Source organism: Pseudomonas fontis (assembly GCF_028656955.1).
Classification (GTDB): domain Bacteria; phylum Pseudomonadota; class Gammaproteobacteria; order Pseudomonadales; family Pseudomonadaceae; genus Aquipseudomonas; species Aquipseudomonas fontis.
Genome location: NZ_JAMDGY010000026.1, coordinates 55556 through 111993 on the forward strand (window position 1 = coordinate 55556; position 56438 = coordinate 111993).

Below are 56438 nucleotides of genomic sequence, written 5' to 3' on the forward strand. Positions count from 1 at the left end.
GCTTCGGATTGGGGAAGAACTGCACGGTCTGCACACTCGGCTTGGCCACTTTCGGCTGCTCGTGATTGACCCGCGTCCCCAGCTCCTTGGGCACCGACAGGCCCTGTTCATTCAGGGTGTCGGAAAAGCCGCAGGCAACACACTCACGGTGTGGCACGCTGTCTTCGCTCCACATCATCAGTTTGTCCGGCTCGCTGCACGCCGGGCACACCGCCCCGGCGATAAAGCGCTTCTTGGTCTTGCTCATGCCGCTGCTTCCTCGCTCAAGCCACAATGGCGCAAGAGTGCATCGATCGATGGCTCACGGCCACGGAAGTCGACGAACAGCACCATCGGCTCCTGCGAACCGCCGCGGGCAAGGATCGCCTCGCGGAAGGCCCGGCCGGTCTCGGCGTTGAGCACGCCTTCTTCCTCGAACTTGGAGAACGCATCGGCCGACAGCACTTCAGCCCACTTGTAGCTGTAGTAGCCCGCCGCATAACCGCCGGCAAAAATGTGCGCAAAGCTGTTCGGGAAGCGGTTGTACGCCGGTGGGCGCATGACCGAAACCTCGTCACGCACGCCTTCAAGCACTTGCAGCACGCTGCGGCTGTCGCCATGGGTGGCGTGCAGTTCGAAGTCGAACAGCGAGAACTCCAGCTGGCGCACCATCATCAGCCCGGACTGGAAGTTCTTCGCCGCCAGCATCTTCTCCAGCAGGTCCTGTGGCAGGGCCTGGCCCGTCTCGTAATGGCCGGAAATCAGCGCCAGGCCTTCCGGCTCCCAGCACCAGTTTTCCATGAATTGGCTCGGCAGCTCGACCGCGTCCCAGGCCACGCCGTTGATGCCGGACACGCCGGCATGCTCGATCCGGGTCAGCAAGTGATGCAGGCCATGGCCGAACTCGTGGAACAGGGTGGTGACTTCGTCGTGGGTCAGCAGTGCCGGCTTGCCCAGCGACGCCGGGGTGAAGTTGCACACCAGGTTCGCCACCGGGCTTTGCAGGATGCCGGCCTCAGTGCGGCGGCGATCACGCGCACCGTCCATCCAGGCACCGCCACGCTTGTTGGCGCGGGCGTACAGGTCGAAGAAGAAGCGCCCGACATGCTGGCCATGCTCCTTGATTTCGAACAGGCGTACATCCGGGTGCCAGGTGTCGAAGCCCTTCTGTTCGGCGATCTCGATGCCGTACAGGCGCTGGACGATGGCGAACAGGCCGGACAACACCTTGTCGATCGGGAAGTAGGCGCGCAGGGTTTCCTGGGACACGCTGTAACGCTGTTCACGCAATTTCTCGCCAAAAAACCCGCTGTCCCAGCTTTGCAGGTCAGCGCAGCCTTGTTCGGCGGCGTAGGCCTTGAGCTGAGTCAGGTCCTGGGCGGCAAACGGCTTGCTGCGCTTGGCCAGGTCACGCAGGAAGCTCAGCACCTGGTCGCTGGACTCGGCCATCTTGGTCGCCAGGCTCAGCTCGGCGAAGTTGGCGTAGCCGAGCAACTGGGCCAGCTCCTGGCGCAGGTCGAGCAGTTCTTCCATTACCGGGCCGTTGTCGAACTGGCCGGCATTCGGGCCCTGGTCCGAGGCGCGGGTGCAGTAGGCGGCATACAGCTCTTCGCGCAGCGCACGGTCAGTGGCGTAGGTCATCACGGCGTAGTAGCTGGGGAACTCCAGGCTCACCAGCCAGCCTTCAAGGCCCTTGGCCTGGGCTGCGGCAGCCATTTGCGCCTTGGCCGAATCGGTCAGGCCGGCCAGCGCCGCTTCGTCGGTAACGTGCTTGGTCCAGGCCTGGGTGGCGTCGAGCAACTGGTTGGAGAAGCGGCTGCCCAGCTCCGACAGCTTGCTTTGCACTTCGGCATAACGCTTCTGCTGGTCGGCCGGCAGGTCGATACCCGACAGACGGAAGTCGCGCAGGGCGTGTTCGAGAATAGTCTTTTGCGCCACGTCGAAGCCGGCGGCTTGCGGGCTGTTGGCCAGGGCTTCATAAGCCTGGAACAGTTCACGGTTCTGCCCCAGCTCAGTGGAGTAGGCACTCAGCGCTGGCAGGCAGGACTCGTAGGCTTCGCGCAGTTCGGCGCTGTTGCACACGGCATTGAGGTGGCTGACCGGGCTCCAGGCCGCGCCGAGGCGGTCGTTGAGCTCGTCCATCGCCAGCACCAGGCCGGCCCAGGTCGGCGTTTTGCCCTGGGTTTTGAGAATATCGGCAATGGCTTTACGGTTGTCGGCCAGGATCTGTTCAATCGCCGGCAGCACGTGCTCGGCGCGGATTGCCGAGAAGGGCGGCAGGTCATACGGCTGCAGTAGCGGGTTGTTCGCACTCACGGTTGGACACCTTGGCAGAAGAAACACGCCACCATCTTAATTACAATCGACGCCGACCGCAGCTATCAGCCTTAGAGAGAGATGCTATTCATGGCCATTCGGACCTTCCAGAACCACACGCCAAAGCTTGGCGCACGGGCTTTTATCGACCGCAGCGCGGTGGTGCTGGGCGATGTCGAACTCGGTGAAGACAGCTCGGTATGGCCGCTCACGGTGATCCGTGGCGACATGCACCGCATCCGCATCGGCGCGCGCACCAGCGTGCAGGACGCCAGCGTGCTGCACATCACCCATGCCGGGCCGTTCAACCCGGACGGTTTCCCGCTGCTGATCGGCGATGACGTGACCATCGGCCACAAGGTCATGCTGCACGGCTGCACCCTGGGCAGCCGGATCCTGGTGGGCATGGGCAGCACGATCATGGACGGCGCCATCGTCGAGGATGAAGTGATCATCGGCGCCGGCAGCCTGGTGCCGCCGGGCAAGCGTCTGGAAAGCGGTTTTCTGTATGTCGGCAGCCCGGTGAAGCAGGCGCGGGCGCTGACCGACAAGGAGCGCGCGTTCTTCCCGTACAGCGCCAGCAACTACGTCAAACTCAAGGACCAGCACCTGGCCGAAGGCTTTGATCAGCCCGAGTGAGTTATCCACAGCCTTTTTTCGAGACCGCCATGCACCAGCAGACCATCCTTTTCGACCTCGACGGCACCCTCACCGACCCGCGTGAAGGCATCACCCGCTCGATCCAGTACGCCCTGGCCAAGCTCGGCATCGACGAGCCGGACCTGACCCGCCTGGAACACTTCATCGGCCCGCCGCTGTTGCAGGCGTTCATGCAGTTTTATGACTTCGATGAGGCCAAGGCGTGGGAGGCGGTGAATTTCTACCGTGAGCGTTTCAAGATCACCGGGCTCTATGAAAACCGGGTGTTCGACGGCGTTGGCGAGCTGCTGACGACGCTCGAAGGGCAGGGCCGTACGCTGTACATCGCCACGTCCAAGCCGTGGGTGTTTGCTCGCGAGATTGCCCGGCATTTCGATTTTGCCCGGCACTTCAAGGTGATCTACGGCAGCGAGCTGGATGGCACGCGCACCAACAAGGTCGAGCTGATTCGCCATTTGCTCGACAGCGAAGGGCTCGACCCGGCGCAGACGCTGATGATCGGCGACCGCAAGCATGACCTGATCGGTGCACACAGCAATGGCCTGCAAGCGGTGGCGGTGGGCTACGGATTTGGCAGCCATGAAGAGCTGACGGCTGAGGCGCCGGCGTATCATTTTGCTTCGGTGGGTGAGTTGCATCAGGCCTTCACCCGCACCTGAGACCAACACCTGACCTGTGGGAGCCGGCCTTGCCGGCGATGCAAGGCACAGCCTTGCCAGTGGGGCTGCGCTGGAGCCCATCGCCGGCAAGGCCGGCTCCCACAGGGTTATGGGTGCACACTGGATTTTCGCAGGGCCTCACGCCGCTGCTCATAAGGCAACGCGCCCAGCACCTCCACCCGCTCATAAAACGCCTGCCAATCCCCGCCCACCTCAGCAAACAACCCGGCAAACCCCGGCACCCACTGGTCATACAGCCCAAACGGCAACAGCTTGGCGTTGTTCATCGGCGCATTGATCCAGGCATCGAAACGCTTGTCCCCCGCCCACTGCGTATCACGCAGCTGCCAGTAGTCGCGGCGCAGCCGCTCGAACTCAGCCTGCTTGCCGGCACGCATGGCCGCATTGCTCAACGGCTGCGCATACAGCGCCTGCAAGCGTGCCCGGCACGCCAGCACCAGCCCGACAAACTGCTCACGCTGGCGCTCGGCCCCCACCGGCAACGGCGCAAGGCCCCGCGCCGCGCGCCACTGGCGGGTCCCTTCCTGCTCGACAAAGGTGGCGAAAGATTCGTTGAATTCGGTGTCGTCCTGCACATACACACGCTGATGCGCCAACTCATGGAAGATCAACGTCGCCAGGCGCTCATCGCCCCAACCCAGCATGGTGTTGAGGATCGGGTCATCGAACCAGCCCAGGGTCGAATAGGCCTCGACCCCGCCCACGTACACATCCATGCCCTGCTGCTTTTGCAGCGCCGCCGCACCCCGGGCCGCTCCCTGCTGGTAATAGCCGCGATAGGCCACGCAGCCGGCAATCGGGAAGCAATGGGTTTGTGGCTCAAGGGAAAATTCCGGGGTGGCAAACACGTTCCACAACACGAACGGCCGGCCGATATCGGCGTACACGCGATAGCTGCGGTTGTCCGGCAGCTTCAACTGCTGGCTGGCGAACGCCCGGGCCTTCTGCGCTTGCGCCAGGTGCTGGCGCAGCGTTGCGTTGCGCGTTGGGTCGGCCACCACCTCGACCACCGGCTGGCGCGCGCGCAGCAGCTGCCATTGCCCGCTGGCCAGTTGGCTGTAATAGCTGACGCTGCTGCAACCACTCAGCAGCCCGAGCAGCAACAGGGGAACAAAAGCCCGCAAATGACGGTCGAGTGCCCCAGGACATGAGCGCAGCAAAAGAAAAAATCGAATCATTGCGTCGGTGGTCTCGTCTGGCCGCAGTGCTCATCGGCCACAAGACTATCCTGCCCACGGAGTTTTGCCATGCGAACGATGCTCGTTGCCAGCGCAGTACTGGCCCTGACCGGCTGCGCCAGCCTGCCCGCACCCGACCCGAACCAGGCCTGGATCGACCTGGCCCCCGGTAACGAAGACGCGCTGCATGCCCTGCAAGTGGACGAACGCGCCTGGGCCGACACGCGCTATTTCGAGGTTCAGCCGGGTAGCCATGAGCTGACCGTGCGCTACCAGTTCCCGGTGGCGCCGAGCAATATCGGCCCGGTCAGCGAACCGCTATGGCGCGATTGCCAGCTCAATGTGAAGTACAAGGCGTTCAATGCCGGCCAGCGTTATCAGCTGGAAGCCGGCAGCATTGGTTTCCGGCCCTGGGCCAAGCTCTATGACGAACAGCGCAATGTGGTCGGCAAAGGCCTACCGGCGGGCTGTCAGCGTACCTGAGCGTGGTAATGGCGCTATGCTTGTACCTTGTAGCCCGCCAGCGGAGATTGCCATGCGCCAGCCCGTGATGTTGCTTGCCGTGAGTACCCTGGGTGCCTGTGTCAGCCCCCTGCCACCGGTTGATAGCAAACAGGCCTGGGTCGACCTCTACACGGTCACCCCTGGCAAGGTGCTGATGGCTGACCGCCTGGATGGACAGCGCCTGAATGACGGACGTTACTTCCAGGTCACCCCAGGCCCGCACGAGCTGACGGTGCGCTTCGACTACGAAGTGCATTCCGGCGGTTTCTCGATCGATCCCGTCGAACGCTCCTGCTACCTGAAGATCCGTTACGACGGGTTCCAGGCCGGCCAGCGCTATCGCATCGAAGCCCGCGCCCCGGCCATGCAGCCCAGCGCCTACCTGTATGACGCCCAGCGCACTGTGCTGGCCGAAGAGTCCAATGACATCTTCTGCATCCCGTGACGCCTAGCGATCATTCTTCTGGTAAATGATCTTGCGGGTGCCACCGTCACAGCTGCCGACCACCATGTTCTGGTCGTGCACTTCGCTGTTCGCGACGATTTCCAGGGTATAGGACGCCACACCGCGCGCCTGGATCTTCGCTTCGATCTCGGCCTTTAGTTCTTCACAGGGTTTTGGTGCGGCCAGGGCGTTGGCGGCCAGCAGCGACGCCAGCAGGGCGATTGCAATGCGGATCATGGGGGCTGCTCCTTGTGGCGGCAGAGGCTCTGCCGACAACCATTGGACCACAAGAAGCAGGCCGCAGTTCTGACCGCGCGCAGCGTCACCCCACCAGGGTGGCGTCCAGGCTGATCTTGGCGTTGAGCACCTTGGACACCGGGCAGCCGGTCTTGGCCTTGTTGGCCAGTTCGAGGAACTGCGCCTGGCTGGCGCCGGGCACCTTGGCCTTGAGGATCAGGTGCACCGCGGTGATCGCAAAGCCGTCGGGCTGCTTGTCGAGGGTCACTTCGGCGATGGTGTCGATGCGATCGGCAGTCAGGCCGGCTTCGCCGAGGATCATCGAAAGGGCCATCGAGAAGCAGCCAGCATGGGCTGCGCCAAGCAACTCTTCAGGGTTGGTGCCGGGTTGGCCTTCGAAACGGGTGTTGAAGCCGTAGGGGTTTTCCTTCAGTGCGCCACTTTCAGTGGAGAGCCGTCCCTTGCCGTCCTTCAAGCCGCCTTGCCAAATAGCCGATGCTGTCTTTTTCATGGTGCCTCCTTAAGCGCCAGGAGGCGCGGGGTACCGCGCCTTGCCTAATTTTCAGAGGCCCTCGGGTTCGGCAAGTTCAGCCCAATTGCGCCACCCGGCATTGAATCGCGCTGATCTGCCCATACTGAGAAGGAAGGGCCGCCTCAGGTGGCCAGCCGATTGCTCAGGAGATGTACCCCCCCATGAAGCGACTTGCGGACCTCAAGATTTCCACCCTCGACCTGGTGCCGGTGCGCGAAGACAGCGGCCCGGCGCAGTCTTTGCGCAACTCCCTGGACCTTGCCCAGCACGCCGAAAAGTTCGGCTACAACCGCTTCTGGGTGGCTGAACACCACAACATGGATGGCATCGCCAGCTCGGCCACCTCGGTGTTGCTGGGTTACCTGGCAGGTGGCACCTCGACCATTCGCGTCGGTGCCGGCGGGGTGATGCTGCCCAACCATGCGCCGCTGGTGATTGCCGAGCAGTTCGGCACGCTGGCGAGCCTGTATCCGGGGCGCATCGACCTCGGCCTGGGCCGTGCGCCCGGCTCCGACCAGATGACCGCCCGCGCCCTGCGCCGTGAACGCTCGGGCAACGCCGATGACTTCCCGGATGATGTCGAGGAGCTGGTGCGCTACCTGGGCCCGCGCACACCTGATCAAAAAGTGATCGCCGTGCCGGGGCATGGTACCGAGGTGCCGATCTGGCTGCTTGGTTCCAGCCTGTTCAGCGCACAATTGGCGGGGATGCGCGGTTTGCCCTATGCGTTCGCCTCACATTTCGCGCCGCGCTACATGCATGAGGCGATCCGCATCTACCGCGATCACTTCCAGCCTTCGGCGGTGCTCGACAAGCCGTACGTGATGCTCGGGGTGCCGATGGTGGTGGCCGATACCGACGAGCAGGCCAACTACCTGGCGACCTCGGTGTACCAGCGGATCCTGGCGTTGATGCGCGGGGAGAGCCTGATGCAGCGTCCGCCGGTGCAGAGCATGGACGGGCTGTGGTTGCCCCATGAGCGGGAGGCGGTGAGCAGCTTCCTGGGCCTGGCGATGATCGGCAGCCCGCAGAAGGTCAAGGCGAAGGTCGAGGTGCTGCTGGAACAGACCCAGGCGGATGAGCTGATCTTTACCTGTGATCTGTATGAGCATGCTGATCGGGTGCGCTCGTATGAGCTGCTGGCTCAGGCAGTGCTGGGGGGCTGAGGGCCTCATCGCCGGCAAGGCCGGCTCCCACAGAGTCCGGCTACACCGAAAAATTCCTGTGGGAGCCGGCCTTGCCGGCGATGCATTCAACCCGGATCAAACGCCTGGCACATCACCCACGCTTGTAGACGATTTCCTTGGTGCCACCTTCACAGGTACCCACCACCTTGCCGCCCGTGGCCGCGCCTTTATCAACAACCTCCAGCGAATAGCCGGTGGCGCCCTTGGCGTCGATTTTCGCTGCAATCTCGCTCTTCAACTCCTCACACGGCTTGCCAGCCGCCAATGCGGTCCCGGCCAGCATCATCAAGCCCATTGCGACTACCAGCTTCTTCATCGATCGCTTTCCTTGTTCAGATCAAAAAGAGTTCAGAGCAAAAAGACCAGGGCGCAGGCGCAGGCGCAAACCCGCGCCAGCACTGTATAACTCAGCTATTGGCGATGCGGAACCCCACTTTCAGCGTGACCTGAAAATGCGCCGCCTTGTTGTCCTTGATATGGCCCCGGGTGTCGACTACCTCGAACCATTCCAGATGCTTGATGCTCTTGCCCGCTTCGGCCAGGGCACTGTTGATCGCGTCTTCGATGCTGGTTGGCGAGGAGCCGACCAACTCGATTTTCTTGTAGGTGTGGTGATCGGACATGACTGCTCTCCTTGAAGGTGTGCATAGAGCCTAGCAGCGCTCGCCTGTTTTACCTGAGTGGGGGCAATGCCTGGAAAAGTTCGATGGCGTCGCACTTTCTCCACCCCGCGCAGTCGGAACCTACACACCTACTCACCCGCAAGGAGAGTCACCATGGCAACTAGCTCGCTACGCAAAGCCTCGCTGCAAAGCATGGAAGCGGAAATCGAAAGCCTGCTCAAATCCCTGGAAAGCCTGAAGGACGACGCCTCGGACGAATCGCGCAAAACCCTGAAGACGCTCAAGGGCAATGCCGAGAACGCCCTGCGCCACTCGCGCCACCTGCTCAGCGACGCCTACGAGGAAGTGAAAACCAAGACCCGCCAGACCGGCGTGGCCACCCGCGACTACGCCCAGGAACACCCCTGGACCACCGCAGGCGTAGCCGTCGGCGCATTGGGGCTGCTGGCGGCGTACCTGCTGTGCAAACGCGGCGACTAATCCGCCTGGCGGCCGAGCTCTGCGCGCAGCCACTGTGCCAGTTGTTCGGCACGGCCATCCGCAGCGCGGCGCGGCACCCATAGCGCCAGCGCGGCCTGGGTCTGGCAGAAGCCCCACGGCGCTGCCAGGCGCCCGGCACGCAAGTCATCAGCCACCAGCGGTTGCGGCGCAATCGCTACGCCCAGGCCGGCGACCGCCGCTTCCAGCAAATAATACAAATGCTCGAAACCCTGCCCGTAGTGCAGCGATTGCGCGGCGATGCCTTGTTGGCGCGCCCAATCGGGCCAGGCTTGTGGGCGCGAAGTGGTCTGCAACAGCGCCTCGCCGGCCAGGGCACTGGCCGGCGCGTTGCGCAACCGCTCGAACCCGGCGAAATGCGGACTGAGCACCGGGCCGATGCACTCCTGCGCCAGCACATGCACCTGCATGTCTGCCGGCCACGGTGGCTCGGCGAATACCAGCAAGGCATCCAGGCCCGGTCGACGCGGGTCCAGATCGCCTTCACCCGCCGACAGGTGCAGGCGCAACGCCGGCAGTTCCGCATTCAAGCGCCCCAGTCGCGGGATGAACCAGCGTGCCAGCAAACTCCCGGAACAGCCGAGCACGAACGGCGCGTCGGCGCTGTCCTGGCTCAACTCGGCGCACACCGTGCGCAGACGCTCGAACGCCTCGCTGCTGACATCACGTAGGCGGGTGCCGGCATCTGTGAGTTTAAGGCCACGCCCGTCCTTGACGAACAAGGCCAGCCCCAGGTGCTCCTCAAGCACCTTCAACTGCCGGCTCACCGCACCGTGGGTCACGTGCAGCTGTTCGGCAGCCTGACTGACGCTGTTCAGCCGGGCGGTGGCTTCAAAAGCCCGCAGGGCATTGAGGGGTGGCAGTTCCCTGGACATATGACGTGTGAGTTTTCCTGACAGGTTGTGGCGATCTTATCGGTTTTCACCGAGGCGTGTCGTGGTTAGAGTAGAACCATTGTCAGCCCATACCACGCCCTGGAGCGACCCATGACCCAGACCAACCTTCGCAGCGGCCCCGACGCCAACGGCCTGTTTGGCGCATTTGGCGGCCGTTACGTGGCAGAAACCCTGATGCCGCTGGTACTCGACCTGGCCCGCGAATACGAAGCGGCCAAGGCCGACCCGGAATTTCTCGAGCAGCTGGCCTACTTCCAGCGCGATTACATTGGCCGGCCAAACCCGCTGTACTTCGCCGAGCGCCTGACCGAGCACTGCGGTGGCGCGAAGATCTTCTTCAAGCGTGAAGAGCTCAACCACACTGGCGCGCACAAGGTGAACAACTGCATCGGCCAGGTGCTGCTGGCCAAGCGCATGGGCAAGAAACGCCTGATCGCCGAAACCGGCGCCGGCATGCACGGCGTGGCCACCGCCACCGTGGCCGCACGTTTCGGCCTGCCTTGCGTGATCTACATGGGCGCCACCGACATCGAGCGCCAGCAGGCCAACGTGTTCCGCATGAAGTTGCTGGGCGCTGAAATCGTCCCGGTCACTGCCGGCACCGGCACCCTCAAGGACGCCATGAACGAAGCGTTGCGCGACTGGGTAACCAACGTCGACGACACCTTCTACCTGATCGGCACCGTGGCCGGCCCGCACCCTTACCCGGCGATGGTGCGCGACTTCCAGTCGATCATCGGCAAGGAAACCCGCGAGCAGCTGTTCGCCAAGGAAGGGCGCCTGCCCGACAGCCTGGTCGCCTGCGTCGGCGGCGGCTCCAACGCCATGGGCCTGTTTCATGATTTCCTCGATGACCAGAGCGTACAGATCATCGGCGTCGAAGCCGGTGGCCATGGCGTCGACACCGACAAGCACGCGGCCAGCCTGAACGGCGGCGTACCAGGTGTGTTGCACGGCAACCGCACCTACCTGCTGCAGGACGAGGACGGCCAGATCACCGACGCCCACTCGATTTCCGCCGGCCTGGACTATCCCGGCATCGGCCCGGAACACGCCTGGTTGCACGAGATCAAGCGCGTCGACTACGTCAGCATCACCGACGACGAAGCGTTGGCGGCGTTCCATACCACCTGCCGCCTGGAAGGCATCATCCCGGCGCTGGAAACCTCCCACGCCCTGGCCGAAGCCATCAAGCGCGCACCGACCCTGCCCAAGGATCACCTGATGGTGGTGTGCCTGTCCGGGCGTGGCGACAAAGACATGCAAACCGTAATGAGCCATATGGCCGCGCAGGAGAAGCAGGCATGAGCCGTCTTGAACACCGTTTCGCCGAGCTGAAGGCCGAAGGCCGCGCGGCGCTGGTTACCTTCGTCACTGCTGGCGACCCGGGCTACGACGCCTCGCTGGCGATCCTCAAGGGCTTGCCGGCGGCTGGCGCCGACGTGATCGAGCTGGGCATGCCGTTCACCGACCCGATGGCCGATGGCGTGGCCATCCAGCTGGCGACCCTGCGGGCGCTGGAAGCCGGGCAGACCCTGGCGAAAACCCTGCAGATGGTGCGCGAGTTCCGGGTCGGCAACCAGACCACGCCAATCGTGTTGATGGGCTACTACAACCCGATCCATCGCTTTGGCGTCGAGGCGTTCGTGGCCCAGGCCAAGGACGCCGGGGTGGACGGCCTGATCATCGTCGACCTGCCGCCGGAGCACGACGCCGAGCTGGCGGCGCCAGCGCAGGCGGCGGGCATCGACTTCATTCGCCTGACCACGCCGACCACCGATGATGTGCGTCTGCCACGGGTGCTGGAGCGCAGTTCAGGCTTTGTGTACTACGTCTCGGTAGCGGGTGTGACCGGTGCCGGTTCGGCGACCACCGAGCATGTCAGCGAAGCGATTGCGCGGCTGCGTCGGCATACCGATCTGCCGGTGAGTGTCGGTTTCGGCATTCGCACCCCTGAGCAGGCGGCGGCGATTGCGCGGCTGGCTGAGGGCGTGGTGGTCGGCTCGGCGCTGGTCGACAAGATCGCCCAAGCGAAGAGTGAAGAGCAAGCCGTGGGCGATGTGCTCGCGCTGTGCTCGGCACTCGCCGAGGGTGTTCGCGGGGCGCGCAAGGCCTAACCCCTGCATATGTGTATTCCTGTGGGAGCCGGCCTTGCCGGCGATGAGGCCGTCACAACGTCTCTAGGGTCCATGCTGGCCCCATCGCCGGCAAGGCCGGCTCCCACAGGTCAGGTTTGACAGTAATCGAATGGGTCTACTCGAACATCGACAGCTTCAACGGCCGCACCGCCCCCATCCAGATCGCGAAATCCCGGTGGTCCGCCAGTTCATCCCCGGTCAGCGGGTGCAGGAACACCACCAGGCCGCGCCGGAACAGCGCCAGCCACGGCAACACCACCCCGATGACCTCCGGCCCGAACGCCAACTGGCAGCTCCAGTCCGGGTGCGGCCCCACCGGTTTCTGGTGCATGCGCCCCATGGTCACCGGAAACAGCTGCGCCGCCTCCTCACACAATTGCCGCGCCTGCTCCATGGTCGACGCATCGTAATAGACGTGGGCGTGGTAGCCCTTGATCCTCTGCACACTCACTCCTGAATTCAACGCTGTTCACCCGCACGACTATAACGCCGCTTGCGGCTTGCCGCTCGCTCCCGCACCCTGACCAGGCAACCTCCAACCCAGAGAGCGCCCATGGCCTGGCCTGATCGCCACCGACTGCTGCCTTTCCTTGCCTGGCTGCCCCGGCAGACGCCGGCCAGCGTGCGCCGCGACCTGCTGGTCGGGCTGAGCGGGGCCATCCTCGCCCTGCCGCAATCCATCGCCTACGCATTGATCGCCGGGCTGCCCGCCGAATACGGGCTGTACGCGGCCATCGTGCCGGTGCTGATCGCTTGCCTGTGGGGCTCGTCGTGGCACCTGATCTGTGGGCCGACGGCAGCCATCTCCATTGTGCTGTATGCCAGCGTCAGCCCGATGGCGGTTACCGGCAGCGACGACTACATCACCCTGATCCTGCTGCTGACCTTCATCGCCGGGGTCTTCCAGTGGCTGCTGGGCATGCTGCGCTTTGGCGCGCTGGTAAACTTCGTTTCGCACTCGGTGGTGCTCGGCTTCACCCTCGGCGCCGCCGTGGTGATTGCCCTGGGGCAGTTGCCGAACCTGATGGGGCTGGACCTGGACAGCCAGGCCACGGCACTGAAAACCCTGCAAAGCCTGCTCGAACACGCCGGTGAAGTGGACCTGCCGTCGTTGCTGCTGGGGCTGGGCACCTTACTGGTGGGCTTGGCGATCAAGCTGCTGTTGCCGCGCTGGCCAGCCCTGTTGATAAGTCTGGCAGTGGCCAGCGCGTTGGCGTGGCTGCTGCCATCGGTGTTTGGTCACGTAGCGCGGGTACCGGCATTTGTCGGCCAGTTGCCGCCACTGAGCCCGCTGCCGCTGCTGGACCTGGAACTGATCCTCAAGCTGCTGCCCAGTGCGGTGGCGGTGGGCATGCTGGGGCTGGTCACCAGCCTGTCGATTGCCCGCTCGCTGTCGATCCGTTCGGAACAGTTGATCGACGCCAACCAGGAAATCCGCGCCCAGGGCCTGTCGAACATCGCCGGGGCGTTCTGCTCGGGGTACCTGTCTTCAGGGTCGTTCACCCGCTCGGGGCTGAGTTATGACGCGGGTGCGCGCTCGCCCTTGGCCGGGGTGTTCTCGGCGCTGTGGGTGACCTTGTTTGCGCTGGCCGGGGCCCGCCTGATTGCGCATATCCCGATTGCGGCGATGGCCGGGAGCATTCTGTTGATTTGCTGGGGGCTGGTGGACCATCGGGCGATACGGGCGCTGCTGCGGGTCAGTCGGCCGGAGTTCCTGGTGATGAGCCTGACCTTTGTCGCCACTTTGCTGCTGGAGTTGCAGACGGCGATCTATGCCGGGGTGCTGGCGTCGCTGTTCTTCTACCTCAAGCGCACGTCGCAGCCGCGCGTGCAGCAATCGCGGGAGGGCGAGGCGGATGTGCTGCGGGTGTATGGCTCGATCTTCTTTGGCGCCAGCCACTATTTGCAGGTGCGCCTGCAACGCTGCCAGGCGCAGGAAGTGGTGATCGATGCGCGGCAGATCAACTTCATCGACTATTCAGGGGTGGAGATGCTGCACCAGGAAGCGCGTCGCTTGCGCCGCCAGGACCGCAGCCTGACCTTGCGCCGGGCGCGGCCGCAGGTGGTGGAGGAGTTGTACAAGCTGGAAGGGCCGGGGGAGTGTCCGATCCGGTTTGAGGAATGAGTTGTCTGTACCGGCCCCGCGATGGGGCCCCGAGGCTTAGCCCCGCGCCAACTGCCGACGAAGTTCATCCAGCACCGGCCGCGTATCCGGCCGCACCCCGCGCCAGACAAAGAAGGCTTCCGCCGCCTGCTCCGCCAACATGCCCAAGCCATCCAGCACCTGCGCCGCACCGTGCTCGGTGGCCCAACGGCAAAACGGCGTCGGCTCCTTGCCATACATCATGTCGTAGCAGACCGTGACACCCGGCTGGATCAGGCTCGCCGAAATCGGCGGCAACTCACCGGCCAGGCTCGCCGACGTCGCATTGATGATCAAGTCCACCGGCTCCTCGAGCCAGCTGAACCCGCTGGCCGCCACCGGCCCCAGGTCGGCGAACTCGCGCGCCAGTTGCTCGGCCTTCTCCACGGTACGGTTGGCGATCACCAGGGATGCCGGCCGATGCGCCAGAATCGGCTCCAGCACCCCACGCACCGCACCACCGGCACCCAGCAGCAAAATGCGCTTGCCGGCCAGTTCGACCCCGGCATTCACCGTCAGGTCGCGCACCAGCCCGGCACCGTCGGTGTTGTCGCCTTGCAGGCCACCATCCGCCAGTTTGCTCAGGGTATTCACCGCCCCGGCACGCTTTGCGCGCGGGGTAAGGCTGTCGACCAGGCGATAGGCCTCTTCCTTGAACGGTACCGTGACGTTGGCGCCCAGGCCCTGCTTGAAGAAGCCCAGGGCACACGGAGTGAAATCGTCCAGCGGCGCCAGCAGGGTGTCGTATTCCAGCTGCTGGCCGGTCTGCGCGGCGAACAGGCGATGGATCAACGGCGACTTGCTGTGGCCGATCGGGTTGCCGAATACAACGTACTGGTCCATTCACGCACTTCCTGAAGTCGAGTTATCCACAAGGGATCAGTTGCCAGCCTGTTCCAGGCCCAGCCAGTCACGGTCTTGCAGGAAGTAATCGGTCAGGCGCGCTTCTTCACTGCCAGGCTCGGCCTTCCAATCGTACCCCCAACGCACCTGTGGTGGCAGCGACATGAGGATCGACTCGGTGCGCCCGCCCGATTGCAGGCCGAACAGCGTGCCACGGTCGTACACCAGGTTGAATTCAACATAGCGGCCACGGCGGAACTCCTGGAATTCACGCTGCTTGGCGCTGTAGGCCTCGGCCTTGCGGCGTTGCACAATCGGCAGGTAGGCCTCGATATAGGCATCGCCGATAGCGCGCATGAAAGCGAAGCAGGTGTCGAAGTCCCATTCGTTCAGGTCGTCGAAGAACAGGCCGCCGATGCCACGCGGCTCGCCACGGTGCTTGAGGTGGAAGTAGCGGTCGCACCAGGCCTTGTAGCGCGGGTACACGTCGGCACCGAACGGTGCACAGGCGCGCTCGGCCACGCGGTGCCAGTGGATGCAGTCTTCTTCGTTGGCGTAGTACGGGGTCAGGTCGAAGCCGCCGCCGAACCACCAGACCGCCTCTTCACCTTCCTTCTCGGCGATGAAGAAACGCACGTTGGCGTGGGAGGTCGGCACATGCGGGTTGTGCGGGTGGATCACCAGCGACACGCCCAGGGCTTCGAAACCACGCCCGGCCAGCTCTGGCCGGTGGGCGCTGGCCGACGGCGGCAGGCCGGTGCCGAAGACGTGGGAGAAATTCACCCCGCCTTTCTCGATGACCTGGCCATCGCCAATCACCCGCGTGCGCCCCCCACCACCGGCTTCGCGCGTCCAGGCGTCCTCGACGAAACGGGCGGCGCCGTCTTCGCGTTCCAGGGCGGCGCAAATGCGGTCTTGCAGGTCGAGCAGGTAGGCTTTAACGGCTTCGGTGCGGCTAGTCATCAGTTCACCTTGAAACGGGCTAAGGCCGGGCCAGGCGGGGGCCGGCTACAAATTCGGCGCGTAGCATACCACCGGGGGCGGGGGCCCCGCAGTTGACGGCGATCAAGCAAAGGCGTCCGATAGGGCTTTTCCACCGAACGTGACAGGAGTGTGCAGATGGCCAAGCGTATCCAGTTCAGCCAGCCAGGCGGCCCCGAGGTGCTTCAACTGGTCGACTTCGAACCCGCCGCACCGGGCCCGCAGCAAGTGCGCGTGCGCAACCGGGCGATTGGTCTGAATTTCATCGACACCTATTTTCGCAGCGGGCTGTACCCGGCACCGTCACTGCCGTCAGGCCTGGGCACCGAAGGGGCCGGGGATGTCGAAGCGCTGGGCGAGGGCGTCACGCACCTGAAAGTCGGCGATCGCGTGGCCTATGGCGGCGGCCCGCTGGGGGCGTACAGCGAGGTGCATGTGCTGCCGGCGGCCAACCTGGTGAAGCTGCCCGACAGCATCAGCTACCAACAGGCCGCGGCGGTGATGCTCAAGGGTTTGACCGTGCAATACCTGCTGCGCCAGACGTATGCAGTGAAGGCCGGGGATATCATTTTGTTCCATGCGGCGGCCGGGGGTGTCGGCTCGCTGGCCTGCCAATGGGCCAAGGCGCTCGGGGCGAAGTTGATCGGCACCGTCAGCTCGCCGGAAAAGGCCGAGCGGGCCAAAAAGCTGGGCGCCTGGGCGACCATCGACTACAGCCATGAAGACGTGGCCCAGCGGGTGCTGGAACTGACCGACGGCAAGAAATGCCCGGTGGTGTACGACGGCGTGGGGCAGGACACCTGGCTCACCTCGCTCGATTGCCTGGCGCCGCGTGGCCTGATGGTCAGCTTCGGCAATGCTTCGGGGGCGGTGACCGGGGTGAACCTGGGGATTCTTGCGCAGAAGGGTTCGCTGTATGTCACCCGACCGACCTTGGCGAGTTATGCGAACAACGCGCAGAACACCCAGGCGATGGCCGATGAACTGTTTGCGATGATCGCCAGCGGCAAGCTGACTGTGGATATCCAGCAAACTTATCCACTGGGTGAAGCGGCCAAGGCGCAGATCGAGCTGTCGGCACGGCGGACAGTGGGGTCTACGGTGCTGATACCTTGAAATAGAGGGCAATACCCCTGTGGGAGCCGGCCTTGCCGGCGATGCTTTGCGGGTGCTTTGCACCCGATCGCTGGCAAGCCCAGCTCCCACAGAGTTTTGTGCAAGGCCGTTGGCTTGCACAAAAGCCAGCAAGATATCGCTGTTTTTACCCCGCCCGCACCACCTCACCCGTGGCCAGGTTGCGAATCACGCTCGGATGCTTCCTGCCACCCAGCGCGCCACCCAGCACCACATCCAGCTGCCCGCGGAAATACTGCTCCACGCGCAGACGGGTCTTGGCCGCCGGCCGGCCCTGGGGGTTGGCCGAGGTCGAAATCAACGGCCCCACCAACGCACACAAGTCGCGCACCACCGGGTGATCACTGACCCGCAGCGCCACCGTGTCATGCACCCCGGTCACCCATTCCGGCAACAGGTTCTGGTGCGGCACCAACCAGGTGTTGGGCCCAGGCCAGGTGCTGGCCATGCGGTCCATCCAGGTTTGCGGAAAGTCTTCGAACAAAAAGTCGAACTGGCGGATATTGTCGGCAATCAGGATCAGCCCCTTATCCACAGAGCGTGACTTGATTGCCAGCAAGCGGTCGACCGCCTCTTCGTTCCACGGGTCACAGCCCAGGCCCCAGACCGCCTCGGTCGGATAGGCAATCACCGCACCTGCCCGAATCTCGCGTGCGGCTTGTTGCACACGCCAACTGCTCACCATTGCTGTCACTCCGCGTATTAAGGCTGCTGGTGAGCAGTGTACTTAGCCCGGCCGGGCAAACCAACGCCCAGCTTCATTGCACACGCGCCCGTCGAGCTCCAGCTCGGTCAGGCTTGCCAGCACCTGGGACAACGGCTGCCCGCTGGAGCGTGCCAAGCCCTCGCTGGTCTGCGGCGCCGCCAGCAACAGCGCCAGCAGGGGGTGCGCCGGTGCACAGGCGGTGGCAGGCGCCAGATTCTGCCAGCCACGCAGGCTTTCGAGGATCTGTTCGATGTTCTCCACCAGCAGCGCACCATCGCGAATCAGCTGATGACAGCCCTTGGCCCCCGGATGATGAATGGACCCGGGGATCGCATACACCTCGCGCCCTTGCTCGGCCGCCAGCCGCGCGGTAATCAGCGAACCACTGGCCAGGCTCGCCTCAACCACCAGTACGCCCAGCGACAAGCCACTGATGATGCGGTTGCGCCGGGGAAAGTTGGCGGCCACCGGCCCGGCATCCAATGGAAACTCCGAGATCACCGCGCTGCCTTGCGCCGCCATGGCACTCGCGAGGGCGCGATGGCGCTGTGGATAAAGTTTTTCCAAGCCCGTGCCGAGCACGCCAATCGTCTGCCCACCCGCCGCCAATGCCGCCTGGTGCGCCGCCCCATCCACCCCCAGCGCCAGGCCACTGGTGATGACGAATCCGGCCTGGGCGAGGGTGCGGGCAAACGCTGCGGCGGTGTCCAGGGCCGGACGTGAAGCACGACGGCTACCTACGATCGCCAACTGTGGTTTTTCCAAAAGCGCCGGATTTCCGGCGATGAAAAGCAGCGGTGGGGCATCATTCAATTCAGCCAACAATGCTGGGTAGGCGGGCTCGTCCCACATCAGCAAATGCTGGTCGGGGCGCTCTAGCCAGGCCATTGCAGCGGCTGCGCCATCGCGCACCAGCGGGCTTCGGCGCGCCTCGGCGCTGCTCGCCGACAGGCCCAGCGCGCGCCACGCCGAGGCCGGCGCGCTAAGCGCCGCCGAGGCACTGCCGAAGGCCTGGAGCAGTGTAAGAAATCGTCGTGGGCCGATGTCGGGCAAACGATGCAGGCGCAAACGCGCTTCGAGCTCGGCCGGTGAACAGGCCGAAGAGAGCTGGGCTGACATAGGATCATCCTTGATCGCAAAACCGTTACCCCAGCGCAACAACCTGTGGATAACTCTGTTGATAATACTTTGACAACCTGTCCATGAAATGCGGCCGTCAACTACCCTTGAAACCCTAGCCAACCTTTTGGCAGGTGCCGAATGCGCCGAATCCCTTTATTATGTGCATTCATGTTTGTTACTCATCGCACAGTGCAGCTCATACGCTTATGGCCATTTTGAACATCCTCGAATTCCCCGACGCGCGCCTGCGCACCCTCGCCAAACCGGTGACGGACGTGGACGACTCGATTCGTCAGTTGATCGACGACATGTTTGAAACCATGTACGAGGCCCCTGGCATTGGCCTCGCGGCCACGCAGGTCAACGTGCACCAGCGTGTCGTGGTCATGGACCTGAGCGAAGACCGCAGTGAACCGCGGGTCTTCATCAACCCGGAACTGGAGCCCCTCACCGAGGACATGGACCAGTACCAGGAAGGCTGCCTGTCGGTGCCCGGCTTCTACGAGAACGTCGACCGCCCGGTACGGGTCAAGGTCAAGGCACTGGACCGCGACGGCAAGCCCTACGAGCTGATCGCCGAAGGCCTGCTGGCGGTGTGCATCCAGCACGAGTGCGACCACCTCAACGGCAAGCTGTTCGTCGATTACCTGTCCACGCTCAAACGCGACCGGATCAAGAAGAAGCTGGAAAAGCAGCACCGCCAGCAAGCGTGATCCCCTCATCCAGAAAGGCTTGCCCCGGCAAGCCTTTTTCTTTTTAAGCGAGAACTCCATGCGCATCGTCTTCGCGGGCACCCCCGAGTTTGCCGCCGAACACCTCAAGGCCCTGCTGGCCAGCCCTTATGAAATCGTCGCGGTGTACACCCAACCGGACCGTCCGGCCGGACGTGGCCAGAAGCTGATGCCCAGCCCGGTCAAGCAACTGGCGCTGGAACACGCCATCCCGGTGCTGCAACCGCCGACGCTGCGCAATGCCGACGCACAAGCCGAACTGGCCGCGCTCAAGCCGGACCTGATGGTGGTAGTCGCCTACGGGCTGATCCTGCCACAGGCGGTGCTGGATATCCCGCGCCTGGGCTGCATCAACAGCCACGCCTCGCTGCTGCCACGCTGGCGTGGTGCCGCGCCGATCCAGCGCGCAGTGCAAGCGGGCGACGCCGAGAGCGGCGTGACCGTGATGCGCATGGAAGCCGGCCTGGATACCGGGCCGATGCTGCTCAAGGTCTGCACCCCGATCAGCGCCAGCGACACCGGTGGCAGCCTGCATGATCGTTTGGCCGAAATGGGCCCGCCTGCGGTGCTCGAAGCCATCGCCGGCCTGGCCGCCGGCACCCTGCACGGGGAGGTGCAGGACGACGCCCTGGCCACCTACGCGCACAAGCTGAACAAGGACGAAGCACGCATCGACTGGGCACGCCCGGCGGTCGAGCTGGAGCGCCTGGTGCGCGCCTTCAACCCGTGGCCGATCTGCCACAGCACGCTCAATGGCGAAGCCCTGAAAGTGCTGGCCGCGACCTTGGCCGACGGCCAGGGTGCGCCGGGCGAAATTCTTTCTGCCAGCAAGGACGGCCTGATCGTCGCCTGCGGTGAACAGGCCCTGTGCCTGACCCGCCTGCAACTGCCGGGTGGCAAGGCGCTGAACTTCAGCGACCTGTTCAACAGCCGTCGCGAGAAATTCGCCACCGGCACGGTGCTTGGCCAATGAACCCGCGTCTGGCCGCTGCCCGTGCCCTTGCCGCTGTGCTCAGCGGCAAGGCTTCGCTGAACAGTTCACTGCCGACCCAGCTGGACAAGGTCGAGGCCCGCGACCGTGGCCTCACCCAGGACCTGGCATTCGGCACCGCGCGCTGGCAGCCTCGGCTGTCGGCGCTGGCCGAACGCCTGCTGCAAAAGCCGTTCAAGGCCGCCGATGCCGATGTCCAGGCGCTGATGCTGGTCGGCCTGTATCAGCTGCTGTACACGCGCATCCCGGCCCACGCCGCCATCGGCGAAACGGTTGGCTGCGCCGACAAGCTGAAAAAGCCCTGGGCCAAGGCCCTGCTCAACGCCGTGCTGCGTCGGGCCCAGCGCGAGAGCGAGGAGATCTTTGCCGAGCTGGAACGCGACCCGGTGGTGCGCACCGCGCACCCGCGCTGGCTGCAAAAATCGCTGAAGGCGTTCTGGCCTGAGCAGTGGGAAGCCATCTGCGCCGCCAACAACGCCCACCCGCCGATGATCCTGCGGGTCAACCGCCGCCATCACAGCCGTGATGCCTATCTCGGCCTGCTGGCCGAGGCGGGTATCCAGGCCCAGCCGTGCACCTTCAGTCGCGACGGCATCGTCCTTGCCGAACCTTGCGACGTACGCGGCCTGCCCGGTTTCGAGCAGGGCTGGATCAGCGTGCAGGACGAAGCCGCGCAACTGGCTGCCGACCTGCTCGAACTGGCCCCCGGCCAACGCGTGCTGGACGCCTGCTGCGCGCCAGGCGGCAAGACCTGCCACCTGCTGGAAGCCGAAGCCGGCCTGGGCAGCGTGGTGGCCATCGACCTGGAAGCCAAGCGCCTGACCCGTGTGCGCGAGAACCTCGACCGCCTGGGCCTGGACGCCGAACTGATCGCCTGCGATGCCCGCGACACCGCCACCTGGTGGAACGGCAAAGGTTTCCAGCGCATCCTGCTCGACGCGCCGTGTTCGGCCACCGGGGTGATCCGCCGGCACCCGGACATCAAGCTGACTCGCCAACCCGACGACATCGCCGCACTCGCCAGCCTGCAAGGCGAGCTGCTCGACGCCCTGTGGCCGACCCTGGAAGTGGGCGGCATGCTGCTCTACGCCACCTGTTCGACGCTGCCGACCGAGAACACCGAAGTGATCGAAGCCTTCCTCGCCCGCACCCCTGGCGCGCGCGAACTGGACCTCGCGACCCAGGCCGGCATCCGCCAGCCACATGGCCGCCAGCTGCTGGCCCAGGAAGGCGGGCACGACGGTTTCTACTACGCCAAGCTGATCAAGATTGCCGCCGCGCGCGGCCAACAATAACAACGGAAGGAACAGCGGATGAAAATCATCATCCTCGGCGCAGGGCAGGTCGGCGGCACACTGGCCGAGCACCTGGCCAGTGAAGCCAACGACATCACCGTGGTCGACACCGATGGCGACCGCCTGCGCGACCTCGGCGACCGCCTGGACATCCGCACCGTCCAGGGCCGCGCCTCGTTCCCGACCGTGTTGCGCCAGGCCGGTGCCGACGACGCCGACATGCTGGTGGCGGTGACCAACAGTGACGAGACCAACATGGTCGCCTGCCAGGTCGCCTACACCCTGTTCCACACCCCGACCAAAATCGCCCGCGTGCGCGAAGCGGCCTACCTGACCCGCGCCGGGCTGTTCGACAACGATGCCATCCCGGTCGACGTGCTGATCAGCCCCGAGCAGGTGGTGACCAACTACATCAAGCGCCTGATCGAGCATCCGGGCGCCTTGCAGGTAATCGACTTCGCCGAGGGCAAGGCCCAGCTGGTGGCGGTGAAGGCCTATTACGGCGGCCCGCTGGTTGGCCAGCAGTTGCGCCAGATCCGCGAGCACATGCCCAACGTCGATACCCGCGTGGCCGCGATCTTCCGCCGCGACCGGCCGATCCTGCCCCAGGGCGACACGGTGATCGAAGCTGACGACGAAGTGTTCTTCATTGCCGCCAAGGCCAACATCCGCGCGGTGATGGGCGAGATGCGCCGGTTGGATGAAACCAACAAGCGCATCGTCATCGCCGGTGGCGGGCAGATCGGCGAGCGCCTGGCCGAGGCCATTGAAAGCCGCTACCAGGTGAAGATCATCGAGATGAACCCGGCACGCTGTCGCTACCTCTCCGACACCCTGGACAGCACCGTGGTGCTGCAGGGCAGTGCTTCGGACCGTGACCTGATGCTCGAAGAGAACATCGCCGAGGCGGACATCTTCCTGGCCCTGACCAACGATGACGAAGCCAACATCATGTCCTCGCTGCTGGCCAAGCGCCTGGGCGCGCGCAAGGTGATGACCATCATCAACAACCCGGCCTATGTCGACCTGGTGCAGGGCGGCGAGATCGACATCGCCATCAGCCCGCAGCTGGCGACCATTGGCACCTTGCTGGCGCACGTACGCCGTGGCGATATCGTCAGCGTGCACTCGCTGCGCCGTGGCGCGGCGGAGGCCATCGAGGCAGTGGCCCATGGTGACTCGAAGTCGAGCAAGGTGATTGGCCGGGCCATCGAAGACATCGCCCTGCCGCCGGGCACGACCATCGGTGCGATCATCCGCGCCGAGGAAGTGTTGATTGCCCACGACGACACGGTGATCGAGGCAGGCGACCATGTGATTCTCTTCGTTGTGGATAAAAAGCAGATCCGTGACGTCGAGAAGCTGTTCCATGTAGGGTTGAGCTTCTTCTAAGAGGACGAGTCATGCGCGAATCGCTGGAGAGGATGCTGGCCAAGGGTGTGGATAACTCGCTGTTGCGCTTCGGCCTGGGCAAGGCCTGGCTGGATGAGGGCAACGGTGGCGAGGCGGCGGTGCATTTGCGCCGTTGTGTCGAGTTCGACCCGAAGTATTCGGCGGCGTGGAAACTGCTGGGCAAGGCGCATCAGTTGCAGGGCGACAAGGCGGCGGCGCGGCTGGCCTGGGAGCAGGGGCTGGAAGCGGCCAGGGCGCATGGCGACAAGCAGGCCGAGAAAGAGATGACGGTGTTTCTGAAGAAGTTGGATAAAGCCGTGCAGTGAAGCCATCGCCGGCAAGGCCGGCTCCCACAGTGGCCAGGGTGGATGCTCTACCCTGTGGGAGCCGGCCTTGCCGGCGATGAGGCCCTCAGTACCAGCGCTCTTCGCCCGCCGGACGCTTCTTGAAGCGCTTCATGCTCCACATGTACTGGCTCGGGTACTCGCGCACATAACGCTCGACCACCTGGCTCATGGCCGCCGCCGAGGTCTCGGTATCTTCGCTGTACATCGCCTCAGGCGCTGCCTCCAGGATCACCTTGAAACCGGAACCATCCGGCAGCCGCAGCGCATGCAGGAACACCCCCACCGCTTTACCGCCCGACAGCATGTTCGGCACGAACTTGCTGGTCAGTGCCTTGGTGGCAAAGAACGGCACGAAGATCCCCGCCGACTCCGCAGGCTCCGGGTCGGCCGGAATTCCCACCTGGCCACCCCGGCGCACTTCCTTGATGATGCTCAGGATGCCTTCCTTGGTCGACGCCGCCACGCGGTTGCCCAGTTGCACCCGCTGCTCGCGGAGCAAATCATCCACCGCCTTCAACTTGGGCGGACGGTAGAAAATGATCGGTTTGCACTGGCTGCAATAGAAGTGGTTGAGCACTTCCCAGTTGCCCAGGTGGCTGGTGATCCCGACCACGCCCTTGCCAGAGGCCAGCGCCTCCTTGAGCACGTCCAGGCCTTCGACCTCGCGCACCAGGTCGAGCGAGCGCTGCGCCGGCCAGATCCAGGCGCAGGCGCTTTCGGTGAACGACTTGCCGATGTCCATCAGCGTGCGCCCCACCAACTGCTCGCGCGCCGCCGGGTCCATCTCGGGGAAACACTTGGCCAGGTTGATCCGTACCACCTCGCGGGAGCTGTTCGGCAGCTTCCACATCAGCCAGCCAATCGCCGCGCCAACACGCTGGACTGCGCCCCACGGCAGCTTGGCAAACAATCGCAACGCCCCGACCATCAAGGCGCCCTTGAACTTATCCACAGGCTGATTCCTCTTTCTGCAAGCCGGCTATTGTAACCATCAGCGCAGCAATGCGGCGTACCGATCACAATCGGTGGTGTGGTCCATGACCATGCCGGTGGCCTGCATGAAGGCGTAGCAGATGGTCGGCCCGACAAACGTGAAGCCGGTTTTGCGCAGGGCCTTGCTCATGGCTTCGGCTTCAGCCGTCACCGCCGGCACCTCGCTGCGCCCGATAAAATGATTGATCTTCGGCTGCCCGCCAACGAACGACCACAGCCATTGCCCCGGCTGCTCCAGCGCCAGCCAGGCCCGCGCATTGCGCCGCGCGGCGTTGAGCTTGAGACGGTTGCGAATGATGCCGGGGTCGAGCATGCGCTCCTCGATCTCCTCGTCAGTCATCTCGGCCAGGCGCTGCGGGTCGAAGCCGAACAGCACTTCACGGTAACGCTCACGCTTTTTCAGCACGGTGATCCACGACAGCCCGGCCTGGAAGCCTTCGAGCAGCAGCATTTCGAACAGCTGCTGCGGGTCGCGCTGCGGCGTGCCCCATTCCTGGTCGTGGTAAGCCTGGTACAACGGATCGTCGGTACACCAAAAGCAACGTGGCATAAGGCTCCAAGGGTAGAGGCTCAGGCGAATCGGGTTATACTCCCGCTCTTTATATTCGCAGCCCTAGAAACAGGTGAATTTCGTGAGCCAGCCTACGCCAGCCGTGCGTACCTTCCAAGACTTGATCCTCGCCCTGCAGAACTACTGGGCCGAGCAAGGTTGCGTGGTACTTCAGCCCTACGATATGGAAGTAGGCGCCGGCACTTTCCATACCGCCACGTTCCTGCGCGCCATCGGCCCGGAAAACTGGAACGCCGCCTACGTGCAACCGAGCCGTCGCCCGGCTGACGGTCGCTATGGCGAAAACCCGAACCGCCTGCAGCACTACTACCAGTTCCAGGTGGTGCTCAAGCCGAACCCGGCGAACTTCCAGGAACTGTACCTGGGCTCGCTGAAGGCCATCGGCCTCGATCCGCTGGTGCACGACGTGCGCTTCGTCGAAGACAACTGGGAATCGCCGACCCTCGGCGCCTGGGGCCTGGGCTGGGAAATCTGGCTCAATGGCATGGAAGTCACCCAGTTCACCTACTTCCAGCAAGTAGGCGGCATCGAATGCATGCCGGTTACCGGTGAAATCACCTACGGCCTCGAGCGCCTGGCCATGTACCTGCAAGGCGTGGACTCGGTCTACGACCTGGTCTGGACCGATGGCCCGTTCGGCGTGGTGACCTACGGCGACGTGTTCCACCAGAACGAAGTGGAGCAGTCGACCTACAACTTCGAACACGCCAACGTCGAGAAGCTGTTCGAACTGTTCGACTTCTACGAAAGCGAAGCGAACCGCCTGATCGAGCTGGAACTGCCGCTGCCGACCTATGAAATGGTCCTGAAGGCCTCGCACACCTTCAACCTGCTCGACGCCCGTCGCGCCATCTCGGTAACCGCGCGCCAGCAATACATCCTGCGTGTACGGACCCTGGCCCGGGCCGTTGCGCAAAGCTACCTGATGGCCCGCGCCAAGCTGGGCTTCCCGATGGCGACCCCTGAACTGCGTGATGAAGTATTGGCCAAGCTGGAGGCTGCACAATGAGTGCTCAAGATTTCCTGGTTGAACTGGGCACCGAAGAACTGCCGCCAAAAGCCCTGGGCGCCCTGGGCGATGCCTTCCTCGCCGGTATCGAGAAAGGCCTGCAGGCCGCTGGCCTGAACTACACCGCCAAGCAGGTCTATGCCGCGCCGCGTCGCCTGGCCGTGCTGATCAGCCAGCTCGACACCCAGCAGCCAGACCGCAGCATCAACGTTGACGGCCCACCCCGCCAGGCGGCATTCGACGCCGAAGGCAATCCGACCCAAGCGGCCCTTGGCTTCGCCAAGAAGTGCGGCGTAGAGCTGTCGGAAATCGACCAGAGCGGCCCGAAGCTGCGTTTCTCCCAGCACATCCCGGGCAAGGCCACCGCCAGCCTGCTGCCGACCATCGTCGAAGACTCGCTGAACGACCTGCCGATCCCCAAACGCATGCGTTGGGGTGCACGCAAGGAAGAGTTCGTACGGCCAACCCAGTGGCTGGTCATGCTGCTCGGTGACACCGTCGTCGACTGCACCATCCTTGCCCAGAAAGCCGGTCGCGACTCGCGTGGCCACCGCTTCCACCACCCAGAAGACGTGCGCATCAGCGCCCCGGCGAACTACCTCGAAGACCTGCGCAAAGCCTACGTGCTGGCCGATTTCGCCGAGCGTCGCGAGATCATCAGCAAGCGTACCGCCGAGCTGGCCATGCAGCAGGAAGGCACTGCCATCGTGCCGCCGGCGCTGCTCGATGAAGTGACCGCGCTGGTCGAGTGGCCAGTGCCGCTGGTGTGCTCGTTCGAGGAGCGTTTCCTTGAAGTGCCGCAGGAAGCCCTGATCACCACCATGCAGGACAACCAGAAGTACTTCTGCCTGCTGGACGTCGACGGCAAGCTACTGCCGCGCTTCATCACCGTGGCCAACATCGAGAGCCGCGACCCGAAACAGATCGTCGAAGGCAACGAGAAGGTCGTGCGCCCGCGCCTGACCGACGCCGAGTTCTTCTTCAAGCAAGACAAGAAGCAGCCGCTGGAAAGCTTCAACGAACGCCTCAAGAACGTGGTGTTCCAGGCCCAGCTGGGCAGCGTCTACGACAAGGCCGAGCGCGTGGCCAAGCTGGCCGCGTTCATCGCCCAGCGCATTGGCGGCGACGCCCCGCGCGCAGCCCGCGCCGGCCTGCTGTCCAAGTGCGACCTGGCCACCGAGATGGTCGGCGAGTTCCCTGAAATGCAGGGTGTTGCCGGTTACTACTACGCGCTCAACGATGGCGAGCCGCAAGACGTCGCCCTGGCCCTGAACGAGCAGTACATGCCGCGCGGTGCTGGCGCCGAGCTGCCGTCGACCCTGACCGGTGCGGCCGTGGCCATTGCCGACAAGCTCGACACCCTGGTCGGCATCTTCGGTATCGGCATGCTGCCAACCGGCAGCAAAGACCCCTACGCCCTGCGTCGCGCGGCCCTGGGCGTGCTGCGTATCCTGATCGAGAAGCAGCTGGACCTGAACCTGAATGACGCCGTGGAATTTGCCGTGGCCCAGTTCGGTTCCCAGGTCAAAGCCGCAGGCCTGGCCGACCAGGTGCAGGAATTCGTCTTTGACCGCCTGCGTGCGCGTTATGAAGACGAAGGTATCGACGTTGCCACCTACCTGTCGGTGCGTGCACTGAAGCCGGGCTCTGCCCTGGACTTCGACCAGCGCGTACAGGCCGTTCAGGCCTTCCGCCAACTGCCGGAAGCGGCGGCCCTGGCCGCAGTGAACAAGCGCGTGTCGAACCTGCTGAGCAAAGCTGAAGGCGCCATCGCTGCCAACGTCGAGCCGAAGTACTTCGACAATGCCAACGAGTTCTCGCTGTACTCGGCCATCCAGCAAGCCGACCAGGCCGTGCAGCCAATGGCTGCCGCGCGTCAGTACAGCGAAACGCTGGCACGCCTGGCGGCCCTGCGCGAACCGGTCGACGCGTTCTTCGAGGCGGTGATGGTCAACGCCGAAGACGCCAACGTGCGAGCCAACCGCTATGCCTTGCTCAGCCGCCTGCGCGGTCTGTTCCTGGGCGTTGCCGACATCTCGCTGCTGGGGTAAGCCTTGAAACTGCTGATTCTCGATCGTGACGGAGTGATCAACCAGGACTCCGACGCCTACATCAAGTCGCTGGAGGAGTGGATCCCCATTCCGGGCTCGATCGAGGCGATCGCGCAGTTGAGCAAAGCCGGCTGGACGGTGGCCATCGCCACCAACCAGTCCGGCATCGCGCGCGGCTATTACAGCCTGGCCACCCTCGACGCCATGCACGCGCGCTTGCGCGAGCTGGTCGCCGAGCAGGGCGGTGAGGTGGGCCTGGTGGTGTATTGCCCGCATGGCCCGGATGAAGGCTGCGCTTGCCGCAAGCCGAAACCGGGCATGTTGCGCAGCATTGGCGAACATTATGCGGCCGATCTGGTCGGTATATGGTTCGTCGGTGACAGCAAGGGTGACCTGGAAGCCGCCAAAGCCGTCGATGCACAACCCGTTCTGGTAAAAACCGGCAAGGGGCAAACGACCCTGAGCAAGGGGCTGCCGGAAGGTACCCTGGTGTTCGAGGACCTGGCTGCTGTCGCCAGGGCACTTATCCACAATCATCAGGACGCCTGAAGACTCTCCAGGTGCCCTGTATATAGGCGGGCGAGCCCGCAACGGTACATGCCGCTATGTCGATCCTGCAGGCGATCAGAATCTTTCTTTTTTACCTGCTGCTGGGTACCAGCGCGTTGCTCTGGTGCACCCTGAGCTTTTTCATTGCGCCGTTTTTGTCGTTCCGCGCCCGTTATCGCTTCATCAACGTCTACTGGTGCCGTTTCGCACTGGTGCTGGTGCGCGTGTTCCTGAATATCAAGGTCAAGGTCAGCGGGGCGGAGAATATCCCCAAGCAACCCTGCGTGATCCTGTCCAACCACCAAAGCACCTGGGAAACCTTCTTCCTGTCTGCCTATTTCCAGCCCTTGAGCCAGGTGCTCAAGCGCGAACTGCTGTACGTGCCGTTCTTCGGCTGGGCGATGGCCATGCTGCGGCCTATCGGTATTGACCGTGACAACCCGAAAGCCGCGCTCAAGCAAGTCGCCAGCAAGGGCGATCGCCTGCTCAAGGACGGTGTCTGGGTACTGATTTTCCCGGAAGGCACCCGTGTGCCGTTCGGGCAGATCGGCAAGTTCTCGCGCAGTGGCGCAGCCTTGGCGGTCAACGCCGAGCTGCCGCTGCTGCCGATTGCGCACAACGCCGGCAAGTACTGGCCGAAAGAAGGCTGGGCCAAGCGTGCGGGCACCATCGAGGTGGTCATCGGTGCGCCGATGTACGCAGAAGGCACTGGCCCACGCGCCATCGCCGAGCTGAACGAGCGCGCCGCTGCCTGGAACGAGCAGACCCAGCGCGACCTCGGTTCGCTGCCGGCGCCAGCCCCGAATGCCTCGCAACCGGTCACCTGACCGATCTGTGGATAACGTGTGTACAGTATTTGGATTTTTCACAGAAAAACTCGCTAAGTTATTAATTTAGCTACTTATTTCTCTGTATGGCTGTTTTCGAAAAATCGTGCATAAGTTTTTTGCGCAATAAAAAAACCGGCTTTTACGCCGGTTTTTTTGTGCCCGTTGCTCAGACCTTGTCGATGTCCACATCGCGGGTCTCTTTCAGGCAGAACAGCCCGACGATCAAGCTGCCCCCGGTGATCAGTACCGGGTACCAGAGGCCGTAGAAGATATCCCCGGTGTAGACCACCAGGGCGAACGACACGGTGGGCAGGAAGCCGCCGAACCAGCCGTTGCCGATGTGATACGGCAGCGACATCGAGGTGTAGCGGATGCGCGTCGGGAACAGCTCGACCATCACTGCGGCCAGCGGGCCGTAGGTCATGGTCGCGATCAGGATCATCGCCACGATCAACAGCACCACCATCGGCTGGTTGACGCTGCTCGGGTCGGCCTTGGACGGGTAGCCGGCCTTTTCGATGGCGGCGCGCATGGCAGCTTCGTCGAACCCGTTGATGCGGGTTTCGCCAATGCTCACCACCACGTCGCTGGAGCCTGTGGTCGATGCCGAGCTGTACGGCAGGCCCTGCTTGACCAGGAAGGTCTTGATCTTGTCGCACGGGCTGTCGAAACGCGCCTTGCCTACCGGGTCGAACTGGAAGGTGCAGCCTTTGGGGTCTGCCATCACCACAATGGGCGCCTGGCGGCTGGCGGCGTCGATTTGCGGGTTGGCGTAATGGCTCAGCGCCTTGAACAGCGGGAAGTACAGTACGGTGGCCAGCAGCAGGCCGAGCATGAGGATCGGCTTGCGCCCGATGCGGTCCGACAACCAGCCGAAGAACACGAAGAACGGCGCGCCGATCACCACGCTGATGATCAGCAGGGTATTGGCCTGGGCCGGGTCCACCTTGAGCATCTGGGTCATGAAGAACAACACGTAGAACTGCGCGGTGTAGAAGGTCACCGCCTGGCCGGCGTTGATGCTGAACAGGGCCGTCAGCACCACTTTGAGGTTCGGCCAGGAGCCAAACGACTCGCGGATCGGCGACTTGCTCGCCTTGCCCTGGGCCTTCATTTTCACGAAGGCCGGGGACTCGTGCATGCTCATGCGGATCCAGGTGGAGATGGCCAGCAGCACGATCGACAGCAGGAACGGCAGGCGCCAGCCCCAGACTTCGAATTGATCACCACTGATGTAGCGGCTGCCCAGCACCACCAATAGCGACAGCAGCAGGCCGAGGGTCGCGGTGGACTGGATGAAGCCGGTGTGGAAGCCGCGCTTGCCGTGCGGCGCATGCTCGGCCACATAGGTGGCCGCACCGCCGTATTCACCGCCCAGCGCCAGCCCTTGCAGCATGCGCAGCACCACCAGGATGATCGGCGCAGCAATGCCGATACTGGCGTAGGTCGGTAGCAAGCCGACGGCAAAGGTGGAAATGCCCATCAGCACGATGGTCACCAGGAAGGTGTACTTGCGCCCGATCATGTCGCCCAGGCGACCGAACACCAAGGCCCCGAAAGGCCGCACGAGGAACCCGGCAGCAAATGCCATCAGCGCAAAGATGAACGCCGTGGTGTCGTTGACCCCGGCGAAGAACTGCTTGCTGATGACGGCGGCCAATGCCCCGTAGAGAAAAAAGTCATACCACTCGAAAACCGTCCCGAGGGATGACGCGAAAATGATCTTGCGTTCTTCCCGACGACTGTTGACCGCCGGCGCAGCGCCCTGCTCTTGAAGGGTCTCTGACATCGTTGCTGTCCTCTCGGCCCCCGCGGGGCACAGTGATTATTGTTGTTGTTCCACTGTCGACACCGGCCGACCGCTGCCGGTGCCACTGTTGCCACGCCGCCCGCGCCAGGCTCAGGGCGTCGCTATCGCTGCTTTACCGTTGTGGTTGGTAGGTTCGGCCGATGACTGTCGGATCAATTGCGCGGCCTTCTCGGCGATCATCACCGTAGGCGAGCAGGTATTGCCGGAAACGATGAACGGCATGATCGAGGCGTCGGCAATGCGCAGCCCCGGCACGCCATGCACCCGCAGTTGTGCATCGACCACGTCCATTGGCCCGTTGCCCATGCGGCAGGTGCCGACCGGGTGGAAGATCGTCGTGCCGATCTGCCCGGCAGCCTGTTGCAGCTCCTCTTCAGTGTGCAAGGCAGCGCCCGGCAGGTACTCGCGCGGGGCGAACGGCGCCAGGGCAGGAGACTGGACGATCTGCCGGGTCAGGCGGATGGCTGCGGCTGCCACTTGCAGATCTTGCGGCTCGCTCAGGTAGTTGGGGTCGATCAACGGCGCATCGGCCGGGTTCGCCGAACGAATATCCACACGCCCACGGCTGACCGGGCGCAGGTTGCACACCGAGGCGGTGAACGCCGGGAAGCGGTGCAGCGGCTCGCCAAAGCGCTCCAGCGACAGCGGTTGCACGTGGTATTCGAGGTTGGGCGTGGCCTGCTCCGGGCCGGAGCGGACAAATGCGCCCAGTTGGCTTGGGGCCATGGCCAGCGGGCCGCTGCGGTCATACAGATAACGCAGGCCCATGCCCAGCTTGCCCCACAGGCTGTTGGCCACCTGGTTGAGCGTACGCACGTTGCTGACCTGATAGATCAGGCGCAGTTGCAGGTGGTCCTGCAGGTTGCCGCCAACACCGGGCAGCTCGTGTTTGACGGCAATCCCCAGGCGCTCGAGCAGCGGCCGTGGGCCGATGCCGGAACGCTGGAGAATGTTCGGTGAGCCGATGGCGCCTGCGCAGAGAATGATCTCGCGGCGCGCAGCAAACTGATGTTCGGCACCTTGCCAGCGTGCCAACACGGCGCTCGCCCGGCCTTGCTCGAGCAGCACCTTGTCGACTTCGACGCCGGTCAGCAGGGTCAGGTTCGGGCGTTTCAGGGCCGGTCGCAGAAAGGCTTTGGAGGCATTCCAGCGCACGCCGGAACGCTGGTTGACCTGAAAGTATCCACAGCCTTCATTGCTGCCACCGTTGAAGTCGCTGACCGTATCGATGCCGCTTTGTGCCGCAGCCTCGCGGAAGGCGTCGAGGATGTCCCAGGAATAACGTTGCTGCTCAACCCGCCATCCGCGCCATGCACGTCGCTGTTGCCGGCATAGTGCCGCTCGCTGGCTTTGAACAGTGGCAGCACATCCTCCCAGGCCCAGCCGGGGTTGCCTTGCTCAGCCCAGCGGTCGTAGTCGCTGGCCTGGCCACGCATGTAGATCATGCCGTTGATCGATGAACAGCCACCAAGCACCTTGCCCCGTGGATAGCCCAGGCTGCGCCCGTTGAGGCCCGGTTGCGCTTCGGTCTTGAAGCACCAGTCGGTGCGAGGGTTGCCAATGCAATAGAGGTAGCCCACCGGAATGTGAATCCAGGGGTAGTTGTCGCGACCGCCGGCTTCGAGCAGCAGCACACGGCAGGCAGGGTCGGCGCAAAGCCGGTTGGCGAGCAGACAGCCAGCAGGGCCGGCACCGACTACCACGTAGTCGTACACATGATCGGCTGATGCCATACGGACCTCGCGCCTGATTATTGTTCTTGTCCCAGCCAGTGTTATTGATTATTTTCGGGTTGAAAACGTTAGATTTCACGCAACTGCTGTGCGTTTTAACACAACGCAGGTGAACCTCTGATTCACAAGGAAAAGCATGTTCGACTGGAACGATCTGCGGTTTTTTCTCGAGTTGCAGCGCAGTGGCCGGCTCCTCACGGCGGCCAAGCGGCTCAACACCACCCATAGCACCGTGGCCCGGCATATCGAGAGCATCGAGCAGAGCCTGGGCACTGCGCTATTCGTCCAGCATGCCCAGGGCTACGCGCTGACGCCGTCTGGCCAGGCCCTGCTCAAGCATGCCGAGGCGATGGAAAACGTCGCCTTGCTGGCCCAGGAAGAGATCACCCAGGCCATCACCCCGCTGGGCAAAATTCGCCTTGGCGTGACCGAAGGCATCGGCATCATGTTCTTCACCCCGCGCATGGGCGGCCTGTTTGATCGCTACCCAGGGCTGGAGGTGGAGTTGGTGGCGGTACCGCGCTTTGTCAGCATAATCAACCGCGAGGCCGAGATCAGCATTCACCTGGACCGGCCCAACGCCGACCTGTTGATAACCCGCAAGCTCACTGACTATCGGCTGGCGCTCTACGCCAGCCCGGCGTACCTGTTGCAGGCGCCAGCGCTGAACAGCCGTGATGACCTGGCCCGGCACAGTTGGATCGGCTACGTCGATGACCTGCTGTTCAGCCAGGAACTGTTGTTCCTCAACAGCTTCTGCCGCTCGCCGAACGTGGCGTTTCGCAGCACCAGCGTGATCGCCCAGCAGCATGCCGCCCGCGCCGGGCTGGGGATTGCCGTGCTGCCCAACTACATGGCCCGGCACGACCCGGGGCTGGTGCGCATCCTGCCCAGCGAAACCATCCAGCGCAGCTACTGGATCAGTACCCGCCGCGAACTGCACAAGTCAGTGCGCCTGCGGGTGGTGTGGGACTATCTGCTGGGGCTGTGCGCAGACGAGCAGGATGAACTGCTCGGCGAATAGCCGTCAGTGCGTCAGGGTGTTGAAGGCCAGCAGCAACGCGGCGCCCACCCCGACGATGGCAAACACCTGCTGCAGGCGTGGCCCGGCCAGGTGCTGGGCAAACTGCCGGGCGACCACCAGGCCGATCACCGCTCCCAGCGCAAACGGCACGCCGACTGCCCAGTGCATCACGCCACTGAGGCTGGCCGTCACCACGCTACCGGTGGAGACCAGGGCGATCACCGCCAGCGAAGTCGCGACGATGCTCTTCATCTCCAGGTTGGTATAGCGGCTCAGGGCGGGAATGATCACGAAGCCGCCGCCGACACCGAGCAGGCCGGACAACAATCCACTCAGCAGGCCGGTGAAGGCCAAGGCCCGCGCACACGGCAAGGTCCAGCGCAGGCGGCCTTGCAGCGGGTTGAGCACGCAGGGCTGTATCGCCCGCTCGGCGCACGGCGCAATGCCTTTGAGTTCACGGCTCGCCTTGCGCCACATGCGCGCGCAGGCATACACCAGCACACAGGCGAAGCCGAGCGCCAATGGCGCATTGGGCAGTTGATGAGCAAGGAACAGCCCGAACGGCGCCGCGACGATCCCGATCGCGGCCACGAACAACGCGGCGCGATATCGCACCAACCCCTGGCGCAAGCCCAGTACCGCGCCCACACCGGCCGCCAGGCCAACCGCGAGCAAGCCGACCGGGCCGGCTTCAACCATCGACAAACCCAGGCCGAACACCAACAACGGCACCGCCAGGATGCCGCCCCCGGCACCGGTCAGGGCGAGGATCGCGCCAATGAGTGCGCCGAGGCCGGCGCCCAGCAGTTCATGCTCGCTCACGGGCGGGCCTCACGCGGCGTAGCCACGGGCTTGGCCAGCCACTCGCGGCCCTTGAGCATGCAGCGCCAATACAGCGGCGGCAACACCCGCGCTTTCAGCCACCAGGCCAGGCGCGTAGGGCGCCGGCCATCGAGCAGCCAGCGCGGGAAACTCGGGGCCAGCTTGCCGCCATAGGTGAACTCGGCGAGGACGATCTTGCCCCGCGCCACAGTCAACGGGCAGGAGCCATAGCCGTCGTACTCGACCGTCTGCGCCAGGCGACCAAGCGCGACCAGCACGTTGTTGGCCACCACCGGGGCCTGCTTGCGCGCGGCCGCTGCGGTCTTGGCATTACTGGTGCTGGCCACGTCACCCAGGCTGTGGATGTTGTCGAACCGGCGGTGGCGCAAGCTGGCCGGATCGACATCAACCCAGCCCGCCGCGTCGGCCAGCGGGCTATTGCGGATAAAGTCCGGGGCGACCTGCGGCGGCACCACATGCAGCATGTCGAATGGCTGGACAAGGGTTTCGCTGCTGCCATCGGGCAGTGTGTGCAGGAATGTCGCGCGCTTGCCCGGCCCATCCACGGCCACCAAGCGGTGGGTGTATTTCAGCTCGACGCCATAGCGATCGATGTACTGCATCAGTGCCGGCACATAGTCGGCGACACCGAACAGCACCGCACCGGCATTGAAGAACTGCGCCTGGATCGATCCCAGTCGGCCAGTGCGCAGCCAGTGATCGCACGACAGGTACAGGGCCTTCTGCGGGGCCCCGGCACATTTGATCGGCATCGGCGGCTGGCTGAACACGGCACGCCCCTGCTTGAGGTTCTGCACCAGCTCCCAGGTGTAGGGCGCCAGGTCATAGCGATAGTTCGAGGTGACGCCGTTGCGGCCCAGGGTTTGGCGCAAACCATCGATGGCATCCCAGTCGAGCTTCAAGCCGGGGCACACCACCAGTTGTTCATAGCTGACGATGCGACCATCGGCGAGGGTGACGGTGCATGCCTCGGGTTCGAAGGTCGCCACGCCCGCCTTGATCCAGCGCACCCCGGCAGGAATGCTTGAGGCCATGGTGCGCGCGGTGCTTTCAGGCTTGAACACGCCGGCACCGACCATGGTCCAGCCGGGCTGGTAGTAATGCACATCCGCCGGGTCGATGATCGCGATATCCAGCGACCGGTCGCGGGCGCGCAAACTGGAGGCAGTGGCGATACCCGCAGCTCCGGCGCCGACGATCAGCACCTGGTGATGGTCAGCCGCAAGCAAGCGGGCAGGGGAGGGAGCAGCAGGCATGGGCAGGTGTTCCTTTACTAATAGTTATGGTGTCGCAGGTTCAAAGCGCGTTGATCGGGATCTTCAGGTAGCGGATGCCGTTGGCTTCCGGCTCGGGCAATTGGCCGCTGCGCATGTTCACCTGCACTGACGGCAGGATCAGCACCGGCATGTCGAGGGTGGCATCGCGCGCTTCGCGCATGGCCACGAAGCATTCTTCGCTGGTGCCCTCACGTACGTGGATATTGCTGCTGCGCTGCTCGGCGACCGTGGTCATGTAGCGCAACTCACGGCCCCCGGGCAGGTAGTCGTGGCACATGAACAGGCGCGTGTCGTCGGGCAGGGCGAGGATGCGGTGGATGGAGCGGAACAAGGTGCGCGCATCGGCCCCGGGGAAATCGCAGCGCGCGGTGCCGTAGTCGGGCATGAACAGCGTGTCGCCAACGAACGCCGCACTCTCTGCGTCAGACGCCACCAGGTAGGTCATGCACGCCGGGGTATGGCCGGGTGTGTGCAAGGCGCGTGCGGTCAGGTTGCCGATGTGGAACACCTGCTCATCCTCAAACAGCACATCGAACTGGCTGCCATCGCGGGCGAAGCCGGGCTCGGCATTGAACAGGGCGCCGAAGACCTTCTGCACCTGGGTGATCCGGCTGCCAATGGCCAACTGGCCGCCCAGTTCGTGCTTGAGGTAATCGGCGGCGGACAGGTGATCAGCGTGGACGTGGGTTTCCAGAATCCACTGCACCGAGGCATCCAGCTCGCGGATGCGCGCGATCAGGGTATCGGCCGAGCGGGTGTCGGTGCGACCGGACTTGGGGTCGTAGTCGAGCACGCTGTCGATGATCGCGCAGCAGCGGGTAGCCGGGTCCATCACCAGGTAACTGATGGTCGAGGTGGCGCTGTCGAAGAGCGCTTCTACGTATAGGTTGCCGCCAATGATCATTGGGTTCTCCAGACAAATCCGTTGATGCCGGGTCACAAGCCTGACCGGCAGTCGGCATGCAGTCATCAAGATATGTGCCAGTGATGACGTGGGAGATTTCTCCCGATTTCATTGAGTCTGGCTCAAGTTTGGCAGGACGACTGCCGCGCCGACTGGCAGTGGGGTGGCAGTGCCTGGCAGTTTTTGGCAGTCGCCAGTGCCATCGGTTAAGCTGGCTGCCTGCTTTCCAGGTGTCGCCATGTCCACGTTCCCTGCTGCAACTGTCAGCCCTGCCGTGCAGGCGCTGGTGTCCTACCTTGAACACGATCCTCAGCCGACCATCGTGCTGGACACCGACTACAACATCCTTGCCGCCAACAGTGCCTACCTGCGCCAGTTCGGGGTTGAGGGGCAGCCGCCAATCGGTGCCAAGTGCCATCGCGTCTCCCATCACTATGCCGTGCCCTGCGATCAGGCCGGTGAGCATTGCCCGATGCGCAAGGCCTGGGACAGTCGCAGCCCGGAGCGGGTGCTGCATATTCACCACACCCCACGCGGCCCGGAGCATGTCGACGTCGAGCTGCGGCCAATCCTCGACGAGCAGGGCGAGGTGGTGGCCTTTGTCGAGCGGCTGACCAGCATTACCGTGGCATCGGCCCAGCCGCAGCAGCATGGCCTGGTCGGGCGCTCGCCGGCATTCAAGGAGGCGCTGTCGAGTTTGCAACGCTCGGCGCCTGCGCAGATTCCGGTCTTGCTGCAGGGTGAGTCGGGCACCGGCAAGGAGCTGTTCGCCCGCGCCCTTCACCTGAACAGCCCGCGTGCCAATGGGCCGCTGGTGGTAGTTGATTGCACCGGCTTGACCGAGTCGTTGTTTGAGAGCGAACTGTTCGGCTATGAGAAGGGCGCGTTTACCGGTGCCTTGCAGCGCAAGATCGGCCTGGCTGAAGCCGCCCATGGCGGGACCCTGTTCCTCGACGAGATTGGCGAGGTGCCGCTGGCCATGCAGGTGAAGCTGCTGCGCCTGATCGAATCGGGCAGCTTCCGGCCGGTGGGCAGCCTGCGCACGGTGCATGCGGACTTTCGCCTGGTCTCGGCCACGCACAAGCCGTTGAAGGAAATGGCTGCAGCGGGGACCTTCCGGGAAGATCTGTACTACCGCATCAGTGCCTTCCCGATCCGCCTGCCCGCACTGCGCGAACGCGTAGACGACCTGCCGTTGCTGGTCGAGAGCCTGCTGCAACGCATGGCTGGCAAGGCAGCACCGAAGGTTGATAACGAGGCAATGAGTTTGCTCAGCCTGTACGCCTACCCCGGCAATATCCGCGAGCTGCGCAATGTGCTGGAACGGGCGAGACTGTTTACCGACGACGGGGTGATCCGGCCTGAGCATTTGCCGGAAGAATTGCGCGGGGAGGGGGCCGGTTATCCACAGCAGCGCAGCCCGACAAAACACCTGGGGCAGCTGGCGCAAGCGCTGGAGGCGTTCAATGGGTCACGCAGTGAGTTGGCCAAGCACTTGGGGATAAGTGAGCGAACGCTTTATCGGCGCTTGCAAAATCTGGGGAGGTAAACAATCACTTCAGTCGATCAGAGGCCTTGCTGTAAACCTGTTCGCGTTCACGTTGATCAACCGCTACGACGAATACCAGCACCTCTTGGTCAATGACCTGATACACCAACCGGTAACCGCTGCTACGCAGCTTTATCTTGTAGCAGTCGGGCAAGCTGTGTAAACGGTGCGCTTCTACCCGAGGGTTTTCTAGAATTTCGAGCAGCTTCTTCTTGAACTGTTGTCGGACCGTGTCACCCAACTTGCGCCATTCCTTTAGCGCACGCGCATCGAACTCCAGTTTATAGGTCATCCAGCTCCACCTTCACACGCTGAGGGGACACTAGACGCTCGCGAACGGTTGCGATCAGTTCCTCATCCTCCTCCGTGAGTAACACAGGACGAAACGGCAACTGGCCTCGCTCTGCCACATACTGCAGGGCTTGGCGCATGAGTTCGGATGGGGTTACACCCAAGCGCTCCAGCTCTCGATAGGCCCGCGCTTTCAACTCGTCGTCGACGCGAATATTGATGGATGCCATGAAGTGGCACTCCCTGTAATGACAGTTGTCATCACAGTGACAGCGCACTGCGACTTTAGCAAGCGCCTGGGGACAGGAGCACGAACGCTTTATCGGCGCTTGCAGACGCTAGGTAAATAACCCCACCCAGCGTCCACAGGCAGGCTGCTAGATAATGCTCACACCCGATTCCGGCACGAACATGAAGCAGTAGAACTCATAAGCCACCACCAGCTCACTGGTGTTGGTGGTGGACACCGGGCCCTGGTTCACGGTCCAGTTGGCGGTGGCCGGGTTGCTGATCGGGTTGCCGGCAAAGTCGAAGTTGGTCACCTGGTCAGAGCCATCTTTCTGCGACCATGAATTGCAGGAACCTGACGAGTTGTCGCAACGTGCCCAGTGGTAGTCGCCCGGCCAGTTTGCATCACTGCCGGCAGGAGACACCATCAATGCCACAAAGTGGCCGCCCAGATAGCCGGCCCCGGAACCAATACCTGGGTGCGGATTGGTCCCTTGTTTCGATGACTTGAACACCAGCAGCTCCGCCATAGTTTTGCCGGCAAGTTGTAGACCGTCTTTTACCGCATAGCCCGAAACGAGCGCCCCGAGGGCTGCAACCGATTGCTGGAAGTCACTGGCCGTCAGCAGGTAACCGCTTTGCCGACCCGGCTGCGGGAAGGTGTTGGGGGTGATGTTGCAGCCATAGGCGTAGCAGTTGTTGTTGGGCTGGAACTTGTAGGACATGAAGTTGCCCTGGCAGTTGCCCGCCGGGTTGTAGCTGCCCGCAGCTTCCCCGTAGACCGTCGGCGAGTACTGCGGAACACCGATGGTTTCAACGCTGGGGACGGTGATATTGACCTGGACAATGGTCGGCGCAATGTACTGCTCGGTGGTCAAGGTGGCCAACGCAGGCCCCATGATCAACTGATGGAACTGATCTTGCGGCGCAACCACACCACTCAATTTGAACTGACGTTTGAACACTGGCATCGCTTGATCCTCGGTAGGGTAGAAGGTGCATCAGTTGAGTTGCCGTTCACTTGCATCGCGACCCGCTGTCAGCCAGCGGGGTACAGCGTGGCCGCAACGACCATCGCCGAATAGTTGAATACCTGGACTTTGAGGGTGCTGCTGGCGCCCGAGCCGGCGTAATGCCCGCTCACTACAAGTCGTGAAGAAGCGCCGTTTGCATTGCCGGTGTTGGTTGCCCACAAGGCCTGGTTGTTGCGGCTGTAGAACACCAGGTTGCCGTCGTTCTGCATCACCAGCCGGCCGGGAAGATCGCTGCTGCTCGGCGCCGTGGGTAATTGCCAAAGTGCAGTGGTGTTGCCGGCGCCTGTCAGCACCGGCCCCAGCAGTGGGTCGTTGCTCAACGTTGCACTGCCATCCAGCGCGCTGATCGACTCGCCCGGCAGCAAGGTGCTGTTGCTGCGGCTGTCGAGGGTATTGATGCTTTGCATCTCACCGGCGAGGTTGGTCTGGAACAGCGTCTGCACCTGGTCTCGGGTCCAGCTCTTGCTGCTGGCCGAGGCCATGAGGATCATCAACTTTGCCAGGGCGGCCATGGGCGTCATGTCGGCTGGCGCCAGCGCGCCCACTTGCGGCAACCAGGCGCCAGCTGCATAGGCGCTGTTGTTGACCGTACCGGCGATGACCTGGGTGCAGTCGACCAGGTTCACACCTTGCTCGTTGGCCATGTTCAGTGCCTGGTAGATCGCACCGCTGGCCGGCGTGTCGGGATTGCCGGAAGGGAAATTACCTTCGCCATACGACTCGAGGATGATGCCCTTGGCCCCGGCGCTAACCACTGCATTGATCAGGTTGGCCATGAAGCCACTGGCCGGCGACATGCTGTACCAGGCTGGGAAGGCATTGAGCTGCATCACCGGAACGTTGTTGATCGCTGCCGAAATGGCCGTCACTGCGGATACCTGGCCGGCCAGCACCTCGCTATTGTCCAGGCTGACACTGGCATGCACCGGCCCTGGTAACCAGTTGTCCGCATACAGCGAAAACTCCACGCCGTACTCGGCCAGGGCCGGGTAGTTGGGCGAGGAGAAAGCGTTGAACTCACTGGCATTGGTTTTGACCGCCCGGTTGCCGCGGTACAGCTGGTTCTGGAAATACACGCAGACTTCAGCGACACCCGTACGTGCTGCAGCCACCGAGCCGCAGACGTTCTGGAAGGCATCGGTGTTGAAGTTCAGCGTCAGTGCCGCTGAGCTGCTGGCCTGGTAGTACAGGGGGACCTGCGAGCCAGTGATGATCACCGGCTTGCTCAACACTGCTGTGCCGTTGCCGCTGGCATCGAAACCATTGAGCAGGAACGACAGGGCCGTGCCACTGAAGTCCATGCTGTCGGTGCCATGCAGCACCACGAAACCATCGTAGGCGGCATAGTTGCTCAGGATGCCCTGAGCCATGATGCACCAGTCCGTCGGTTGAAGATTGGTGCTGTCCAGGGTCTGGGTGGCCGACTCGGGGAAGGTGACCGAGGTGAGGTAGGTGATCTGCAGGTCGGGAAACTGTTGTAGCAGGATGGGGTTGAGTAGCTGTTCGCTGGCGCTGGCAAACGCGGCTGCCGACATTGGCGCCAGTGGATTGCCGACACAGCTGATGGTACCGCCAGTATTGATGACTGCGATCTTCATACGCGTGCTTCCTTGGCGTAGTGAGGCCTGTTGAGTCAGTTTGGGGAGTGGAGTGCACAGACGCAGGGCAGGGTTTCGGCTGGCGCCGAATGCCGGGCAGGGAAGGGGGTGATCGAGCGCGCTGCCTTGCGCATGGGTGTGCATTCCTTGTCAGTGCTCGAACAGCGTAGTTGGCTTTTTGGGGGCTGGAGGCCCGTCACACAGCAGCAAGACAGACGGTAGCATCGGGCCACACACTGCACATTGTGGGAGCCAACCTTGCCCGCGATGAGGCCCGAGAAAGCACCAAAAACCCATACGTTTCACGTGGAACATAACGAAAAAACCCCGGCACGATGGCCGGGGTTTTCTTTTACAGGCAGTGATTACACGTAATCAGAAGTCCAGGTTGGACACTGCCAGGGCGTTGTTTTCGATGAACTCACGACGTGGTTCAACCGCATCGCCCATCAGGGTGTTGAAGATCTGATCGGCAGCGATCGCGTCTTCGATGGTCACCTTGAGCATGCGACGTACGGTTGGGTCCATGGTGGTTTCCCACAGCTGGTCCGGGTTCATCTCACCCAGCCCTTTATAGCGCTGAATGGTGTGACGCTTGGTGCTTTCAGTCATCAGCCACTCAAGGGCTTCCTTGAACTCGGTGATGGCCTTCTTGCGCTCGCCACGTTGCACGTAGGCACCTTCGCCCAACAGGGAGCTCAGCTGTGCACCCAAGGTAGTGACCGTACGGTAGTCGTTGCTGCCGAAGAAGTCGCGGTTGAAGGTCACGTAGCTGGCCAGGCCGTGGGAGGTGATTTCCACTTCCGGCAACCAGACATTGCGTTCGCGGTCTTCACGCAGGCTGGCTTTGTAGACCAGGCCGGACTTCTCGCTGGTGCGCAGACGCTCGTCAAACTTGGCCAGCCAGGACTGCATTCCCGCGTGGTCCGACAGTTGCTCCAGCGATACCGCAGGCAGGTAGATGAAGTGCTCGGTCAGCTCCTGTGGGTACAGGCGCGACAGACGCTTGAGGGTCTTCATCACAGTGCGGAATTCGTTCACCAGGCGCTCCAGCTCAACGCCGGAAACCGGTGGTGCGGACTCGTCCAGGTGCAGGCTGGCATCTTCGAGAGCCGATTGGGTCATGTATTCTTCCATGGCCTCGTCGTCCTTGATGTACTGCTCCTGCTTGCCCTTCTTGACCTTGTACAGTGGTGGCTGGGCGATATAGATGTAGCCACGCTCGACCAGCTCCGGCAACTGACGGAAGAAGAACGTCAGCAGCAGGGTACGGATGTGCGAACCGTCGACGTCAGCATCGGTCATGATGATGATGTTGTGGTAACGCAGTTTTTCGATGTTGTACTCGTCGCGACCGATACCACAGCCCAACGCGGTGATCAGCGTGCCAACTTCCTGGGACGAGATCATCTTGTCGAAGCGTGCTTTCTCGACGTTGAGGATCTTACCCTTCAGCGGCAGGATCGCCTGGGTACGACGGTTACGACCTTGCTTGGCCGAGCCACCTGCGGAGTCACCCTCCACCAGGTACAGTTCGGAAAGGGCAGGGTCTTTCTCTTGGCAGTCTGCCAGTTTGCCCGGCAGGCCGGCGATATCCAGCGCACCTTTGCGGCGGGTCATTTCACGGGCTTTACGTGCCGCTTCACGGGCACGCGCAGCGTCGATCATCTTGCCGACAACGGCCTTGGCTTCGTTCGGGTTTTCCAGCAGGAAGTCGGAGAAGTACTTGCCCATCTCCTGTTCTACTGCGGTCTTCACCTCGGAAGAAACCAGCTTGTCTTTGGTTTGCGAACTGAACTTAGGATCCGGCACTTTCACCGAGATGATCGCGGTCAGACCTTCACGGGCGTCATCGCCGGTGGTCGAAACCTTGTTCTTCTTGGCCAGGCCTTCCTGCTCGATGTAGTTGTTCAGGTTACGCGTCAGCGCCGAACGGAAGCCCACCAGGTGAGTACCGCCATCGCGCTGAGGAATGTTGTTGGTGAAGCACAACAGGTTCTCGTTGAAGCTGTCGTTCCACTGCAGGGCGATTTCCACACCCACGCCATCTTCACGCTGGACGTTGAAGTGGAAGACCTGGTTCACCGGGGTCTTGTTGGTGTTCAGGTATTCCACGAAGGCACGCAGGCCACCTTCGTAGCGGAACTCTTCTTCCTTGCCGCTGCGCTCATCCTTCAGCAGGATGCCGACACCGGAGTTGAGGAAGGACAGTTCACGAATCCGCTTGGCCAGGATGTCCCAGCTGAAGTGGATGTTCTTGAAGGTTTCAGCCGAAGGCTTGAAGTGAATCTGGGTACCGGTGGTTTCACTTTCGCCAACGATTTTCATCGGGGCTTGGGGAACGCCATGAATGTATAGCTGTTCCCAGATCTTGCCGCTGCGGCGAACGGTCAGCAGGAGCTCTTCGGACAGAGCGTTCACCACCGACACACCCACGCCGTGCAGGCCGCCGGAAACCTTATAGGAGTTATCGTCGAACTTACCGCCGGCGTGCAGTACGGTCATGATGACCTCGGCTGCCGAGACGCCTTCTTCCTTGTGCACATCAACCGGAATGCCGCGACCGTTGTCGCGTACGGTGATGGATTCATCCGGGTGGATGATTACGGTAATGTCGTCACAGTGGCCAGCGAGCGCTTCGTCGATCGAGTTATCGACCACCTCGAACACCATGTGGTGCAGGCCGCTGCCATCGTCGGTGTCGCCAATGTACATACCGGGACGCTTGCGCACGGCATCTAGCCCTTTCAGCACTTTAATGCTGGAGGAGTCGTACGTTTGATTTTCGCTCATGCCTTCACTCCCGATGGTCGTGGGTCTGGGTGATACGGCCCTGTTCCACGTGAAACAGGGCGACTGGCGTATCCGTCTGCCAGCCTTCCCTCAATAATTCGTGATCTACACAGGTGATAAACACCTGGCAGCGTAAGTCTTCCAACAAGCGACAAAGTGCACGACGGTGCTGCTCGTCCAGTTCTGACGGCAGGTCATCCACCAGGTAAATACATTGGCCGCGGCGTGCCTGGCTTACCAGGTGGCCCTGTGCAATACGCAGGGCACACACCACAAGCTTCTGCTGACCGCGAGACAGAATATCGGCAGCGTTGTTGGCACCGAGCCTCAGACGCAAATCTGCACGCTGTGGGCCAGCCTGGGTATGACCCATCTGCTGGTCCCGCTGAAGAGAGGCGGCGAGAACGTCGTTCAGCTCTCGATCCTTGTCCCACCCTCGGTAGTAACTCAGGGTCAGCCCTTCAAGCTGCAACAAGTCGCTCAACGTCTGTTCAAAGACTGGCTTCAACGCTTTGATGTAATTACGGCGGTACTCGTCGATTTCCGCACTGGCCAGGCACAATTCCCGGTCCCAGGCCGCTTGAGAAACGGCGTCAAGTGTACCATGCCGCAGCCACGAGTTCCGCTGGCGCAGGGCTTTCTGCAGGCGCAGCCAGGTGCCCATGAAGCGGGGTTCCACGTGGAACACGCCCCAATCGAGGAACTGCCGGCGAATTTTCGGCGCACCTTCGAGCAAGCGGAAGCTGTCCGGGTTGATCAATTGCAGCGGCAGAATCTCTGCCAACTGCGCCGCACTGCGCGCATTTTGCCCGTCAATGCGGATGGTGAAATCGCCTTGCCGCTCCCGCGAGACCCCCAGGTTGCTGGTACCGCCATCGCTCAGTTCCACCTGGCCAAACACCGTGCACGCCACTTGCTCGTACTGGATAACCGGGGTCAGACGGGTGCTGCGAAAGGATCGGGCAAGCCCGAGCAAATGAATGGCTTCCAGCACGCTGGTCTTACCGCTGCCGTTGGCGCCGTGCAGGATATTGATGCGGGGGGAAGGAGAGAAGGTCACCGGGTGCAGGTTACGCACCGCGGTGACAGAAACGCGACTGAGGGACATCTAGAATCTGCTGGGCAAATTACAGACGCATCGGCATGACAACGTAAGCGGAATCGTCGTTGTCTGCCTCTTGCAGCAGCGCACTGCTGTTGGAGTCGGACAAGATCAGGCGAACCTGCTCGGTGGTCATGACGCCCAACACATCCAGCAGGTAGCTGACGTTGAAACCGATTTCCAGCGCGCTACCGTTGTAGTCGACGCTGACTTCTTCTTCGGCTTCTTCCTGCTCTGGGTTGTTGGCCTGGATCTTCAACTGACCGCTGGCCAGTTGCAGACGGATGCCGCGGTACTTCTCGTTCGACAGAATTGCAGTACGGCTGAACGCTTCACGCAGGGCCTGACGATCACCCAACACCAGCTTGTCACCGCCTTTAGGCAGTACACGCTCGTAGTCTGGGAACTTGCCGTCGACCAGCTTGGAGGTGAAGGTGAACTCACCGGTGGTCGCACGAATGTGGTGCTGGCCCAGGACGATGCTCACCTGGCCATCCGGCTCGGTCAGCAGACGCGCCAGCTCGAGGATACCCTTGCGTGGCACGATGACCTGGTGACGATCGGCCTGGCCGATGTCTGCGCTCATCGAGCACATGGCCAGACGGTGACCGTCGGTCGCCACGGCGCGCAGGACGCCTGTGGATACTTCCAACAGCATGCCGTTGAGGTAGTAACGCACGTCCTGCTGGGCCATGGCGAAGCTGGTGCGTTCGATCAAACGACGCAGGCGGCTTTGCTCAAGGTTGCAGGTCAGCGAACCCGGGCCTTCTTCCACCGTCGGGAAATCGTTGGCCGGCAGGGTCGACAGGGTGAAACGGCTACGGCCGGCTTTAACCACCAGCTTCTGCTCGTCGACCTTGATGTCGATCAGCGCGTCATTGGGCAAGCTTTTGCAGATATCCATCAGCTTGCGCGCAGGTACGGTGATTTCGCCCGGCTCAGCCGGTTCTTCCAGTTGGACGCGGCCAACCAGTTCCACTTCCAGGTCAGTACCGGTCAGCGAGAGCTGCTGGCCTTGCACGACCAACAGCACGTTGGACAGTACTGGCAAGGTCTGGCGGCGCTCGACGACACCTGCGACCAGTTGCAGGGGTTTCAACAGGGCTTCGCGTTGAATGGTGAAATGCATGGTCTAGTCCCTTGCCTTAAAAAGCTGCGCTGACGTTCATCAAGTCGTCAGGGTCCGCAGCAGGTTCTTGTAGTCCTCGCGAATATCCGCGTCGGATTCCTTGAGTTCGTTGATCTTGCGGCACGCATGCAACACGGTGGTGTGGTCGCGGCCGCCGAAGACGTCGCCGATTTCGGGCAGGCTGTGGTTGGTCAGTTCCTTGGACAAGGCCATGGCAACCTGACGCGGCCGTGCAACCGAGCGCGAACGACGCTTGGACAGCAGATCGGAGATCTTGATCTTGTAGTACTCGGCAACGGTCCGCTGGATGTTATCCACACTGACCAGCTTGTCCTGCAGTGCCAGAAGATCCTTGAGCGATTCGCGAATCAGCTCGATGGTGATGTCACGGCCCATGAAGTGCGAGTGGGCGATTACCCGCTTCAATGCACCTTCAAGTTCACGCACGTTGGAGCGAATGCGCTGGGCGATGAAGAATGCGGCGTCATGCGGCAAATCGACTTTGGCCTGGTCGGCCTTCTTCATCAGGATCGCGACGCGGGTTTCCAGTTCCGGTGGCTCGACGGCGACCGTCAGGCCCCAGCCGAAGCGCGACTTCAGGCGCTCTTCCAGGCCTTCGATTTCCTTCGGGTAGCGGTCACTGGTCAGGATGACCTGCTGGCCGCCTTCAAGAAGGGCGTTGAAGGTGTGGAAAAACTCTTCCTGCGAACGCTCTTTACGGGCAAAGAACTGGATATCGTCGATCAGCAATGCATCGACCGAACGGTAGAAACGCTTGAATTCGTTGATGGCGTTGAGTTGCAGCGCCTTGACCATGTCCGCGACGAAACGCTCGGAATGCAGGTAGACCACCTTGGCATTCGGGTTCTTCTTGAGCAGGTGGTTACCCACAGCATGCATCAAGTGCGTTTTACCCAAGCCGACGCCGCCATACAGGAACAGCGGGTTGTAGCCGTGCTTCGGGTTGTCGGCCACCTGCCAGGCCGCAGCGCGGGCCAGCTGGTTGGACTTGCCTTCGACGAAGTTCTCGAAGGTAAAGGTACGGTTCAGGTAACTGGTGTGCTTGAGCGCACCTTCTACCTGCACGGTGCGCTGTTCGGTGCGGTTATTCACAGGCACGGCATTACCCGATTCGCCCATGGAGTCGAAGCTGTCACGCGAAGGTGCATTTTCGACTTCAGCCACAGCAGCAACGGGAGCAGCCACAGGCGCCTTGGCAACCGGCTGGTTGACCACGGCCGCTTGCACGGCTTGGGCCTGGGAGGCAGCCGCCGCCGCAGCCAGTGGCGCGTTAGGGGCGGCACGTGGGGCTGAACTGCGACGGCTTCCTATTAATAAGGAAAGCGCAGGCGCCATACCGCTGCCGTGTTCGCCGAGCAACTCGAGCAAACGGCCCAGGTACTTCTCATTGACCCAATCGAGAACAAAACGGTTAGGCGCATACACGCGCAACTCGTCGCCTTCGGCTTCGACCTGTAGCGGACGGATCCAGGTGTTGAATTGCTGGGCAGGCAGTTCATCGCGCAGAAGCTCCACGCACTGCTGCCAAAGTTCCACTGACACGGATATCCCCTGAGTTGAAAGCCGGTGAGGCAAAAACAAGCAGCCATTGTACCCACCGACCGCGTACTTATCCACACGCAGGTGCGTCGAGGATGGCGATAAATCAGCAGGTTAGTGACCCAAATGCCCTTCCAAGGCTGTGAATAAGCTCTGTGGATAACCGTACCTGAGCCCTTTGCACAACCCGGGGCTGAAACCAGTGGATAACTCGCCTGTTGATAAGTAGCCTTTTTATCCACCGCTTATCCGCGTGCACAGCACAGCCAGAGCACCGCTTTCCGACAGTGTTTCAGATCTCTGTACAGTACGTAATTAAAGGGCTGTAGAATTCTATCCACAGAAATCGGCTACATAAGATCTATAAGATTTACAGAAAAGCTTTAAATACCTTTCCTTTCTTTTTTCTATGTTTAAGCCTTCGTTGACCTTTCCGACCCCCCTTCACCAACCTCAAGCAGACGAAAGGTAGGGGATGGGTGAAAGGGAAGGAATTCGCCGTTACAAGGAAAAGCTGGTTGGAAATTGACCTACGGCCTTGCTTTCTCTAGAATCGCCGGTCTCTTAAAACGGGGGCCATTCCGGCCCGTTGTGGACGAACCAGGTAACACGCCATGAAACGTACTTTCCAACCAAGCACCATCAAGCGCGCCCGCACTCACGGTTTCCGTGCACGTATGGCCACCAAAAACGGCCGTGCAGTTCTGTCGCGTCGTCGCGCCAAAGGCCGTAAGCGTCTGGCAGTTTGATTTTTCGGCACAGGTGGTGAGTCAGGACTTCAGTCGGGAAAAGCGTCTGCTGACCCCCCGACATTTCAAAGCGGTCTTCGACTCGCCATCCGGCAAGGTACCCGGCAAGAATCTTTTGCTCCTTGCTCGCGAGAACGGTCTGGATCATCCCCGCCTGGGGCTTGTGATCGGGAAAAAGAGCGTAAAGCTCTCCGTTCAGCGAAACCGCCTGAAACGTTTGATGCGCGATTCGTTTCGCCTGCACCAGCAATTGCTTGTGGGCTGGGACATCGTAATCGTCGCGCGCAAAGGGTTAGGTGAGATAGAAAACCCAGAATTGCACCAACACTTTGGCAAACTCTGGAAGCGCCTTGCACGCAGTCGGCCCGCTCCAGTGGTTAACAGCGAATCTGTAGGGGTAGACCATCCAGATGCGTAAACTGGCACTCGTTCCGATCCAGTTTTACCGTTATGCCATTAGTCCTCTGATGGCCAGCCACTGTCGTTTCTACCCGAGTTGCTCCTGCTATGCGTATGAAGCCATCGAGTCTCATGGCCTTTTACGCGGCGGGTGGCTGACCGTTCGTCGGCTTGGGCGTTGTCATCCGTGGAATGCCGGCGGTTATGACCCGGTTCCGCCTGCTTCTTCTTCCCGTACTTCTTCGATAGCCGAGTAATCATGGATATTAAACGCACGATCCTGATCGCCGCCCTGGCAATCGTGTCCTATGTCATGGTCCTCAAGTGGAACCAGGACTACGGCCAGGCTGCCTTGCCGACTCAGAATGTTGCTGCCAGCAATGTCGCACCGTCCGTTCCGGGCACCGTGACCGCCGGTAACACTGGCGCCAGCGCCGATGTGCCGAGTGCCAACAGCGAATCCAGCCCCGCTGAACTCGCGCCAGTTGTGGTCAGCAAAGACCTGATTCGGGTCAAGACCGATGTACTCGATGTGGCTATCGATCCAAACGGCGGTGACATCGCGCAACTGACCTTGCCGAAATACCCGCGTCGCCAGGACCATCCGGATATTCCGTTCCAGCTGTTCGATAACGGCGGCGAGCGTACCTACCTGGCACAAAGTGGCCTGACCGGCGTCAATGGCCCGGATGCACGCGCTTCCGGTCGTCCGCTGTATGCCGCCGAGCAAAAAAGCTTCCAGATGGCCGATGGTCAGGACCAACTGGTCGTCGACCTGAAGTTCAGCGACAACGGTGTCAACTACATCAAGCGCTTCAGCTTCAAGCGCGGTGAGTACGACCTGAAGGTCAGCTACCTGATCGACAACCAGAGCGCTCAGCCCTGGACCGGCAACCTGTTCGCGCAACTGAAGCGTGACGCCAGCTCCGATCCTTCGTCGAGCACCGCCACCGGCACCGCGACCTACCTGGGTGCGGCCCTGTGGACAAGTGCCGAGCCGTACAAGAAAGTGTCGATGAAAGATATCGACAAGGGCAGCCTGAAAGAAAACGTTACCGGTGGTTGGGTAGCGTGGCTGCAGCACTACTTCGTGACCGCCTGGATTCCAAGCTCGGCTGACAACAACATTGTCCAGACCCGCAAAGACAGCCAGGGCAACTACATCATTGGCTTCACCGGCCCTGCGCTGAACGTTGCGCCAGGTGCCCAGGCTGAAACCAGCGCCATGCTGTATGCCGGTCCGAAGATCCAGTCCAAGCTCAAAGAGTTGTCCCCGGGCCTGGAACTGACCGTCGACTACGGCATCCTGTGGTTCATTGCCCAGCCGATCTTCTGGTTGCTGCAACATATCCACAGCCTGCTCGGCAACTGGGGCTGGTCGATCATCGCCCTGACCATGCTGATCAAGCTGCTGTTCTTCCCGCTGTCCGCTGCCAGCTACAAGTCGATGGCGCGCATGCGTGCCGTGGCACCGAAACTGGCTGCACTGAAAGAACAACATGGCGACGACCGGCAGAAAATGTCGCAGGCCATGATGGAGCTGTACAAGAAAGAGAAGATCAACCCGCTGGGCGGCTGCTTGCCGATCCTGGTGCAGATGCCGGTCTTCCTTTCGCTGTACTGGGTACTCCTGGAAAGCGTTGAAATGCGCCAGGCCCCTTGGATGTTCTGGATTACCGACCTGTCGATCAAGGATCCGTTCTTCATCCTGCCGATCATCATGGGCGCCACCATGTTCATCCAGCAGCGCCTGAACCCGACACCGCCGGATCCGATGCAGGCCAAGGTGATGAAGCTGATGCCGATCATCTTCACCTTCTTCTTCCTGTGGTTCCCGGCTGGTCTGGTCCTGTACTGGGTTGTGAACAACTGCTTGTCGATCGCACAGCAGTGGTACATTACCCGCAAGGTCGAGGCAGCTACCAAAGCCGCTGCTTAACGGGTTAGCCAGCTAACCTGTGGATAAACGCCCCCTCGTGGGGCGTTTTGCTATCTGTCGTTTTTGTCCTGAGGCCTACGACCATGAATGTTCGTCGTGAAACCATCGTCGCCATTGCTACTGCCCAAGGCCGTGGCGGGGTGGGAATTGTGCGTATTTCCGGGCCGCTGGCGAGCCAGGCCGGGTTGGCCATCACCGGCCGCACGCTGACCCCGCGGCATGCCCACTATGGTGCGTTTCGCAGTGATGACGAGTTGGTGCTCGATGAAGGCATCGCCTTGTACTTCCCCGGGCCGAACTCGTTCACCGGCGAAGATGTCCTCGAATTGCAGGGGCATGGCGGGCCGGTGGTGCTCGATATGTTGCTGCAACGCTGTGTACAACTTGGCTGCCGCCTGGCTCGGCCGGGTGAATTCAGCGAGCGCGCATTCCTCAACGACAAGCTCGACCTGGCGCAAGCCGAGGCCATCGCCGACCTGATCGAGGCCAGTTCGACCCAGGCGGCACGCAATGCCTTGCGTTCGTTGCAGGGTGAATTCTCCCGTCGTGTGGATAACCTCACCGAGAAATTGATCAGCCTGCGGATCTATGTGGAAGCGGCCATCGACTTTCCCGAGGAAGAAATCGACTTTCTCGCCGATGGCCACGTGCTCAGCATGCTCGATGATGTTCGCGCCAACTTGTCCACAGTGCAGCGTGAGGCCGGGCAGGGTGCCTTGTTGCGCGACGGCATGACCGTGGTGATTGCCGGTCGTCCGAATGCCGGCAAGTCGAGCCTGCTCAACGTCCTCGCCGGTCGCGAAGCGGCAATCGTCACGGACATCGCCGGCACCACGCGGGATATTCTGCGCGAACATATCCACATCGATGGCATGCCCCTGCACGTGGTGGACACCGCCGGCCTGCGCGATACCGATGACCATGTGGAAAAAATCGGCGTGGAACGTGCGCTGAAGGCGATCAATGAAGCGGACCGTGTGCTGCTGGTGGTTGACTCAACCGCCCCTGAAGCCAGCGATCCTTTCGCCCTGTGGCCGGAATTTCTCGACCAACGGCCAGATCCGGCCAAGGTCACGCTGATCCGCAACAAGGCGGACCTCAGTGGTGAAGCCGTGGCGGTGGAGCAATGTGAGGATGGCCACGTCACCATCACCCTGAGTGCCAAGGACAGCGATACCGGGCTCGAGCTGCTGCGCGAACACCTCAAGGCCTGCATGGGTTATGAACAGACCTCTGAAAGCAGCTTCAGCGCGCGCAGGCGCCACCTGGATGCCCTGCGCCAGGCCAGTGAACATCTTGAGCACGGTCGCGCCCAGTTGACCCTGGCAGGCGCTGGCGAGCTGTTGGCGGAAGATCTGCGTCAGGCACAGCAAGCATTGGGTGAAATTACCGGTGCGTTCAGCTCGGACGACCTGTTGGGCCGCATCTTCTCCAGTTTCTGCATCGGCAAGTAGCCTGCGTTATCCACAGTCAGGCCTGTTCAAGGCCTGGCTGACCCTCCTGATTTATCCCTCTCCCTGACTTCTGCAGCAACACCCGGCTCGTTCCCGGTGTATTCGGCTGCCTGTTTTTCCTCTAATTAGCCAAATAAGCCCTGTGGAAAACCCCACCTTAGCTCAGTTGATAAGTAGGCCTGAAAACTGAAGATAAACCCGCCTGTTGATAAGTAGCCATTTAATCCACAGGCTTAAGCCGCTTATCCAGACCCCTCAGACCCACTAGACCACAGACTTTAGGATCTCTGTACAGTACGTGTAATAAGGGCTGTAGAACCTTATCCACAGAAAGGTGCCTCAGTAAGAATAAACATAAAAACAAAGCTTTAATAAATTTCTCTCTCTTTATTTCTATTACCGCCACTCATCCACAGGCTGGTTAAATTTTGTGCAAAAGGTTCCTTTAGAGGGGGGTAAGTCCCTATACTTGTCCGCTATCCCTTTTTTTATTCCCGAAACAGGCACGAGGTGCGTGGTGGATTTCCCTTCCCGTTTTGAAGTGATCGTCATCGGCGGCGGCCATGCCGGAACCGAGGCTGCGCTTGCGTCTGCACGCATGGGTGTAAAAACCCTGTTGCTGACCCACAACGTGGAAACCCTCGGGCACATGAGCTGCAACCCGGCTATCGGTGGCATTGGCAAAAGCCACCTGGTCAAGGAAATCGATGCGCTCGGTGGTGCCATGGCATTGGCTACCGACAAGAGCGGCATCCAGTTCCGCGTTCTGAACAACCGCAAAGGCCCGGCAGTGCGCGCAACCCGTGCACAGGCAGACCGCGCCATCTACAAGGCGGTTGTCCGCGAGATCCTGGAAAACCAGCCGAACCTGTGGATATTCCAGCAGTCTTGCGACGACCTGATCGTCGAGCAGGACCAGGTACGCGGCGTCGTGACCCAAATGGGCCTGCGCTTCATGGCCGACTCCGTGGTACTGACCACCGGGACCTTCCTCAGCGGACTTATCCACATTGGTCTGCAGAACTATTCCGGTGGCCGTGCCGGCGATCCGCCGGCGATTGCCCTGGCGCACCGCCTGCGTGAACTGCCGCTGCGCGTGGGTCGCCTGAAAACCGGTACGCCGCCGCGTATCGATGGCCGCTCGGTGGATTTCTCGGTGATGTCCGAGCAACCCGGTGATACGCCGATCCCGGTGATGTCGTTCATGGGCGACAAGGCCATGCACCCACGCCAGGTCAGTTGCTGGATCACCCATACCAACGCCCGTACCCACGAGATCATCGCCTCGAACCTCGACCGTTCGCCGATGTACTCCGGGGTGATCGAAGGCATCGGCCCGCGCTACTGCCCATCGATCGAAGACAAGATCCATCGCTTTGCCGACAAGGAAAGCCATCAGGTCTTCATCGAGCCCGAAGGCCTGAACACGCACGAGATCTATCCGAACGGGATCTCCACCTCGCTGCCGTTCGACGTGCAGTTGCAGTTGGTGCGGTCGATTCGCGGCATGGAAAACGCCCACATCGTGCGGCCGGGCTACGCCATCGAGTACGACTACTTCGATCCACGTGACCTGAAGTACAGCCTGGAAACCAAAGTCATCGGCGGCCTGTTCTTCGCCGGGCAGATCAACGGCACCACCGGCTACGAAGAAGCCGGCGCCCAGGGCCTGCTCGCCGGGACCAACGCCGCACTGCGTGCGCAGGGCCGCGAAAGCTGGTGCCCGCGTCGCGACGAGGCGTACATCGGGGTGTTGGTCGACGACCTGATCACCCTCGGTACCCAGGAGCCGTACCGCATGTTCACGTCGCGCGCCGAGTACCGGCTGATCCTGCGCGAAGACAACGCCGACCTGCGCCTGACCGAAAAAGGCCGCGAGTTGGGCTTGGTCGACGACGCCCGCTGGGCGGCGTTCAGCGCCAAGCGTGAAGGCATCGAGCGTGAAGAGCAGCGCCTGAAATCGACCTGGGTACGCCCGGGCACCGAGCAGGGCGATGCCATCGCTGAAAAATTCGGCACCCCGCTCAGCCATGAGTACAACCTGCTCAACCTGCTGACCCGTCCGGAAATCGACTACGCTGGCCTGATCGAAGTGACTGGCGATGCCGGCGTCGAAGCGCAAGTGGCTGAACAGGTCGAGATCAAGACCAAATACGCCGGTTACATTGACCGGCAACAGGAAGAAATCGCCCGCCTGCGTGCCAGCGAAGACACCCGCTTGCCCGAGGACATCGACTACACCGGCATTTCCGGGTTGTCCAAGGAGATCCAGGGCAAGCTCGGCCAGACCCGCCCGGAAACCCTGGGCCAGGCCTCGCGTATCCCCGGTGTTACCCCGGCGGCAATTTCCCTGTTGCTGATTCACCTGAAAAAACGCGGCGCTGGCCGCGAGTTGGAGCAAAGCGCTTGAGTTCGATGGTCACCGACAAACATGCCGAGGAGTTGTCCACAGGCGCCCGCGCACTGGGCCTGGAGCTCAGTGCCGCGCAGCAGGAGCAACTGCTGGCCTACCTGGCACTTCTGATCAAGTGGAACAAGGCGTATAACCTGACTGCCGTCCGTGATCCGGACGAGATGGTGTCCCGTCACCTGCTCGACAGCCTGAGCGTGATGGCATTTATCCACAGCGACAGCCCGCGCTGGCTCGATGTCGGCAGCGGCGGCGGTATGCCAGGTATTCCTTTGGCTATCCTGCACCCTGGCAAAAACGTCACGGTGCTCGACAGCAACGGCAAGAAAACGCGCTTCCTGACCCAGGTCAAACTGGAGCTGAAGCTGGACAACCTCACGGTTATCCACAAGCGGGTCGAGGAGTTCCAGCCGGAGCTTCCCTTCACCGGAATCATCTCGCGTGCTTTCAGCAGCATGGAAAACTTCACCAACTGGACGCGGCACCTGGGTGACGCCCAGACGCAGTGGCTGGCAATGAAAGGGCTGCATCCAGCTGATGAGCTGGTAGCATTGCCGGCAGATTTCAAAGTGGATAGCGAGCAGGCCTTGACCGTTCCGGGTTGCCAAGGCCAACGCCATCTGCTGATACTGCGCCGCACGGCATGACTGGGAACACAAGCAAGAATGGCTAAGGTATTCGCTATCGCGAACCAAAAGGGTGGTGTGGGTAAGACCACCACCTGTATCAATCTGGCCGCATCGCTGGTCGCTACCAAGCGCCGCGTGCTGCTGATCGATCTCGATCCACAAGGCAACGCCACCATGGGTAGCGGTGTGGATAAACACGTCCTGGAACATTCGGTCTACGACCTGTTGATCGGCGAGTGCGACCTGGCCCAGGCCATGCACATCTCCGAGCACGGCGGTTACCAGGTGTTGCCGGCCAACCGCGACCTGACCGCCGCCGAGGTGGTGCTGCTGGAAATGCAGATGAAGGAGAGCCGTCTGCGCACGGCGCTGGCGCCGATCCGGGAGAGTTACGACTACATCCTGATCGACTGCCCGCCGTC

Annotated in this window: 56 protein-coding genes and 1 pseudogene (2 of these 57 running past the window's edge); 29 read left to right on the forward strand and 28 right to left on the reverse strand. The window is 62.3% G+C overall.

Annotated elements, in window-relative coordinates; genetic code table 11:
• A protein-coding gene (locus M5G11_RS11470) for a YheV family putative zinc ribbon protein (protein WP_273912959.1) crosses the window boundary here: on the reverse strand, positions 1-247 show its 5' portion. 20 nt of this gene lie to the left of the window's left edge; 247 of the gene's 267 nt are visible here — the first part of the coding sequence; it begins with the start codon at positions 245-247; its stop codon lies beyond the left edge, outside the window.
• On the reverse strand, positions 244-2295 hold the full coding sequence (gene prlC / locus M5G11_RS11475) for an oligopeptidase A (protein ID WP_273912958.1): 2052 nt from the start codon (positions 2293-2295) through the stop codon (positions 244-246). The genes M5G11_RS11470 and prlC overlap by 4 nt, the downstream gene beginning before the upstream one ends.
• A gap of 90 nt (positions 2296-2385) precedes the next feature.
• Here prlC and M5G11_RS11480 point away from each other — a divergent pair, with 90 nt between their 5' ends.
• On the forward strand, positions 2386-2934 hold the full coding sequence (locus M5G11_RS11480; protein ID WP_273912957.1) for a gamma carbonic anhydrase family protein: 549 nt from the start codon (positions 2386-2388) through the stop codon (positions 2932-2934).
• 29 nt (positions 2935-2963) lie between these two features.
• Positions 2964-3614 carry an HAD family hydrolase gene (locus M5G11_RS11485; RefSeq protein WP_273912956.1) on the forward strand — a complete coding sequence of 217 codons (651 nt, stop codon included), beginning with the start codon at positions 2964-2966 and terminating at the stop codon, positions 3612-3614.
• 107 nt (positions 3615-3721) lie between these two features.
• Here the strand turns inward: M5G11_RS11485 and M5G11_RS11490 are convergent, their stop codons facing one another.
• On the reverse strand, positions 3722-4813 hold the full coding sequence (locus M5G11_RS11490; RefSeq protein ID WP_420793858.1) for an aminopeptidase: 1092 nt from the start codon (positions 4811-4813) through the stop codon (positions 3722-3724).
• Between the two features lie 69 nt (positions 4814-4882).
• Between M5G11_RS11490 and M5G11_RS11495 the strand changes: the two genes are divergently transcribed.
• A complete protein-coding gene (locus tag M5G11_RS11495) occupies positions 4883-5296 on the forward strand; it encodes a PA0061/PA0062 family lipoprotein (protein WP_273912955.1) in 414 nt (137 codons plus the stop codon).
• 52 nt (positions 5297-5348) lie between these two features.
• A complete protein-coding gene (locus M5G11_RS11500; protein ID WP_273912954.1) occupies positions 5349-5762 on the forward strand; it encodes a PA0061/PA0062 family lipoprotein in 414 nt (137 codons plus the stop codon).
• A gap of 3 nt (positions 5763-5765) precedes the next feature.
• Here the strand turns inward: M5G11_RS11500 and M5G11_RS11505 are convergent, their stop codons facing one another.
• Entirely contained in the window at positions 5766-5999 is a 234-nt protein-coding gene (locus M5G11_RS11505; RefSeq protein WP_273912953.1) for a DUF1161 domain-containing protein, read from the reverse strand.
• Positions 6000-6084: 85 nt separating this feature from the next.
• Positions 6085-6510 carry an OsmC family protein gene (locus M5G11_RS11510; RefSeq protein ID WP_273912952.1) on the reverse strand — a complete coding sequence of 142 codons (426 nt, stop codon included), beginning with the start codon at positions 6508-6510 and terminating at the stop codon, positions 6085-6087.
• Positions 6511-6692: 182 nt separating this feature from the next.
• Between M5G11_RS11510 and M5G11_RS11515 the strand changes: the two genes are divergently transcribed.
• The gene (locus tag M5G11_RS11515) at positions 6693-7697 is read left to right on the forward strand and encodes an LLM class flavin-dependent oxidoreductase (RefSeq protein WP_273912951.1); all 1005 of its coding nucleotides are present in this window, start codon (positions 6693-6695) and stop codon (positions 7695-7697) included.
• 112 nt (positions 7698-7809) lie between these two features.
• Here M5G11_RS11515 and M5G11_RS11520 read toward each other — a convergent pair whose 3' ends face one another.
• Both M5G11_RS11520 and M5G11_RS11525 read right to left on the reverse strand, forming a co-directional pair.
• Positions 7810-8034, reverse strand: coding sequence for a DUF1161 domain-containing protein (locus M5G11_RS11520; protein WP_273912949.1), 225 nt, complete (start codon positions 8032-8034; stop codon positions 7810-7812).
• 91 nt (positions 8035-8125) lie between these two features.
• Positions 8126-8341, reverse strand: a complete 216-nt coding sequence (locus tag M5G11_RS11525; RefSeq protein ID WP_273912948.1) for a dodecin — start codon at positions 8339-8341, stop codon at positions 8126-8128.
• Positions 8342-8494: 153 nt separating this feature from the next.
• Between M5G11_RS11525 and M5G11_RS11530 the strand changes: the two genes are divergently transcribed.
• Positions 8495-8821, forward strand: a complete 327-nt coding sequence (locus M5G11_RS11530) for an ElaB/YgaM/YqjD family protein (protein ID WP_273912947.1) — start codon at positions 8495-8497, stop codon at positions 8819-8821.
• Here M5G11_RS11530 and M5G11_RS11535 read toward each other — a convergent pair.
• Entirely contained in the window at positions 8818-9714 is an 897-nt protein-coding gene (locus M5G11_RS11535; protein WP_273912946.1) for a LysR family transcriptional regulator, read from the reverse strand. The two genes, M5G11_RS11530 and M5G11_RS11535, sit on opposite strands and share 4 nt — an antisense overlap.
• 111 nt (positions 9715-9825) lie before the next feature.
• On the opposite strand from M5G11_RS11535, the gene trpB reads away from it, so the two are divergent.
• Together trpB and trpA are read left to right on the forward strand one after the other, a co-directional pair.
• The gene (gene trpB / locus M5G11_RS11540; protein ID WP_273912945.1) at positions 9826-11043 is read left to right on the forward strand and encodes a tryptophan synthase subunit beta; all 1218 of its coding nucleotides are present in this window, start codon (positions 9826-9828) and stop codon (positions 11041-11043) included.
• Positions 11040-11852 carry a tryptophan synthase subunit alpha gene (gene trpA, locus M5G11_RS11545; RefSeq protein ID WP_273912944.1) on the forward strand — a complete coding sequence of 271 codons (813 nt, stop codon included), beginning with the start codon at positions 11040-11042 and terminating at the stop codon, positions 11850-11852. Before trpB ends, trpA begins: the two co-directional genes overlap by 4 nt.
• Positions 11853-11988: 136 nt before the next feature.
• Here trpA and M5G11_RS11550 read toward each other — a convergent pair whose 3' ends face one another.
• The gene (locus tag M5G11_RS11550; RefSeq protein ID WP_273912943.1) at positions 11989-12318 is read right to left on the reverse strand and encodes a DOPA 4,5-dioxygenase family protein; all 330 of its coding nucleotides are present in this window, start codon (positions 12316-12318) and stop codon (positions 11989-11991) included.
• Positions 12319-12426: 108 nt separating this feature from the next.
• Between M5G11_RS11550 and M5G11_RS11555 the strand changes: the two genes are divergently transcribed.
• A complete protein-coding gene (locus M5G11_RS11555; RefSeq protein ID WP_273912942.1) occupies positions 12427-13998 on the forward strand; it encodes a SulP family inorganic anion transporter in 1572 nt (523 codons plus the stop codon).
• A 36-nt stretch (positions 13999-14034) separates the two neighbouring features.
• On the opposite strand, the gene aroE is transcribed toward M5G11_RS11555, so the two are convergent.
• Positions 14035-14859: a shikimate dehydrogenase gene (gene aroE, locus M5G11_RS11560; protein WP_273912941.1), complete on the reverse strand. Its 825-nt coding sequence runs from the start codon at positions 14857-14859 to the stop codon at positions 14035-14037.
• Between the two features lie 36 nt (positions 14860-14895).
• Positions 14896-15822, reverse strand: coding sequence for an oxygen-dependent coproporphyrinogen oxidase (gene hemF / locus M5G11_RS11565; RefSeq protein WP_273912940.1), 927 nt, complete (start codon positions 15820-15822; stop codon positions 14896-14898).
• A gap of 156 nt (positions 15823-15978) precedes the next feature.
• Between hemF and M5G11_RS11570 the strand changes: the two genes are divergently transcribed.
• A complete protein-coding gene (locus M5G11_RS11570) occupies positions 15979-16956 on the forward strand; it encodes an NADPH:quinone reductase (RefSeq protein WP_273912939.1) in 978 nt (325 codons plus the stop codon).
• A 145-nt stretch (positions 16957-17101) separates the two neighbouring features.
• On the opposite strand, the gene tsaC is transcribed toward M5G11_RS11570, so the two are convergent.
• Together tsaC and dprA are read right to left on the reverse strand one after the other, a co-directional pair.
• The gene (gene tsaC, locus M5G11_RS11575; protein WP_273912938.1) at positions 17102-17659 is read right to left on the reverse strand and encodes an L-threonylcarbamoyladenylate synthase type 1 TsaC; all 558 of its coding nucleotides are present in this window, start codon (positions 17657-17659) and stop codon (positions 17102-17104) included.
• Positions 17660-17701: 42 nt separating this feature from the next.
• Positions 17702-18799, reverse strand: coding sequence for a DNA-processing protein DprA (dprA, locus tag M5G11_RS11580; protein ID WP_273912937.1), 1098 nt, complete (start codon positions 18797-18799; stop codon positions 17702-17704).
• Positions 18800-19008: 209 nt separating this feature from the next.
• Between dprA and def the strand changes: the two genes are divergently transcribed.
• From def to M5G11_RS11605, 5 genes are read left to right on the forward strand one after another with little or no spacing between them, the layout of a single operon-like run.
• Positions 19009-19515, forward strand: a complete 507-nt coding sequence (gene def / locus M5G11_RS11585; protein WP_273912936.1) for a peptide deformylase — start codon at positions 19009-19011, stop codon at positions 19513-19515.
• A gap of 58 nt (positions 19516-19573) precedes the next feature.
• Positions 19574-20506 (forward strand): methionyl-tRNA formyltransferase, encoded by a 933-nt coding sequence (fmt, locus tag M5G11_RS11590; protein ID WP_273912935.1) that lies wholly within the window; start codon positions 19574-19576, stop codon positions 20504-20506.
• Positions 20503-21819, forward strand: a complete 1317-nt coding sequence (rsmB, locus tag M5G11_RS11595; RefSeq protein ID WP_273912934.1) for a 16S rRNA (cytosine(967)-C(5))-methyltransferase RsmB — start codon at positions 20503-20505, stop codon at positions 21817-21819. Before fmt ends, rsmB begins: the two co-directional genes overlap by 4 nt.
• Before the next feature lie 18 nt (positions 21820-21837).
• Positions 21838-23211 (forward strand): Trk system potassium transporter TrkA, encoded by a 1374-nt coding sequence (trkA, locus tag M5G11_RS11600; RefSeq protein ID WP_273912933.1) that lies wholly within the window; start codon positions 21838-21840, stop codon positions 23209-23211.
• Between the two features lie 11 nt (positions 23212-23222).
• Positions 23223-23537, forward strand: a complete 315-nt coding sequence (locus M5G11_RS11605; protein ID WP_273912932.1) for a hypothetical protein — start codon at positions 23223-23225, stop codon at positions 23535-23537.
• An 85-nt stretch (positions 23538-23622) separates the two neighbouring features.
• On the opposite strand, the gene M5G11_RS11610 is transcribed toward M5G11_RS11605, so the two are convergent.
• Positions 23623-24510 (reverse strand): lysophospholipid acyltransferase, encoded by an 888-nt coding sequence (locus M5G11_RS11610; protein WP_273912931.1) that lies wholly within the window; start codon positions 24508-24510, stop codon positions 23623-23625.
• 39 nt (positions 24511-24549) lie between these two features.
• Complete coding sequence (locus M5G11_RS11615) at positions 24550-25101, reverse strand: DNA-3-methyladenine glycosylase I (RefSeq protein ID WP_273912930.1); 552 nt, start codon at positions 25099-25101, stop codon at positions 24550-24552.
• 82 nt (positions 25102-25183) lie between these two features.
• Between M5G11_RS11615 and glyQ the strand changes: the two genes are divergently transcribed.
• From glyQ to M5G11_RS11635, 4 genes are read left to right on the forward strand one after another with little or no spacing between them, the layout of a single operon-like run.
• Complete coding sequence (glyQ, locus tag M5G11_RS11620; protein ID WP_273912929.1) at positions 25184-26131, forward strand: glycine--tRNA ligase subunit alpha; 948 nt, start codon at positions 25184-25186, stop codon at positions 26129-26131.
• On the forward strand, positions 26128-28182 hold the full coding sequence (gene glyS, locus M5G11_RS11625; RefSeq protein WP_273912928.1) for a glycine--tRNA ligase subunit beta: 2055 nt from the start codon (positions 26128-26130) through the stop codon (positions 28180-28182). The genes glyQ and glyS overlap by 4 nt, the downstream gene beginning before the upstream one ends.
• A gap of 3 nt (positions 28183-28185) precedes the next feature.
• Positions 28186-28731 carry a D-glycero-beta-D-manno-heptose 1,7-bisphosphate 7-phosphatase gene (gmhB, locus tag M5G11_RS11630; RefSeq protein WP_273912927.1) on the forward strand — a complete coding sequence of 182 codons (546 nt, stop codon included), beginning with the start codon at positions 28186-28188 and terminating at the stop codon, positions 28729-28731.
• A gap of 56 nt (positions 28732-28787) precedes the next feature.
• Positions 28788-29558 (forward strand): lysophospholipid acyltransferase family protein, encoded by a 771-nt coding sequence (locus tag M5G11_RS11635; protein ID WP_273912925.1) that lies wholly within the window; start codon positions 28788-28790, stop codon positions 29556-29558.
• Between the two features lie 169 nt (positions 29559-29727).
• Here the strand turns inward: M5G11_RS11635 and M5G11_RS11640 are convergent, their stop codons facing one another.
• Positions 29728-31350 (reverse strand): MFS transporter, encoded by a 1623-nt coding sequence (locus M5G11_RS11640; protein WP_273912924.1) that lies wholly within the window; start codon positions 31348-31350, stop codon positions 29728-29730.
• A gap of 111 nt (positions 31351-31461) precedes the next feature.
• A pseudogene (locus M5G11_RS11645) lies at positions 31462-33104 on the reverse strand (GMC family oxidoreductase).
• A gap of 136 nt (positions 33105-33240) precedes the next feature.
• Between M5G11_RS11645 and M5G11_RS11650 the strand changes: the two are divergent.
• Positions 33241-34128, forward strand: coding sequence for a LysR family transcriptional regulator (locus M5G11_RS11650; protein WP_273912923.1), 888 nt, complete (start codon positions 33241-33243; stop codon positions 34126-34128).
• 3 nt (positions 34129-34131) lie between these two features.
• Here M5G11_RS11650 and M5G11_RS11655 read toward each other — a convergent pair whose 3' ends face one another.
• Genes M5G11_RS11655 through M5G11_RS11665 form a run of 3 tightly spaced genes read right to left on the reverse strand, consistent with a single transcriptional unit; the run spans position 34132 to position 37152 of the window.
• Positions 34132-34950: a sulfite exporter TauE/SafE family protein gene (locus M5G11_RS11655; RefSeq protein ID WP_273912922.1), complete on the reverse strand. Its 819-nt coding sequence runs from the start codon at positions 34948-34950 to the stop codon at positions 34132-34134.
• Positions 34947-36227: an NAD(P)/FAD-dependent oxidoreductase gene (locus tag M5G11_RS11660; protein ID WP_273912921.1), complete on the reverse strand. Its 1281-nt coding sequence runs from the start codon at positions 36225-36227 to the stop codon at positions 34947-34949. Before M5G11_RS11660 ends, M5G11_RS11655 begins: the two co-directional genes overlap by 4 nt.
• 40 nt (positions 36228-36267) lie before the next feature.
• Positions 36268-37152: an MBL fold metallo-hydrolase gene (locus M5G11_RS11665; RefSeq protein WP_273912920.1), complete on the reverse strand. Its 885-nt coding sequence runs from the start codon at positions 37150-37152 to the stop codon at positions 36268-36270.
• A gap of 238 nt (positions 37153-37390) precedes the next feature.
• Between M5G11_RS11665 and M5G11_RS11670 the strand changes: the two genes are divergently transcribed.
• A complete protein-coding gene (locus M5G11_RS11670) occupies positions 37391-38701 on the forward strand; it encodes a sigma-54 interaction domain-containing protein (protein WP_273912919.1) in 1311 nt (436 codons plus the stop codon).
• Positions 38702-38705: 4 nt separating this feature from the next.
• Here M5G11_RS11670 and M5G11_RS11675 read toward each other — a convergent pair whose 3' ends face one another.
• The 8 genes from M5G11_RS11675 to dnaA form a co-directional block, all read right to left on the reverse strand.
• Entirely contained in the window at positions 38706-38993 is a 288-nt protein-coding gene (locus M5G11_RS11675) for a type II toxin-antitoxin system RelE family toxin (RefSeq protein WP_273912918.1), read from the reverse strand.
• Complete coding sequence (locus M5G11_RS11680) at positions 38983-39222, reverse strand: type II toxin-antitoxin system RelB/DinJ family antitoxin (RefSeq protein WP_273912917.1); 240 nt, start codon at positions 39220-39222, stop codon at positions 38983-38985. Before M5G11_RS11680 ends, M5G11_RS11675 begins: the two co-directional genes overlap by 11 nt.
• Positions 39223-39369: 147 nt before the next feature.
• Entirely contained in the window at positions 39370-40191 is an 822-nt protein-coding gene (locus tag M5G11_RS11685; RefSeq protein ID WP_273912916.1) for a hypothetical protein, read from the reverse strand.
• Between the two features lie 68 nt (positions 40192-40259).
• Positions 40260-41852, reverse strand: a complete 1593-nt coding sequence (locus tag M5G11_RS11690) for an asparaginase domain-containing protein (RefSeq protein WP_273912915.1) — start codon at positions 41850-41852, stop codon at positions 40260-40262.
• A gap of 375 nt (positions 41853-42227) precedes the next feature.
• Positions 42228-44645, reverse strand: a complete 2418-nt coding sequence (gene gyrB, locus M5G11_RS11695) for a DNA topoisomerase (ATP-hydrolyzing) subunit B (RefSeq protein WP_273912914.1) — start codon at positions 44643-44645, stop codon at positions 42228-42230.
• 4 nt (positions 44646-44649) lie between these two features.
• The gene (gene recF, locus M5G11_RS11700) at positions 44650-45753 is read right to left on the reverse strand and encodes a DNA replication/repair protein RecF (RefSeq protein ID WP_273912913.1); all 1104 of its coding nucleotides are present in this window, start codon (positions 45751-45753) and stop codon (positions 44650-44652) included.
• Positions 45754-45772: 19 nt separating this feature from the next.
• Positions 45773-46876: a DNA polymerase III subunit beta gene (gene dnaN / locus M5G11_RS11705; protein ID WP_273912912.1), complete on the reverse strand. Its 1104-nt coding sequence runs from the start codon at positions 46874-46876 to the stop codon at positions 45773-45775.
• Between the two features lie 39 nt (positions 46877-46915).
• Positions 46916-48439 (reverse strand): chromosomal replication initiator protein DnaA, encoded by a 1524-nt coding sequence (gene dnaA / locus M5G11_RS11710; protein ID WP_273912911.1) that lies wholly within the window; start codon positions 48437-48439, stop codon positions 46916-46918.
• Between the two features lie 611 nt (positions 48440-49050).
• On the opposite strand from dnaA, the gene rpmH reads away from it, so the two are divergent.
• The 8 genes from rpmH to M5G11_RS11750 form a co-directional block, all read left to right on the forward strand.
• Positions 49051-49185, forward strand: a complete 135-nt coding sequence (rpmH, locus tag M5G11_RS11715; protein WP_002551315.1) for a 50S ribosomal protein L34 — start codon at positions 49051-49053, stop codon at positions 49183-49185.
• A 13-nt stretch (positions 49186-49198) separates the two neighbouring features.
• Complete coding sequence (gene rnpA, locus M5G11_RS11720) at positions 49199-49603, forward strand: ribonuclease P protein component (RefSeq protein ID WP_273913012.1); 405 nt, start codon at positions 49199-49201, stop codon at positions 49601-49603.
• A complete protein-coding gene (yidD, locus tag M5G11_RS11725) occupies positions 49596-49841 on the forward strand; it encodes a membrane protein insertion efficiency factor YidD (RefSeq protein WP_273912910.1) in 246 nt (81 codons plus the stop codon). Before rnpA ends, yidD begins: the two co-directional genes overlap by 8 nt.
• Before the next feature lie 2 nt (positions 49842-49843).
• Positions 49844-51523, forward strand: coding sequence for a membrane protein insertase YidC (gene yidC, locus M5G11_RS11730; protein ID WP_273912909.1), 1680 nt, complete (start codon positions 49844-49846; stop codon positions 51521-51523).
• 83 nt (positions 51524-51606) lie between these two features.
• Positions 51607-52977, forward strand: coding sequence for a tRNA uridine-5-carboxymethylaminomethyl(34) synthesis GTPase MnmE (mnmE, locus tag M5G11_RS11735; RefSeq protein WP_273912908.1), 1371 nt, complete (start codon positions 51607-51609; stop codon positions 52975-52977).
• A gap of 517 nt (positions 52978-53494) precedes the next feature.
• Entirely contained in the window at positions 53495-55387 is a 1893-nt protein-coding gene (gene mnmG / locus M5G11_RS11740; RefSeq protein ID WP_273912907.1) for a tRNA uridine-5-carboxymethylaminomethyl(34) synthesis enzyme MnmG, read from the forward strand.
• Positions 55384-56034: a 16S rRNA (guanine(527)-N(7))-methyltransferase RsmG gene (gene rsmG, locus M5G11_RS11745; protein ID WP_273912906.1), complete on the forward strand. Its 651-nt coding sequence runs from the start codon at positions 55384-55386 to the stop codon at positions 56032-56034. The genes mnmG and rsmG overlap by 4 nt, the downstream gene beginning before the upstream one ends.
• An 18-nt stretch (positions 56035-56052) precedes the next feature.
• Positions 56053-56438 carry the 5' end (the start) of a ParA family protein gene (locus tag M5G11_RS11750; protein WP_273912905.1) on the forward strand. Its footprint extends 406 nt past the window's final position, so the window shows 386 of its 792 coding nt (coding positions 1-386); it begins with the start codon at positions 56053-56055; the stop codon falls past the right edge of the window.

Coding starts and splice junctions, on each gene's coding strand:
- M5G11_RS11680 (WP_273912917.1), bottom strand. CDS start 39,222: ATGGCATCCATCAATATTCGCGTCGACGACGAGTTGAAAGCGCGGGCC.
- trkA (WP_273912933.1), top strand. CDS start 21,838: ATGAAAATCATCATCCTCGGCGCAGGGCAGGTCGGCGGCACACTGGCC.
- M5G11_RS11495 (WP_273912955.1), top strand. CDS start 4,883: ATGCGAACGATGCTCGTTGCCAGCGCAGTACTGGCCCTGACCGGCTGC.
- M5G11_RS11605 (WP_273912932.1), top strand. CDS start 23,223: ATGCGCGAATCGCTGGAGAGGATGCTGGCCAAGGGTGTGGATAACTCG.
- rpmH (WP_002551315.1), top strand. CDS start 49,051: ATGAAACGTACTTTCCAACCAAGCACCATCAAGCGCGCCCGCACTCAC.
- gyrB (WP_273912914.1), bottom strand. CDS start 44,645: ATGAGCGAAAATCAAACGTACGACTCCTCCAGCATTAAAGTGCTGAAA.
- M5G11_RS11510 (WP_273912952.1), bottom strand. CDS start 6,510: ATGAAAAAGACAGCATCGGCTATTTGGCAAGGCGGCTTGAAGGACGGC.
- M5G11_RS11515 (WP_273912951.1), top strand. CDS start 6,693: ATGAAGCGACTTGCGGACCTCAAGATTTCCACCCTCGACCTGGTGCCG.
- aroE (WP_273912941.1), bottom strand. CDS start 14,859: ATGGACCAGTACGTTGTATTCGGCAACCCGATCGGCCACAGCAAGTCG.
- M5G11_RS11690 (WP_273912915.1), bottom strand. CDS start 41,852: ATGAAGATCGCAGTCATCAATACTGGCGGTACCATCAGCTGTGTCGGC.
- def (WP_273912936.1), top strand. CDS start 19,009: ATGGCCATTTTGAACATCCTCGAATTCCCCGACGCGCGCCTGCGCACC.
- M5G11_RS11490 (WP_420793858.1), bottom strand. CDS start 4,813: ATGATTCGATTTTTTCTTTTGCTGCGCTCATGTCCTGGGGCACTCGAC.
- tsaC (WP_273912938.1), bottom strand. CDS start 17,659: ATGGTGAGCAGTTGGCGTGTGCAACAAGCCGCACGCGAGATTCGGGCA.
- recF (WP_273912913.1), bottom strand. CDS start 45,753: ATGTCCCTCAGTCGCGTTTCTGTCACCGCGGTGCGTAACCTGCACCCG.
- M5G11_RS11505 (WP_273912953.1), bottom strand. CDS start 5,999: ATGATCCGCATTGCAATCGCCCTGCTGGCGTCGCTGCTGGCCGCCAAC.
- M5G11_RS11660 (WP_273912921.1), bottom strand. CDS start 36,227: ATGCCTGCTGCTCCCTCCCCTGCCCGCTTGCTTGCGGCTGACCATCAC.
- M5G11_RS11555 (WP_273912942.1), top strand. CDS start 12,427: ATGGCCTGGCCTGATCGCCACCGACTGCTGCCTTTCCTTGCCTGGCTG.
- M5G11_RS11615 (WP_273912930.1), bottom strand. CDS start 25,101: ATGCCACGTTGCTTTTGGTGTACCGACGATCCGTTGTACCAGGCTTAC.
- fmt (WP_273912935.1), top strand. CDS start 19,574: ATGCGCATCGTCTTCGCGGGCACCCCCGAGTTTGCCGCCGAACACCTC.
- yidD (WP_273912910.1), top strand. CDS start 49,596: ATGCGTAAACTGGCACTCGTTCCGATCCAGTTTTACCGTTATGCCATT.
- glyS (WP_273912928.1), top strand. CDS start 26,128: ATGAGTGCTCAAGATTTCCTGGTTGAACTGGGCACCGAAGAACTGCCG.
- M5G11_RS11685 (WP_273912916.1), bottom strand. CDS start 40,191: ATGCCAGTGTTCAAACGTCAGTTCAAATTGAGTGGTGTGGTTGCGCCG.
- dnaN (WP_273912912.1), bottom strand. CDS start 46,876: ATGCATTTCACCATTCAACGCGAAGCCCTGTTGAAACCCCTGCAACTG.
- M5G11_RS11525 (WP_273912948.1), bottom strand. CDS start 8,341: ATGTCCGATCACCACACCTACAAGAAAATCGAGTTGGTCGGCTCCTCG.
- M5G11_RS11520 (WP_273912949.1), bottom strand. CDS start 8,034: ATGAAGAAGCTGGTAGTCGCAATGGGCTTGATGATGCTGGCCGGGACC.
- yidC (WP_273912909.1), top strand. CDS start 49,844: ATGGATATTAAACGCACGATCCTGATCGCCGCCCTGGCAATCGTGTCC.
- M5G11_RS11650 (WP_273912923.1), top strand. CDS start 33,241: ATGTTCGACTGGAACGATCTGCGGTTTTTTCTCGAGTTGCAGCGCAGT.
- M5G11_RS11570 (WP_273912939.1), top strand. CDS start 15,979: ATGGCCAAGCGTATCCAGTTCAGCCAGCCAGGCGGCCCCGAGGTGCTT.
- M5G11_RS11635 (WP_273912925.1), top strand. CDS start 28,788: ATGTCGATCCTGCAGGCGATCAGAATCTTTCTTTTTTACCTGCTGCTG.
- M5G11_RS11675 (WP_273912918.1), bottom strand. CDS start 38,993: ATGACCTATAAACTGGAGTTCGATGCGCGTGCGCTAAAGGAATGGCGC.
- M5G11_RS11480 (WP_273912957.1), top strand. CDS start 2,386: ATGGCCATTCGGACCTTCCAGAACCACACGCCAAAGCTTGGCGCACGG.
- M5G11_RS11485 (WP_273912956.1), top strand. CDS start 2,964: ATGCACCAGCAGACCATCCTTTTCGACCTCGACGGCACCCTCACCGAC.
- M5G11_RS11500 (WP_273912954.1), top strand. CDS start 5,349: ATGCGCCAGCCCGTGATGTTGCTTGCCGTGAGTACCCTGGGTGCCTGT.
- M5G11_RS11640 (WP_273912924.1), bottom strand. CDS start 31,350: ATGTCAGAGACCCTTCAAGAGCAGGGCGCTGCGCCGGCGGTCAACAGT.
- M5G11_RS11530 (WP_273912947.1), top strand. CDS start 8,495: ATGGCAACTAGCTCGCTACGCAAAGCCTCGCTGCAAAGCATGGAAGCG.
- mnmE (WP_273912908.1), top strand. CDS start 51,607: ATGAATGTTCGTCGTGAAACCATCGTCGCCATTGCTACTGCCCAAGGC.
- dprA (WP_273912937.1), bottom strand. CDS start 18,799: ATGTCAGCCCAGCTCTCTTCGGCCTGTTCACCGGCCGAGCTCGAAGCG.
- M5G11_RS11670 (WP_273912919.1), top strand. CDS start 37,391: ATGTCCACGTTCCCTGCTGCAACTGTCAGCCCTGCCGTGCAGGCGCTG.
- rsmB (WP_273912934.1), top strand. CDS start 20,503: ATGAACCCGCGTCTGGCCGCTGCCCGTGCCCTTGCCGCTGTGCTCAGC.
- M5G11_RS11535 (WP_273912946.1), bottom strand. CDS start 9,714: ATGTCCAGGGAACTGCCACCCCTCAATGCCCTGCGGGCTTTTGAAGCC.
- trpB (WP_273912945.1), top strand. CDS start 9,826: ATGACCCAGACCAACCTTCGCAGCGGCCCCGACGCCAACGGCCTGTTT.
- trpA (WP_273912944.1), top strand. CDS start 11,040: ATGAGCCGTCTTGAACACCGTTTCGCCGAGCTGAAGGCCGAAGGCCGC.
- hemF (WP_273912940.1), bottom strand. CDS start 15,822: ATGACTAGCCGCACCGAAGCCGTTAAAGCCTACCTGCTCGACCTGCAA.
- M5G11_RS11665 (WP_273912920.1), bottom strand. CDS start 37,152: ATGATCATTGGCGGCAACCTATACGTAGAAGCGCTCTTCGACAGCGCC.